This is a genomic window from Stenotrophomonas sp. FSL W7-1447, from assembly GCF_037966425.1.
GTDB lineage: Bacteria > Pseudomonadota > Gammaproteobacteria > Xanthomonadales > Xanthomonadaceae > Stenotrophomonas > Stenotrophomonas pavanii.
The window spans coordinates 229,485-286,040 of sequence record NZ_CP150199.1; the positions used below are offsets into that span (position 1 = coordinate 229,485).

Below are 56,556 nucleotides of genomic sequence, written 5' to 3' on the forward strand. Positions count from 1 at the left end.
CGTCGAACGCGGCGTCGGCGCAGAGCATGCCGGTCTTGATCGCGGCGTGGCTGCCCTTGATGCGGCTGGCGTTGAGATAACCGGCCTCGCAACCGACCAGCGCGCCACCGGGGAACACCGTCTTCGGCAGCGACAGCAGGCCGCCGGCGGTGATCGCACGCGCGCCGTAGCCGATGCGGGTACCGCCTTCCAGGTGCTTGCGGATGTCCGGATGGGTCTTGAAGCGCTGGAATTCCTCGAACGGGCTCAGCCAGGGGTTTTTGTAGTCCAGGCCGACCACGTAGCCGATGGCGACCTTGCCACCTTCGGCGTGGTAGAGGAACGCGCCGCCGTAGGTGTCGCTGTCCAGCGGCCAGCCGGCGGCGTGCACCACCAGGCCCGGCTCATGCCGGGCCGGGTCGATCTGCCACAGTTCCTTGATGCCGATGCCGTAGGCCTGCGGGTCCTTGCCTTCGTCCAGCTTGTAGCGGGCGATCAGCTGGCGGCCGAGGTGGCCGCGCGCGCCTTCGGCGAAGACCGTGTACTTGGCGTGCAGCGCCATGCCGCGCTCGAAGGCCGGGCCGATGCTGCCGTCCTTCTCGATGCCCATGTCGCCGGTGGCCACGCCGATCACTTCGCCGTTGTCGCCGTACAGCACCTCGGCGGCGGCGAAGCCGGGGAAGATCGCCACTTCCAGCGCCTCGGCCTGCTGCGCCAGCCAGCGGGTCACTTCGCCCAGGCTGATGATGTAGTTGCCTTCGTTGTGGAAGCACTCCGGCAGCAGCGCATTGGGCGTGCTGCGCGACCCGGTCTCGCTGAGGAACAGGAACTCGTCGCGGGTAACCTTCTGCTTCAGCGGTGCGCCGCGTTCGGCCCAGTCCGGGAACAGTTCGGCCAGTGCGCGCGGATCCATCACCGCGCCGGACAGCACGTGCGCGCCCGGTTCGGAGCCCTTTTCCAGCACGCACACCGACAGTTCGCGGCCGGCTTCGATCGCGCGCTGGCGCAGGCGGATCGCGGTGGCCAGGCCGGCGGGGCCGGCGCCGACGATCACCACGTCGAACTCCATTACTTCACGCGGGGGCAGGGCGTTGGCTTCAGCGCTCATCGATTGCATGACTCGTGGGTAGGGCCGGCATCGGGGCCACCGGCGGTGCCTGGGAATCGCGCGTGCAGCCACGGGCGAAACGGTTGTTTGAATGTGTCAGGGTACCGGGCCGCGCGTGATCGAGCTAGATCGGCGATGTTCACGCCCGGATTGCTGCAATGCAGCGTAGGGCCGCAGCCCTGCCGGTGCCGACCCTGGCCGGCACGCGCTGTGCGGATGACCGACAATGGCCCGGTCCTGACTGCGCGTGAGTGCCATGGCTTTGCATCCGTACGATCTGTTCGATGTCCGTTCCCTGCTCAACGAGGAAGAGCGCGCGGTGCAGGAGAGCGTCGCCCGCTTCACCAACGAGCGCGTACTGCCGATCATCGGCGATGCCTTCGACCAGGCCCGTTTCCCCGCCGAGCTGGTGCCGGAGATCGCGTCTCTGGGCCTGCTCGGCGCGACACTGCCGGCCGAATACGGTGGCGGTGGCCTCGGCGCGGTCAGCTATGGCCTGATCTGCCAGGAGCTGGAGCGCGGCGATTCGGGCCTGCGCAGCTTCGTTTCGGTGCAGAGCTCGCTGTGCATGTATCCCATCTACGCGTACGGCAGCGAGGAACAGCGCCAGCAGTGGCTGCCAGCGATGGCACGCGGCGAGCTGATCGGCTGCTTCGGCCTGACCGAGGCGCACGGCGGGTCCGACCCGGCCAGCATGAAGACCCGCGCGGTGCGCGACGGCAGCGACTGGCGCATCAGCGGCAGCAAGATGTGGATCACCAGCGGCCCGGTGGCCGACCTGGCCATCGTCTGGGCACAGACCGAGGACGGTATCCAGGGCTTCGTGCTGGAGAAGGGCATGGCCGGCTTCACCACGCAGGAAATCAAGCACAAGATGAGCCTGCGCGCATCGCTGACCGGTGCGCTGTTCTTCGATGACGTGCGCGTGCCCGACAGCCACCGCCTGCCGAACGTGAAGGGCCTGAAGGGGCCGCTGGGCTGCCTGACCCAGGCCCGCTATGGCATCAGCTGGGGCCCGATCGGCGCGGCCATCGCCTGCCTGGATGAAGCGCTGGGCTACGCCAAGGAGCGCGTGCTGTTCGGCCGCCCGCTGGCTGCCACCCAGAGCGCGCAGATCAAGCTGGCGGAAATGGCCCGCCGCATCACCACCGCCCAGCTGCTGGCCCTGCAGCTGGGCCGGCTGAAGGAAGCCGGCCAGCTGCAGCCGCAGCAGGTCAGCCTGGCCAAGTGGAACAACTGCCGCATGGCGATCGACATCGCCCGCGAGTGTCGCGATCTGCTCGGTGGGGCTGGCATCACCACCGAACACGTGGCGATCCGGCACGCGCTGAACCTCGAATCGGTGATCACCTATGAAGGCACCGAGACCGTGCACCAGCTGGTGATCGGCCGCGAACTGACCGGCATCAACGCGTTCTGAGTGCACCGGTAGTGCCGGCCGCTGGCGGGCATTGCCGAGCAGCGTATCCGCAGGCGAGCGACCGGTGTACCGACCCGCGCACCGGACGGAACTGCCGCGAGTGTTCAAGGACAGCCTGTAGCGCGCGGTTGTCGGGTCCGCCTTGAAGCGAGCCGAGGAGCGCAAGGGTACCGGTGCGCAGCACCGGCTCGCCGATGGCGGCGCGTTTCTTTGGTTACTTTCTTTGCGCGAGCAAAGAAAGTGATACACGTGAGCTACGCCCCGCCAGCAAATCCGTGCTGCCGCCACGCCTCGTACATCACCACGGCAACGGTGTTGGAAAGATTGAGGCTGCGGTTGCCCGGCCGCATCGGCAGGCGCAGCCGGCGGCCATCCGGCAGTGCATCGAGCACGTCCTGCGGCAGGCCACGGCTTTCCGGGCCGAACAGGAACGCATCGCCCTCTTCAAAGGCCACGCTGTCGTAGCGCACGCTGGCGCGGGTACTGAGTGCGAACAACCGATTCGGTGCGATCCGCGCCAGCGCGGTGTCCAGGTCGGGGTGCACCTGCAGGCGCGAGTACTCGTGGTAGTCCAGGCCGGCGCGCTTGAGCTGCTTGTCTTCCAGTGCGAAGCCGAGCGGCTCGACCAGGTGCAGCTGCGCGCCGGTGTTGGCACAGAGCCGGATCACATTGCCCGTGTTGGGCGGGATTTCCGGTTGGAACAGGATCACGTGGAACGGGGGCGCGGCATTCATCGGCGCAGTGTACCTGCGACGGCGGCCGGCTTTACGGCGCGCGCCCTGCGCTGGGCAGGGCGGCACCGCTTACGGGCGCAGCAGGACCTGGGCGGTTTCGGTGGCCAGCGCCTGCAGGTCGGCAGCGCTCGGACGCACCTGCAGGGCCGGCAGGTTGACGATGACCGAGTTGGCGACGTTGGTGGCGGCGGCGGCCAGGGTGGCGGCGTAGCGCTGGGCTTCCAGTTCGGCGGCCAGGGCGACGCGCTGTTCCAGGCTCGGGCGCACTTCCACCGAGGCCAGGGTGGTGATCGGCATCGCGGCGGCGACCGGGGCGGCGACGTAGCCGTTGCGCTCGGCCAGCTGGTCAGCGCTGGGGCGCACTTCCACGGTGGCCAGGGTCGGGATGCCGCTGGCCTGTTCCCAGGCCTGCTGGGCCAGTTGGTCGGCGGCCGGGCGAACCTGCACGGTGGCCAGGGTCTTGATGGATTCGGAGGCCTGCACCGACGAAACAACCGCGGTGCCGGCGATCAGGGCGATGGCGATGGCAATGGTCTTGGTGTTCATGACGGGGCCTGTTTAGTGTTGTTGAGCTGTGGTGTTGTAGTAAGGTAGTACACCAATTCTGGGCATGCAAGAGAAATTTTCGATTTCCTGCATTTGTTCAGTCTTCAGTCAGCTTTTGTCTGAAGCCCTTCCTGGCGCAGGAAGTACCAAGCAATCCGCGTGCCAACTTTTAGTTATTGATTTGAAAGGATTTTTCGGCATCCGAAAAGTGTCCGCTGGGCGGACACCTGTCCATTCCTCGCGCCACGGACACTGTCCGGACGCCTTCAGCCGGCGCATGTGACGGGCCAGGCACGCCGATCGGGCCGGGAGCGGAGGGCCTTGGGGGCGAACACCCCCAGTGACTGGTGACCGATTCCGGCCGCCGCGCGCGCAGGCTAGGATCGGGGTTCACCTTCGTGACCAAGGATCCGGATATGTCTCTCGCCCTTCGCCCGCGCGCTGCACTGCTGGCCGTCGCCCTCAGCACCGCCCTGGGCACGCTCGCGCCCACCCATGCGCTCGCCGCCAAGCCGGCGGCACCGGCCAAGGTCGATATCCCGTACGAGCAGTTCACCCTGCCCAATGGCCTGCGCGTGATCGTGCATACCGATCGCAAGGCGCCGATCGTTGCGGTCAACGTCTGGTACCACGTGGGCAGCAAGGACGAACCGGCCGGCCGTACCGGCTTCGCGCACCTGTTTGAACACCTGATGTTCCAGGGCAGCGAAAACCACGACGGCGAATTCTTCGAACCGTTCAAGCAGGTGGGTGCCACCAACCAGAACGGCACCACCAACACCGATCGCACCAACTATTTCGAGAACGTGCCGACCACGGCGCTGGACATGGCGCTGTGGATGGAATCGGACCGCATGGGCCATCTGGTCGGTGCGATCGACCAGGCCGCGCTGGACGAGCAGCGCGGCGTGGTGCAGAACGAGAAGCGCCAGGGCGAGAACCAGCCCTACGGCCAGGCTTGGGACCAGCTCAACAAGGCGCTGTACCCGGTGGGCCACCCGTACCACCACGGCGTGATCGGGTCGATGAACGATCTCAACGCGGCGTCGCTGGATGACGTGAAGACCTGGTTCCGCACCTGGTACGGCCCGAACAACGCGGTACTGGTGCTGGCCGGCGACATCGATCTGGCCACCGCCAAGGAAAAGGTCGCCAAGTACTTCGGCAGCATCCCGGCCGGCCCGACCATGGCGCAGCCGGCCGTGAACGTGGCCAAGCGCAGCGCCGACACGCGCGAGACGATGACCGACAAGGTGCCGCAGGCGCGCATCTACCGCGCCTGGAACGTGCCGCAGGTCGGCACCACCGAGGTCGATCAGCTGCAGCTGTTCGCGCAGGTGCTGGGCGGTGCCAAGTCGTCCCGCCTGAGCCAGCGCCTGCAGCACCAGGACAAGCTGGTGGACAGCATCGCGTCGGGCCTGTCGACGTCGCAGCTGGGCTCCAACTTCGTGATCATGGCGACGGTCAAGCAGGGCCAGGACCCGGCCAAGGTCGAGAAGATCATCGACGAGGAACTGGACCGGCTGATCAAGCAGGGCCCCACCGCGGCCGAGCTGGAGCGGGCCAAGACCGGTGCCCGCGCAGGCTTCATCCGCGGCATCGAGCGCATCGGTGGCTTCGGCGGCAAGGCCGACGCACTGGCCGAGTGCGCAGTGTTCACCGGCGACCCGGGCTGCTTCCGCACCTCGCTGGCCAACATCGAGAAGGCCAGCGCTGCCGACCTGAGCCGCCTGGGCGCGCAGTGGCTGGACAAGGGCAGCCACACCCTGGTGATCGCACCGGGTGAACGCGTGGCGCTGAAGGAAGATCCCAGCCAGGCGCCGAAGCCGTTCAACGTACCGGCGGTGGACCCCAAGTACAGCACCCTGCCGGAGCAGGTCGACCGCAAGGCCGGCGTGCCGCAGACCCGCGAGTTCCCGCAGCTGAAGTTCCCGGCGCTGCAGCGCGCCACGCTGAAGAACGGCACCCAGGTGATCCTGGCCGAGCGCCATGAGATCCCGGTGGTGCAGTTCAGTTACCAGTTCCCGGGCGGCTTCAGTGCCGACCAGGGCCGCAAGCCGGGCACCGCCAACTTCACCATGAGCCTGATGACCGAAGGCGCCGGCAAGCTGGGCTCGCTGGCCTTCGCCGACGCCGCTGACGCACTGGGCGCCAGCTTGGATGCCTCGGCCGGTCTGGACTCGATGAGCGTGGACCTGTCGGCGCTGAAGGAAAACCTGGCACCGTCGCTGGCGCTGTACCGCGACCTGCTGCGCGAGCCGCGTTTCGAGCAGGGCGAGATCGACCGGGTCAAGGCGACCTGGATCGCCGGCATCCAGCAGGAGAAGGTCAACCCCGGTGCGGTGGCGATGCGCGTGCTGCCGCCGCTGCTGTACGGCAAGGGCCATCCGTACGCGATTCCGTTCACCGGTAGTGGCGACGAGGCGGCGATCAACGGCCTGACCCGCGAGGACCTGGTCGACTTCCACCACGACTGGTTGCGGCCGCAGAACGGCACCCTGATCGTGGTCGGCGACACCACGCTGGCCGAGATCGTGCCGCTGCTGGACAAGCAGCTGGGCGACTGGAAGGCGGCAGGCGATGCGCCGCAGGTGAAGGCGGCCACTGATGTCGTACTGCCGAAGGGCCCGCGCGTGTTCCTGATCGACCAGCCGGGTGCGGTGCAGGCCAACCTGTTCGCCGGCCAGGTGGTGCCGCCGTCCAGCGCGTCCAGTTCCACCCGCTTCGACATTGCCAACGGGGTGATCGGTGGCGACTTCACCTCGCGCCTGAACATGAACCTGCGCGAGGACAAGCACTGGTCCTACGGTGCGCGCAGCAGCGCGGTCAACTCGGTGGGCCAGCGCCCGTGGATGGCCAGCGCGCCGGTGCAGATCGACAAGACCGGCCCGGCGATGGCCGAGATGCGCAAGGAAATCGCCGCGTTCGCCGATGGCAGCAAGCCGGCGACCGCGGCCGAGGTCAACCGCATCCGCAACATCCAGACCCTGAGCCTGCCCGGTGCCTACGAGACCGCCAGCGCGGTGGCCGCCACCATCGGTTCGATCGTTCAGTTCAAGCGCCCGGATGACTATGTGCTGCGCCGCAAGGCCGAGATCGAAGCGATGACCCCGGCGCAGGTGCAGCAGGCCGCTGCCGAGATCAAGCCGCAGGCCCTGACCTGGGTGGTGGTGGGCGATCTCAAGCAGACCGAAGCGGCGGTGCGTGCGCTGAACCTGGGCGAGGTGACGGTGATCGACGCCGAAGGCAACCCGGTCAAGAAATAAGGGATGTGCCTGCCCGCCCCGGCGGGCAGGCCTCCCCAGGCAGTGCCGGCCGCTGGCCGGCAACCCCGTCATGCATCCGGGGTCAGAGCCCCCTGCGGGGGGGCTGACCCCTCTGCCGACCTGGGGTCGGATCCCCCGCAGGGGGCTCTGCCCCCGGCCCCGGCTACCCCCGATTCAGGCTGTTCAGGCAGAATCCCCCCATACCCTTCCAGGATCTGCCCATGCGCGTTCTGCTGCTTTCCTCCCTGCTGCTCACCGTCACCGCCTGTACCTGGGTGCCGATCGAACCGGCCGGCAAGGCGACCCGCGTGCTGCCGGCGGGCCCGGTTCCAGCCGGTTGCATCGCCAAGGGCGAGGTGGTAGTCACCGTGAAGAGCAAGGTCGGCTTCTACAACCGCAACCCGCTGCGGGTGCAGGAAGAGCTGGAAACGCTGGCCCGCAACGAGGCCCCCAGCGCCGGCGCCAATGCCGTGCAGGCCGCTGCGGCCCCCGCCGATGGCAGCCAGCGCTTTGCGGCGTTCCAGTGCCCGCCGCGCTGAACGCTTCACCATACGGGCAAGGCTGAATTCGTAAAGATGCGGTGAAAGCCCGGGGGTTATAGAATAGCGCCCCCTTTTGCCTGAGCCTTGGCGCTAACCTCGATGCTCTTCAAGAATGTCTCGATCGCCGGCCTGGCACACGTCGACGCGCCGCATACGCTGACGACCAAGGAAATCAACGAGCGGCTGCAGCCGACGCTGGATCGCCTGGGTATCCGCACCGATGTGCTCGGCGACATCGCCGGCATCCACGCCCGCCGCCTGTGGGACAACGGCGTGCTGGCCTCGGACGCTGCCACCATGGCCGGGCGCAAGGCGCTGGAAGACGCGGGCATCACCGCGACCCAGGTCGGCTTGCTGGTCAACACCTCGGTCAGCCGCGACTACCTGGAGCCGTCCACCGCCTCCATCGTGTCGGGCAACCTCGGCGTCAGCGACGAATGCATGACCTTCGACGTCGCCAATGCCTGCCTGGCCTTCATCAATGGCATGGATATCGCCGCGCGCATGATCGAGCGCGGTGATATCGACTACGCGCTGGTGGTGGATGGCGAGACCGCCAACCTGGTGTACGAGAAGACCCTGGAGCGCATGACCGCCCCGGACGTCACCGCCGATGATTTCCGCAACGAGCTGGCCGCGCTGACCACCGGTTCGGGCGCCGCCGCGATGGTGATGGCGCGCTCGGAGCTGGTGCCGGACGCCCCGCGCTACAAGGGTGGCGTGACCCGCTCGGCCACCGAGTGGAACCAGCTGTGCCTGGGCAACCTGGACCGCATGGTGACCGACACCCGCCTGCTGCTGATCGAAGGCATCAAGCTGGCGCAGAAGACCTTCAGCGCCGCCAAGATCGCACTCGGCTGGGCCGTGGAAGAACTGGACCAGTTCGTGATCCACCAGGTCAGCCAGCCGCACACCGCCGCGTTCATCAAGAATTTCGGCATCGACCCGAAGAAGGTCATGACCATCTTCGGCGAGCACGGCAACATCGGCCCGGCCTCGGTGCCGATCGTGCTGAGCAAGCTCAAGCAGCTGGGCAAGCTGAAGAAGGGCGATCGCATCGCGCTTCTGGGCATTGGCTCGGGCCTGAACTGCTCGATGGCTGAAGTGGTCTGGTAAAAAAAGTCACCGCTGACCTGCTGCACGATGGGCAGCGATGATTTTTCCAAGTGTCCAGGGGCCGGTTCTACCGGCCCTTTCTACAGGTGCGATTCGATGTCCCAGCTTCCCGGTTACCCTGCCCACCCGCAGCGCTTCGAGGTCCGCCCGGGCCTGTCGATGAACTATCTCGACGAAGGCCCGCGCGATGGCGAAGTGGTGGTGATGGTGCACGGCAACCCGTCGTGGAGCTATTACTGGCGCACGCTGGTGGCCGGCCTGTCGGACAGGTACCGCTGCATCGTGCCGGACCACATCGGCATGGGCCTGTCGGACAAGCCCGATGACAGCCGCTACGACTACACGCTGCAGTCGCGCGTGGACGACCTCGATGCGCTGCTGAAGCACCTGGGCATCACCGGCCCGGTGACCCTGGCCGTGCATGACTGGGGCGGCATGATCGGCTTCGGCTGGGCGCTGTCGCACCACGCCCAGGTCAAGCGCCTGGTGGTGCTCAACACCGCCGCGTTCCCGATGCCGGCGGCGAAGAAGATGCCCTGGCAGATCGCGCTCGGCCGCCACTGGAAGATCGGTGAGTGGATCATCCGCAGCTTCAACGCGTTCTCGTCCGGTGCCTCGTGGCTGGGCGTGGAGCGCAGGATGCCGGCCGACGTCCGCCGCGCCTACGTGTCGCCGTACAACAGCTGGGCCAACCGCATCAGTACCATCCGCTTCATGCAGGACATCCCGCTGTCGCCGGCCGACAAGGCCTGGTCGCTGCTGGAACGGGCCGGCAAGGCGCTGCCGTCGTTCGCGGATCGACCGGCCTTCCTCGGCTGGGGCCTGCGCGACTTCGTGTTCGACCACCACTTCCTGAAGGGTTTCCAGGCCGCGCTGCCGCAGGCCCAGGTGCATGCCTTCGAGGACGCCGGCCACTACGTGCTGGAAGACAAGCATGAAGTGCTGGTGCCGGAGATCCGCGCCTTCCTGGACGCCAACCCGCTCTGATCGGCTCCCGGGCCGGATCCCGGGAGTGCCGGCCGCTGGCCGGCAACTTCATGAACCCGGCGCGCATAGCGCGCTTGCCGGCCAGCGGCCGGCACTACCATTACGCCGCGACCGGTGCCTGCGGCGGTGAGGACGGGCTGTTGCCGTTGTCGTCCGGGTGATCGTCGTCATTGTCGGCGTCATCGCGCCAGCGCCAGTCGGCCAGCGTCAGCGGATCCAGGCCATAGGCGATGCGTGCCTTGTCGCACTGCGGGCTGGCCTTGCCGTACTCCCAGGATGCATCCACCTCACGGCACACGCTGGGCCGGTTGGGGTGGATGGTGCAGCGCGAGTACACGCCGATCTGCGCATCCAGCGCCACGCAGCGCACCGGCTTGGAGTGGGTGCCGCGCATGCACAGGCGGTGCGGATCCAGCACCTCGGTGAGCTGGTGCGGCACGCCGCCGGGGGTGACCTCGTCCGATTCCATCCAGTGGAAGGCCACGCGGTATTGGGTGCAGCAGGCGCCGCAGGTCATGCAGGGATGTTGCATGGGCAAGCCGCCTCGGGCGGCAGTCGGAATCAGGAACGAGGGAGCGGATTTTCCACGAAGTGGGCCGCCGCGCAAGAAATTCCGTAAGCGGCGACAATGAACGGATGAACCGACCCTGCAACATTGCCGCGCGCCTGCCTGAACTGGCGCGTGAACGCCCTGACCAGATTGCCATCCGTTGTCCCGGCCGCCGCGGCGCGGGCAATGGCATGGCGGCCTACGACGTGACCCTGGACTACCGCCAGCTGGACACCCGCAGCGATGCCATGGCCGCCGGCCTGGCCGGTTACGGGATCGGCCGCGGCGTGCGTACGGTCGTGATGGTGCGGCCCTCGCCGGAGTTCTTCCTGCTGATGTTCGCGCTGTTCAAGCTGGGCGCGGTGCCGGTGCTGGTCGACCCGGGCATCGACAGGCGTGCGCTGAAGCAGTGCCTGGACGAAGCGCAGCCGCAGGCCTTCATCGGCATTCCGCTGGCGCACGTGGCGCGGCTGGTGCTGCGCTGGGCGCCGTCGGCCACCCGCCTGGTCACGGTCGGCCGGCGCCTCGGCTGGGGCGGCACCACGCTGGCCGCGCTGGAGCGCGCTGGCGCCAGCGCTGGGCCGATGCTGGCCGACACCGATGGCGAGGACATGGCCGCGATCCTGTTCACCAGTGGCTCCACCGGCGTGCCCAAGGGCGTGGTCTACCGCCACCGCCACTTCGTTGGACAGATCCAGCTGCTGGGCAGCGCCTTCGGCATGGAAGCGGGCGGTGTGGACCTGCCGACGTTCCCGCCGTTCGCGCTGTTCGACCCGGCGCTGGGGCTGACCTCGGTGATTCCGGACATGGACCCGACCCGGCCGGCGCAGGCTGACCCGGCCCGCCTGCACGACGCCATCCAGCGTTTCGGCGTGACCCAGCTGTTCGGCTCGCCGGCCCTGATGCGGGTGCTGGCGCGCCATGGCCGGCCGCTGCCGACGGTGACCCGGGTGACCTCGGCCGGTGCCCCGGTGCCGCCGGATGTGGTCGCCACCATCCGCGGCCTGCTGCCGGCCGATGCGCAGTTCTGGACCCCGTACGGCGCCACCGAGTGCCTGCCGGTGGCGGTGGTCGAAGGCCGCGAACTGGAACGTACCCGTGCCGCGACCGAGGCCGGTGCTGGCACCTGCGTGGGCAGCGTGGTGGCACCCAACGACGTGCGCATCATCGCCATTGACGACGCGCCGTTGCCGGAGTGGTCGCAGGCGCGCGTGCTGGCCACCGGCGAAGTGGGCGAGATCACCGTGGCCGGACCGACCGCCACCGACAGCTACTTCAACCGCCCGCAGGCCACAGCGGCAGCGAAGATCCGCGAGACGCTGGACGACGGCAGCACGCGCATCGTCCACCGCATGGGCGATGTGGGCTACTTCGACGCGCAGGGCCGCCTGTGGTTCTGCGGGCGCAAGACCCAGCGCGTGGAAACCGCGCGCGGGCCGCTGTACACCGAGCAGGTCGAGCCGGTGTTCAACACCATGGCCGGCGTGGCGCGCACGGCACTGGTCGGCGTCGGCGCCGCAGGCGCGCAGGTGCCGGTGCTGTGCGTGGAACTGCAGCGCGGCCAGTCCGACAGCCCGGCGCTGCAGGAAGCGCTGCGTGCACATGCCGCCGCCCGCCTGCCGGAGGCCGGCCTGCAGCACTTCCTGGTGCATCCGGCGTTCCCCGTCGATATCCGTCACAACGCCAAGATCGGCCGCGAAAAGCTCGCCGTCTGGGCCAGCGCCGAACTGGAGAAGCGCGCATGAAGATCCTGGTCACCGGCGGTGGTGGTTTCCTTGGCCAGGCGCTGTGCCGTGGACTGGTCGAACGTGGCCACCAGGTGCTGGCGTTCAACCGCAGTCATTACCCGGCGCTGCAGGCGATCGGCGTGGGCCAGATCCGCGGCGACCTCGCCGATGCACAGGCGGTGCTGCACGCGGTGGCCGGCGTCGATGCGGTGTTCCACAACGGTGCCAAGGCCGGGGCGTGGGGCAGCTATGACAGCTACCACCAGGCCAACGTGGTCGGCACCGACAACGTCATCGCGGCGTGCCGCGCGCATGGCATCACCCGGCTGGTCTACACCTCCACGCCCAGCGTGACCCATCGTGCCACGCATCCGGTGGAAGGCCTGGGCGCGGACGAGGTGCCGTACGGGGAAGATTTCCAGGCGCCGTATGCGGCCACCAAGGCGATCGCAGAACAGCGCGTGCTGGCGGCCAATGACGCCGCGCTGGCGACGGTGGCGCTGCGCCCGCGGCTGATCTGGGGCCCCGGTGACCAGCAGCTGGTGCCCAGGCTCGCCGAGCGGGCGCGGCAGGGGCGCCTGCGCCTGGTCGGCGATGGCAGCAACAAGGTCGATACCACCTACATCGACAACGCCGCGCTGGCGCACTTCCTCGCCTTTGACGCCCTGGCACCGGGCGCTGCGTGTGCGGGCAAGGCCTACTTCATCTCCAACGGCGAGCCGCTGCCGATGCGCGAGCTGGTCAACAGGCTGCTGCAGGCGGTGGGTGCGCCAACGGTGGACAAGGCGATCAGCTTCAAGACCGCCTACCGCATCGGCGCCGTCTGCGAGCGGCTGTGGCCGCTGCTGCGCCTGCGCGGCGAGCCGCCGCTGACCCGCTTCCTGGCCGAGCAGCTGTGCACGCCGCACTGGTACAGCATGGAACCGGCACGCCGTGACTTCGGCTACGTGCCGCAGGTCAGCATCGAAGAAGGGCTGCGCAGGCTGAAGGCTTCATCTGCCGCATAGATCGCCATCACTGGTTGCACACCGCTGGATCGGGAGGATGGACCCACGCCATCCAAGGCTCGACCACCCGCGAGGAGCGCCATGCTGCACTACGCCATTATTTTCTTTGTCATCGCCATCATCGCCGCCGTTCTGGGTTTCTCCGGAATTGCCGGCGCCGCAACGAACATCGCCTGGATCCTGTTCGTGGTGTTCCTGATCCTTGCCGTGATCTCGATGTTCCGCAAGCGAGGCTAGCCGGTAGTGCCGGCCGCTGGCCGGCATCGCTTTCCGCAGAGTCGAGCCATGCTCGACTCTGCGGGCGATCACCACGTTACACAGCGCTCTGCAGCCCGCGATCGGCCTCATGGCGCTCCAGCGCCAGTTCGATCAGGCGGGTGATCAGCGTGGTGTAGTCGATGCCGCTGGCGCCCCACAGCTTCGGATACATGCTGATGCGGGTGAAGCCCGGCAGCGTATTGACCTCGTTGATGATGATCTCGCCGCCCGCGGTGAGGAACACGTCCACGCGCGCCATGCCCGCGCACTCCAGCGCCTGGTAGGCCTGCAGGGCGATCTGCTGGATGCGTGCCTGCGTGAGGGCATCGATATCGGCCGGCACCACAACGTCGGCGCCATCTTCGTTGATGTACTTGGTGTCGTAGGCATAGAACTCGTCGTGCACCACTACCTCGCCGCACAGGCTGGCCTGAGGGTGCGCGTTGCCCAGCACCGCACATTCGATCTCTCGGCCGACCACCGCCGATTCCACCAGCACCTTGTGGTCGTAGCGCAGTGCCAGTGCCAGCGCCTCGGCAAAGCCCGCCGCATCCTTGACCTTGCTCACGCCCACCGACGAACCCTGGTTGGCCGGCTTCACGAACAGTGGCAGGCCGAGCTGCGCGATCACCGCATCGACATCGACTGCCGCCGCCTGGTGGCGACGGATACACAGCCACGGCGCCACCCTCAGGCCAGCGTCGCGCAGCAGGCGCTTGGTCACGTCCTTGTCCATCGCCACGGCCGATCCCAGCACCGGTGAACCGACGAAGGGCAGGTTGGCCATACGCAGCAGGCCCTGCAGCGCGCCGTCCTCGCCCAGCGGCCCGTGCACGATCGGCAGCACCACATCGATCTGCGCCAGGGCGCTGGCCGCGTCGGAGGGCTGCAGCTGCGCCTGCTCGGCGCCCGGAAGGACCGCCAGCGACAGGCCGGAACGATGCAGCGCGATGCGGGCCGGATCGTCGGCATGCAGCAGGAAGGTCGCCGGTTCGCTCAGATGCCACTGGCCCTGCTTGTCGATGCCGACCAGCACCGGCTCGAAGCGCTCGCGATCAAGGGCGTCCAGGATGTTCTTCGCCGACTGCAGTGAAACTTCGTGTTCGGAAGACTTGCCACCGAAGATGATGCCGACCCGGGTCCGTGCCATGGGAAATGCGATGTCCTGTGCGTTGCGTGGCCTCATAGCATGAACCTTCATCGGCCCTCCGCGTGAGGCACAGATGAACCAGAAATCCATCCACGCATGGCGTGGATCTACCGTCCTCATGGCCCATCAACAGGGGTCGAAGCCCGTTGCGGAGCAACGGGATCCGACCCCACGGACGACAGGAAACTGTCGAAGGCGGGGTGGGGCCGGTTGCGGGGGTGTCCGCGGCATGGATGCCGCGGCCAAGCCCCCACGGACGGGTTTACGGCGTCCCCCGCAACCGGCCCCATCCCGCCAACCACGGAATGCCCGCTGTTGCTGTTGCTTCGGCTATTGCTGTTGCCGTTGCGTCTGCGGGTGCCGGGCGGCAGCCCGGCCCAAGCTCCCCACCCACGCAGGTAGAATGCACGCATGGCTCCTTCCCTGCTCAAGTCCCTCAAGCCGGTCGCTGGCCGCGCCCTGCAGATCGCCCTGAACCGCGCGCTGGCGCTGGATCCGGATACCCGCCATGCCCTGGCCAGCCTCGATGGCCGGCACATCGACCTGACCCTGGAAGCGCCGTCGCTGGCAATGCGCATCAGCGTTGATGGCGACCAGCTGCGGGTCGGACCGGTGGATGCGCAGGAAGCCGACCTGGCCGTGCGCAGCAGCCTGGCCGGCGTGCTGGCGCAGCTGCCGCTGCTGGCCAACGCAAGGCGCGGCGAATCCAACAGCAAGGGCCGCGTGCGCGTGGCCGGTGACGCCGAACTGGCGCGCCGCCTGCAGCAGCTGGCCAAGGGCTTCGATCCGGACTGGCAGCAGCCGTTCGTCAGTGTGTTCGGCGAGGTACTGGGGGTGCAGGTTGCCAACACCCTGCGCAGTGCCCTGCAGCATGCGCGCCAAGGGGCAATCGACCTGGCCCACAGCGCCGCCGAATTCATCACCGAGGAGTCGCGCGATGTAGTGCCGCGCGCCGAGCTGGATGCCTTCCACGATGACGTGGACGTGCTGCGCGATGACGTCGAGCGCCTCGGCGCACGCGTGCAGCGCCTGCGGGGTGCCGCATGAAGGCCGTGCTGCGGGCCAGCCGCATCGGCCGGGTGATCCTGCGTTACCGCCTCGACGACCTGCTGCAGGGCACGCCGGCCGAGCGCTGGCTGCGGCTGGCCAAGCCGTTCGTACCGCGTGCCTCGGCCGACATCGCCGTGCAGTCGCGCGGTGCGCGCCTGCGCCTGGCGCTGCAGGATCTCGGCCCGATCTTCGTCAAGTTCGGCCAGATCCTGTCCACCCGCCGCGACCTGGTGCCGCCGGACGTGGCCAACGAACTGACCCTGCTGCAGGACCGGGTCAAGCCGTTCGATGGCGAAACCGCACGCCGCATCGTCGAGGATGCCCTCGACCGGCCGGTCAGCGAGGCGTTCGCCAGCTTCGATACCGAACCGCTGGCCTCGGCCTCGATCGCGCAGGTGCATGCGGCCACGCTGGCCGATGGCCGCCAGGTGGTGGTCAAGGTGCTGCGCCCGGGCATCGAGAAGCAGATCGACGCCGACATCGCCCTGCTCAATTCGCTGGCCGCGCTGGTCGAGCGTACCCATCCGCGTGCCGACAAGATCCGTCCGCGTGAAGTGGTGGCCGAGGTCGAGAACACCCTGGCCGCCGAACTGGACCTGCAGCGCGAAGGCGCCAACGCCAGCGTGCTGCGCCGCTTCTGGGAAAACAGCGACGATCTGTACGTCCCGGAAGTGATCTGGAGCCACACCGCCGAGCGAGCACTCACCCTGGAGCGGGTGTGGGGCATTCCGTCCGATGACATCGTCGCGCTGGACAAGGCCGGCATCGACCGCAAGGCGCTGGCTGCCAAGGGCGTGCGGGTGTTCTACACCCAGGTGTTCCGCGACAATTTCTTCCATGCCGATGCGCATGCCGGCAACATCTGGGTCGACACCGATCCGGCGCGCCGCGCCAATCCGCGTTTCATCGCGCTGGACTTCGGCATCATGGGGCAGCTGTCGCAGGAAGATCAGTACTACCTGGCCGAGAATTTCATGGCCATCTTCAACCGCGACTACCGCCGCATCGCCGAGCTGCATGTGCAGGCGCGCTGGATGCCGGACAACGTGCGCATCGATGATCTGGAAGCGGCCGTGCGCTCGGTGTGCGAGCCGTACTTCACCCGTCCGCTGTCGCAGATCTCGCTGGCCGAAGTGCTGATGAAGCTGTTCCGCGTGGCCCAGCGCTACCAGTTGACCCTGCAGCCGCAGCTGATCCTGCTGCAGAAGACCCTGCTGAACATCGAAGGCGTCGGCCGCCAGCTGGACCCGCAGATCGACATCTGGGCGGTGGCCAAGCCGGTGCTGGCGAAGATCCTGCGCGAGCGCTACAGCCCGCGCCGGGTGGTGCGCGAGATCGGCAAGCGCCTGCCGGAGATCATGACCCACGCGCCGGACATGCCGCGCCTGGTGCATGCCTGGCTGACCCAGCAGGTGGAGGGCCGCCATGAGCTGGCGATGCGCTCGCGCGATCTGGTCGCGCTCGACGCCAGCGTGCAGCGCCTGCAGAAGCGCGCGGTCGGCGCAATCACCGGCGTTGGCCTGCTGGCCATCGCCGCGCTGATGTACGTGCTGCAGCCGCCAGGCTGGTACTGGGGTGAGGTGCCGATGTGGAGCTGGGTGTCCGGTGCCGTCGGTGCGCTGGCGCTGGCGCGCGCGTGGTGGAAGTAGACCCGGTGCTGCAGGCGCTGAAGGATGAGCTGGTGCGCTTCGGCGCCGAGAACGACGCGCGTGAAAGCCAGCGCGGCCGTCGCATGCTCAATATCACGCCGGACACCGGCGAATTCCTGTCGGTGCTGGTGCGTTTCGGCAATGCGCGGCGGGTGCTGGAAATCGGTACCTCCAACGGCTACTCCACGCTGTGGCTGGCCGAGGCCGCCGCCGCCATCGAAGGCCACGTGACCACGCTGGAATTTGCCGAGGACAAGGTGGCGATGGCGCGCTCCACGTTCGCGCGCAGCGGGTTGGCCGCGCACATCACGCTGGTGCATGGCGATGCCGGGCAGTGGTTGGCCGAGGCCGCCGAAGGCAGCATCGACCTGCTGTTCCTCGATTCGGACCGCGCGCAGTACGCCGGCTGGTGGCCGCAGCTGCGCCGCGTGCTGCGGCGGGGTGGCCTGCTGGTGGTGGACAACGCCACGTCGCACGCGGTGGAGATGGAGCCGTTGCGGGCGCTGCTGGACACTGATCCGGTGTTCAGCACCAGCCTGGTGCCGGTGGGCAACGGCGAGCTGCTGGCCGTGCGCAACGGCTGACCGCCGCGCCACACACCCGTGATCCGGTAGTGCCGGCCGCTGGCCGGCAACCGCAGCAATCCAACTGCCCGGAGGCAGCCGGCCAGCGGCCGGCTCTACCCCATTCAGTGCCCAGCCCCGATAATCCTGCGGTGAGTACCGAACCTGACACCCTCGCCGCGGTCGAGACTGAAACCGTGCCCCTGCAGCTGCTGCACCTGGACGAGCGCCTGGCTGTGGTCAACAAGCCCGCCGGGCTGATGGTCCACGACAGCAAGCTGGCCCGAGGCGAGGACGACTTCCTGGCCGACCGCCTGCGCGAGCAGCTGGGCCGCCCGATCTTCCTCGTGCACCGCCTGGACCGGGCCACCAGCGGCTGCCTGCTGCTGGCCTTCGACCGCGAGACCGCCAGTGCGCTGGGCAAGGCGCTGATGGGTGGCGAAGTGGCCAAGGACTACCTGACGGTCTGCCGGGGCTGGCCGGCCGAGCTGTCGTGGCGGGTGGACCATGACCTGGATGGTGGGCCGGGCAAGCCGGTGAAGAAGCCGGCGATCACCGATTTCCAGCGCCTGGCCACCGGCGAGCTGTCGGTGCCGGTGGGTGAATTCACCCGCTCGCGCTACGCGCTGCTGCGCTGCCAGCCGCAGACCGGGCGCTTCCGGCAGATCCGCCGGCATCTCAAGCACCTGTCGCACCACATGATCGGCGATACCAGCCACGGCGATGGTCGCCACAACCGCATCTTCCGCATGCAGGGCGTGCATCGCATGCTGCTGCACGCCGAGCGCCTGCGCTTCCCGCATCCCGACGGCGGCGCCGTGGATGTCAGTGCGCCGCTGGACCGTGAATTCCAGAAGGCGCTGGACCTGTTCGGCTGGCAGGTGGACACCGTTTGACGGTAGTGCCGGCCGCTGGCCGGCAGCTGCGTGATTCCAGATGTATTGGGGAGCCGGCCAGCGGCCGGCACTACCTCATTTCTTTTCCGGTTCGTTGACGATCGCTTCCAGGTCCTTCTGCAGCTCTGCAAACAGGATCTTCCGCATGCAGGGCGTGCATCGCATGCTGCTGCACGCCGAGCGCCTGCGCTTCTCGCATCCCGACGGCGGCGCCGTGGATGTCAGTGCGCCGCTGGACCGTGAATTCCAGAAGGCGCTTGACCTGTTCGGCTGGCAGGTGGACACCGTTTGACGGTAGTGCCGGCTGCTGGCCGGCAGCTGCGTGATGCCAGATGTACTGGGGAGCCGGCCAGCGGCCGGCACTACCTCACTTCTTTTCCGGTTCGTTGACGATCGCTTCCAGGTCCTTCTGCAGCTCTGCAAACAGGGGCTGCATGCGGGCCTGGATGGCCACCATCACGTTCTGCATCAGCGCCGGGGTCTTGTCCAGCAGGCTCTGGCCGGCCGCGCTCTCGTAGAACTCGGCCATTGCCAGCACGTCTTCCTTGCTGAAGGTCTTCTTGTACAGGTCCACGTACATCGGCCGCAGCTGTTGCCACGACATCGCCTGGCGCAGGGTCTGGCTGGTCCGGGCCTGGATCCGCTTCAGCTGTTCCTGCTGCTGGGCGGTGAGCTGGCGTTGCGCGGCCACCTGCTGGAACTGCTGCTGCTGCATGGCTTCGATCTGCGGCACCATGGTGTCGATCATGCTCTGCGCGCGCGAGGCCGACAGCAGGCGGTTGATGTCGCCGTCGGTCGGCGGGGCGGCCAGGGCCGGAACGCTGGCCACGGCCAGCGCCAGCAGCAGGGCGGCGCGGCGCAGCAGGGACGGCAGGGCGGGTGTGAAGCGGGTCATGCGGGGCTTCCTGCGGTACATGGGACCGCCAGCATACCCGCAGCCCAGGCGAAGGCGGCGTGTTCGGTGCCTGATCGGCGGCATACGGGGCGCGATGGCGCACTCCACCACGTGCCTGCCGCTACAATGCGCGGATGGGCAGTGGACCGGTCACCATCAGCGCGCAGCTTGAAATCCCCGACGGCGAGATCGTCGAGCGGTTCGTGCGCGCCAGTGGCGCCGGCGGCCAGAACGTCAACAAGGTGTCCACCGCGGTGGAACTGCGTTTCGACGTGGCCAACTCGCCCTCGTTGCCCGAACCGTTGCGCGCGCGGCTGCTGGCGCGGCGTGACCGGCGCATGACCGGCGAAGGCGTGCTGGTCATCGACGCGCAACGTTTCCGCACCCAGGATCGCAATCGCGAGGATGCGCGCGAGCGGCTGGCGGCCTTCATCCAGGCCGGGCTGAGCGTGCCCAAACCGCGCAAGGCCACCAAGCCGACCCTCGGGTCGAAACTGCGTCGTCTGGACGCCAAACGCGGGCGCGCGCAGATCAAGCGCGGGCGCTCATCACGTGACTGGGAGTGATTGCTTGAACAACCCGACTTCGTTGCTGCCGGCGGTGCCGCCGCAGATGCCGCAGGTCAAACCCAACGCCTTCCTGCGCTGGCTGGCGCGCTGCACCCTGCGCCTCGGTGGCTGGAAGGTGACCGGCACCCTGCCTGACATCCCCAGGCTGGTCTTCATCATTGCCCCGCACTCGTCCAACTGGGACGGGCTGTGGGGCATGGCAGCGAAGATCGCGCTGGGCATGAAGGTGAAGGTGCTGGGCAAGGCGTCGCTGTTCTGGTGGCCGCTGGGCCCGCTGCTGCACCGGCTGGGCGTGATCCCGCTCGATCGCAGCTCGCCGCAGGGCACGGTGGGCCAGGCCGTGGACCTGCTGCGCAACAACGAGAAGATGTGGTTCGCCATCACCCCCGAGGGCACCCGCAAGGCAGTAAAGGACTGGAAGGCCGGCTTCCTGAAGATTGCCCGGATGGCTGACGTACCGATCCTGACCGCGTATTTCCACTATCCGGAAAAGACCATCGGCATCGGTCCGCTGTTCACCCCGAGCGGCGACGATGTGGCCGACATGGCTGCCATCCGGGAGTTCTACCGGCCCTGGATCGGCAAGACCCGCGGCACGGTCTGAGCCGGTTGCAGGCCGCCGCACACACGCCACGTCCGGCACATGCCGGGCGAGCGCGACAGGAGTAGGGTGGAGGGCTGGTATCCATACCGTCTGCCCAAGGAGCGTTTTACATGTCGCGTACCGTAGTCCTGGCCGCCGCCATCAGCCTGGCGCTGGCGGCCTGTTCCGGCAAGGAGTCCACCCCCGTGTCCGATGCCCAGAAGACCCCGGCCCAGCAGCCGGCCGAAGCCTCCACCAATCCGCTGCTGAGTGCCAGCACGCTGCCGTTCCAGGCCCCGCCGTTCGACAAGATCAAGGACAGCGACTACCTGCCGGCCTTCGAAGAGGGCATGCGCCAGCACCTGGCCGACGTGCGCAAGATCGCCGACAGCAGCGAGCCGGCCACCTTCGACAACACCATCGTGGCGATGGAGCGCAGCGGCGAGACCCTGACCCGCGTGTCGCGCATCTTCTTCGGCCTGGTCCAGGCCGACACCAACGATGCGCGCCAGAAGATCCAGGAAGAAGTGGCGCCGAAGCTGGCCGCGCACCAGGACGAGATCAACCTCGACCCGAAGCTGTTCGCGCGCGTGAAGTCGCTGTACGACCAGCGTGACACGCTGGAGCTGGACCCGGTGCAGAAGCGCCTGGTCGAGCACTACTACGATGGCCTGGTACGCGCCGGTGCGCAGCTGTCCGACGCTGACAAGGCGACCCTGCGCAAGCTCAACGTGGAAGAGACCACCCTCTCCACCCAGTTCCATACCCGCCTGGTGGCCGCCACCGCCGCTGCGGCCGTCGTCGTCGACGACAAGGCCAAGCTGGCCGGCCTGGACGAGGATGCGATCAACAACGCCGCGGCCGCCGCCAAGGAACGCAAGCTGGACGGCAAGTTCCTGCTGCCGCTGCAGAACACCACCCAGCAGCCGGTGCTCGGCTCGCTGAGCGATCGCGACCAGCGCGCCGCCGTGCTGAAGGCCTCGGAGACCCGCGCCGAGCGCGGTGATGCCAACGACACCCGGCAGACCGTGCAGCGCCTGGCCCAGCTGCGTGCGCAGAAGGCCAAGCTGCTCGGCTTCGACACCTTCGCCGACTACCAGCTGGGCGACCAGATGGCCAAGACCCCGGCTGCCGCGCTCAAGCTGCTGACCGACACCGTGCCGGCCGCCACCGCCAAGGCGCGCGCCGAAGCCGGTGAGATCCAGAAGGTCATCGACGCGCAGAAGGGCGGATTCCAGGTCGCCGCATCGGACTGGGACTTCTACGCCGAGCAGGTGCGCAAGGCCAAGTACGATCTGGACGAGTCGCAGATCAAGCCGTACTTCGAACTGGACAACGTGCTGCAGAACGGCGTCTTCTACGCCGCCACCCAGCTGTACGGCATCACCTTCAAGCCGCGCACCGACATTCCGACCTACAACCCGGACATGAAGGTGTACGAAGTGTTCGACAAGGACGGCACCTCGCTGGCCCTGTTCTACACCGACTACTTCAAGCGTGACAGCAAGTCCGGCGGCGCCTGGATGGACGTGTTCGTCGAACAGGACGGCCTGACCGGTGCCAAGCCGGTGGTCTACAACGTCTGCAACTTCACCAAGCCGGCCGCCGGCCAGCCTGCGCTGATCAGCTTCGACGACGTCACCACCATGTTCCATGAGTTCGGCCATGCGCTGCACGGCATGTTCTCGAACGTGAAGTACCCGTCGATCGCCGGCACCGCCACCTCGCGCGACTTCGTCGAGTTCCCGTCGCAGTTCAACGAGCACTGGGCGCTGGACCCGAAGGTGTTCGCCAACTACGCCAAGCACTACAAGACCGGCGAGGCGATGCCGCAGGAACTGGTCGACAAGATCCTCAAGGCGCGCAGCTTCAACCAGGGCTATGCGACCACCGAGTACCTGTCGGCCGCGCTGCTGGACCTGGCCTGGCACACCCAGAAGGCCGATGCGCCGCTGCAGGATGTCGGCGCCTTTGAAGCCAGCGCGCTGAAGAAGTTCAAGGTCGACCTGCCGCAGGTGCCGCCGCGTTACCGCACCACCTACTTCGACCACATCTGGGGTGGTGGTTACTCGGCCGGTTACTACGCTTACTTCTGGGCCGAAGTGCTCGACCATGACGCCTACCAGTGGTTCACCGAGCACGGTGGGCTGACGGCGGCCAACGGCCAGGAGTTCCGCGACAAGATCCTCTCGCGCGGCAACAGCGTGGAGCTGTCGACCCTATACCGCGATTTCCGCGGCAAGGATCCGTCGGTGGAACCGCTGCTGAAGTTCCGCGGGCTGAAGTAAGCGTGACCTGAAGTACGAAAGAAATAACGGCGGGGAAACCCCGCCGTTTTTCGTTGCGTGGATGCCATCGACAGATTCCGCTTTGTGCCGCTCATCCACGCAGGGCGTGCATCCACTGCAGATCGCGTCATCCCACGGAATGCCAGCCGTTGCCGTCGAGGTTGCCGGCCAGCGGCCGACACTACCGGGTACCGGGTACCGGGTACCGGGTACCGGGCACCGCCCGGCCATCACGTTCCCACGTGCACCCGGTTGGCCTGTTCGGCCAACCCCAGGTGATCCAGCGCGATATCCAGCGCCAGCACGTAGCTCTGCGCGCCATAGCCGGCGGCGATGCCCAGGCGCTGGCCGACACCGGCCGGCAGGCAGGGCTCGGCCACCGCGCCGTCGTCGTGGACCTCCACGTAGGCATTGTGCAGGTAGGGCAGCAGGCGTTGCAGGCGCAGGCTGTTGGCGCATGCGCCCGGGTCGAGCAGCGTCACTTCGCCGCGGCTGTGATCGGCCACGCGCAGCGCATCGAGCAGTTCCTGTTCCGACCCGCAGGCGCGGATCGCCACGCTGGTTCCGGCGTCGATCGCGCGATGCACCAGCGACTTCAGTACTGGCGCCGGCAGTGGCATCGCGGTACGGATCAGTGCGCCGGCCGCTTCCGGGCCGCGGATGATGAAGATCGACATGGCTCAGCCCTCCTGTGCCAGGCGACGGCCGACGATGGCCAGCGACAACGGGTACCCGGCCTGCTGGCTGCGCTGGTCGACCACCACGGCGGCCGGACCGTGCTGCAGGCGCAGGCGCGCGTCCAGGCCGGGCTCGCTGGGCGACTGCAGTTCGATGTACTGCGCCGGCAGCCGCTCCAGCGCCGCCTGCAACGCGCCGCCCTCGGCCTGCCATTGCGCGTCATCGGCCACGCCGACATCCAGCAGCACCCAGTCGGCCGAACGCGCCTGCGGCTGGCACAGGCACTGGCGCACTTCGGACAGGCTGGCGCAGTCGCTGCACAGCACGCGATGGCCGGCCAGCTGTGCCGGCAGTTGGGGACGCGGTGCCGACGAAGAGGCGTGGCGGATCACCAGGAGGGTCATACAACACCTTGCGGAATGCGCCCTGTGGCGCGGTGGGCACACGATGCGCGTGGTGCCCGTAAAGGTGCGATGCCCGCAGCCGGGCCGGGGCGTAAAACCTGCGTAACCCCTTTCGTAGCGCCGGGCCCAGGCTCGCAGGGCGGCACGGGAACCTCTCCGGCCCGGATGGGGTCTGATGCAGCTTCCCCTACCCGGAGCCTGTCATGGATGCTGTTGCCCGTCCTCCCCTTCCCGAACGCGCGCTGCTCTGGCTGAAGAAGGAAGCATTGCCGCTGCTGGTGATGCTCGGCCTGCTCGCCGCGGCCCGCGATACCCTGGCCAACCACTACGTGGTGCCCAGTGGCTCGATGCAGCCCACCCTGCAGCCCGGCGACCGGGTGGTGGTGGACATGCGTGCCTATGGCCTGCGCCTGCCGTTCACCGGCAAGGAACTGATGTCCACCGGCGTTCCGCAGCGTGGTGAAGTGGCGGTGTTCGATTCACCGGCCGACGGCACCCGGCTGATCAAGCGCGTGGCGGCGGTGGCCGGTGACCATGTGCAGATGCGCGAGGGCCATCTGAGCATCAACGGCCAGCCGCTGCAGATTGCCGACCTGCAGGACGTGGAAGCCTTCGGCGAGCGCCGTGCCCGCCTCGATCTGGACATGGGGGGCGGTCCGGACATCGCCGACCTGGTGGTGCCGGCGGGCAAGGTGCTGGTGCTGGGTGACCACCGTGGCAACAGCTTCGACGGCCGCTTCTTCGGTTTCGTCGATGCCGACAAGATCTACGGCCGCGCGGTGGCGGTGTACTACCGCCGCGGTGACGGTTTCGAGTGGCAACGCCTGTAAGCTGAATTGATACTTCCTATATATCAATCCTGATCTATCAGGTTATGGATCGACTGGATCGACGGGCCTAGTCTGAGGCCCGTTCCCTCCCATGCCCCGCCGTCCCCCACCGGCCCATCGATCCCATGACTGGCGAAACCGCGGCGGCCGTCGAACGCCGCCCCCCCACTGTCGACTTCAGCGCCGAGACCCGCATCCAGCAGGGTACGCCGGCCTTCCGCCGCACCGCGCTGGCACTGTTCCTGGCCGGCTTTTCCACCTTCGGCCTGCTGTATACCGTGCAGCCGCTGCTGCCCGAGTTCAGCCGCCACTTCGGCGTGTCGGCCGCCGGCAGCGCGATGTCGCTGTCGCTGACCACCGGCACGCTGGCCGTGGCAATGCTGTTGGCCGGCCTGCTGTCCGACGCGGTCGGCCGCCGCCCGTTGATGATCGTCGCGCTGCTGGCCTCGGCCATGCTGTCGCTGAGCACGGCGCTGGTGGATGACTGGACCACGCTGCTGGTGCTGCGCACCCTGCTCGGCCTGGCACTGAGTGGCGTCCCGGCGGTGGCGATGACCTACCTGGTCGAGGAAATGGACAGCCGCGCGCTGGGCCTGGCGATGGGCCTGTACATCGGCGGCAACGCCATCGGTGGGATGAGCGGGCGCCTGCTGGCCGGCATCATCGCCGATCACTGGGGCTGGCGCTGGGGCATCGGCGTGGTCTCGATCATCGCCGTGGCCAGCACCGTGCTGCTGTGGCTGCAGCTGCCGCCGTCGCGCCATTTCCATCCCCGCCGCGATGGCCTGCGCCAGTTGCCGTCGCGCTGGCGCCTGCTGTTCGCCGACCCGGGCCTGCCGTGGCTGTTCGCCACCTCGTTCGTGCTGATGGGCGTGTTCGTCACCCTCTACAACTACCTGGGCTACCACCTGCTGGCGCCGCCGTACCACCTCAGCCAGACCGTGGTCGGCCTGATCTTCAGCGTGTACCTGGTGGGCACCTTCAGTTCGGCGTGGATGGGCCAGCAGGCCACGCGGTACGGGCGCGGCCGCATCCTGTCGATCTCGTTCGCGCTGATCGGCGCCGGCATCGCGCTGCTGGCGATGCCGTGGCTGAGCACGATGGCGCTGGGCATCGCGCTGGTGACCTTCGGCTTCTTCGGCGGCCACTCGGTGGCCAGCAGCTGGGTTGGCAGCCGCGCCGGTACGATGCGCGCCGAGGCCTCGGCGCTGTACCTGTTCGCCTACTACTTGGGCTCCAGCGTGCTGGGCGGGGTGGGTGGCCTGGCCTACGCGGCCTGGGACTGGCTGGGCGTGTGCGCGTTCGCTGCCGTGCTGACCCTGATCGGGGGCGGCATCGTCTGGGCGCTGCAGCAGCGCGCCCCGCAGCCGGTCACCGCGTGACCCACCGCGTACGGTAGTGCCGGCCGCTGGCCGGCAACCACGGTGTGGCGGGGTTGCCGAGGTAGAGTCGACTGTTAGTCGACTGCTCTTCCATCAGACCGCGAAAACCCCCGCGCTGCGCCCGATAGTCGACTAACAGTCGACTCTACCGGCGAACGCCCCGCGCAGCAGCCCGGCGAAGTTGCGGATCAGCGGCGTGACGCGCTCGCGATGCCACGCCAGCTGCACCTCCGAATGCGCGCCGGCGTCGGCCAGCGGGACGAAGCGTGCGCCTTCCACCCGGATGTGGTCGCAGGACGATGGCAGGATCGCCGCGCCCAGCCCGGCGGCGGCCAGACTGATCAATGTCGACGCCTCGCCAGCTTCCTGCACGATGCGCGGCGTGAACCCGGCGGCCGCGCACAACGCGATCATGTGGTCATGGATGCCCGCGCCCGCACTGCGGCGAAATGCCACGAACGGCTCCTGTGCGAAGTCGCGCAACGACACCGTGCCCTGCTTCGACAGCCTGCGCAGGGCAGGGTGGTCGGCATGCACGATCAGCGCCAGCGGATCGACGAACAGGCTGTGCGCCACCAGCTCCGGCGGCAATGCGCGCTTGCGGATGATGCCCACGTCCAGGCGGCCCTCCAGCAGCGCATCGATCTGCTGCAGGGTGTTCATCTCGCTCAGCTGCAGCCGCACCTGCGGGTACTGCTGGCGGTAGCGCAGGATCGAACGCGGAATCTGCGGCGACAGCGGCGTAGCGCGGGTCAGGCCGATATGCAGTTCACCCTGCTCGCCGCGCTGCGCACGCTGCACCTCGTCCACTGCGGTTTCCACCTGCTGCACGATCGCGCGCGCGCGTTCCTGCAGCAGCTCCCCAGCAGGCGTCAGCTGCACGCGGCGATGGCTGCGCACGAACAGGCGCGCCCCGATCAGTTCCTCCAGCTGGCGGATCTGCTGGCTGAGCGGTGGCTGCGACATGCCCAGCCGCTCCGCCGCCTGGCCGAAGTGCAGCGTATCGGCGACAGCGAGGAAGTAGCGCAGGTGACGGAGTTCGATGGACATGGGTCCAGTTTATTCATCGTCAGCCGGAAATGAATCAGAGGCGGGGTCAGAGCCCGTTGCGCCGCAACGGGATCCGACCCCGCCCACAGTTCGCAGAAAACTGTCGAAGGCGGGGTGGGTCCGGTTGCGGGGGCGTGAGCGCCATGGATGGCGCGACCGAGCCTCCATGGACGGATTTACGGCGTCCCCCGCAACCGGACCCACCCGGCCATCCCACGGAAAGCCCGCTGTCGCCGTTGCTGTTGCTTCGGCCTCTGCGGGTGCAGGGCGCAGCCCTGCCGAACACCCCTCACCGCTCCGAATGCCCGCTCTGGTCGTAATCGCGCGGACTGAACAACTCCGGCTGGATCAGCTCGATGAACGCCCGCGCCTGCGCCGACAGTGCCTTGCCACGGCGCACGATCACCCCGTAGCTGCGCTCGGGGAACCAGCGCTTCATTGATCGCGCCGCCAGCCGCTCGCGGTCGGCCTCGTGCAGGCACAGCGCGGGCACGATCGAAATCCCCATGCCCATCGCCACGTACTGCTTGATCACCTCCCAGCCCCCCACCTCCAGCGCCACCGTGTAGGCGATGCGGTGGCGCTGGAACACCTGGTCGACCAGGCGGTAGGTGATCTGCCGCTTCGGCGGCAGCACCAGCGGATAGCGCGCGATGTCAGCCAGCTCCAGCTCGCCACCGGCAGCCAGAGGATGGTCGTGCGGTGCGATCAGGACCTGCTCGAAGCGGTAGGCCGGGGCGTAGGTCAGGTCGGCCGGTACATCGGTCATCGAACCGATTGCCAGGTCGGCGGCATCCTCGCGCAGCAGGTCGGTGCCGTCGGCGCTGATCGCGTTGTGCAGGGTCAGGCGCACGTCCGGGTGGTGCAGGCGGAAGCGCTCGACGATCTTCGGCAGCAGGTACAGGATCGTCGAACTGTTGGCGGCGATGTTCAGCTCGCCCGCATCCAGGCCGCGCACCTTGTCGCGGAAGCGGGCCTCCAGCCCGTCCAGGTTCTCCACCAGCGGCTGCGCCATCTCGTACAGCAGCTGGCCCTCGCGGCTGGGCACCAGGCGACGCCCGCTGCGCTCGAACAACGGCACGCCCAGCTCCCGTTCCAGGGCCTGCAACTGCAGGCTGATGGCTGGCTGGCTGACGAACAGAGCCTCAGCTGCCCGTGAGACCGAACCCAGACGCACGGTCTGGCAGAACGCGCGCAACGGCTTCAGCCGATCCGATTTGTAGGAAAAACGCGGACTTGGCGGGGTGCGTGTGCTCATCGTGTCACGAGTATTAGCACAACTTATGTAGAACATTGCAAAAACTGTTTTGCCAAATACTCAGGCCCGGCGGCACCGTGGAGTCGTTCCCCCACCGCTGGAGTCGCCCCATGTCCGCCGTCGCTTCCGCTGTTCCCACCCCCGCCGCGAAGGCCACCCCCGGTATCGCTCTGGCGACCCGCGTGGCCGGCCAGGACACCCTGCTGCCGGCGCCGCTGCTGGCCCTGCTGGTGTCGCTGCACCGTGCGGTGGAACCGGGCCGGCAGGCGAGGCTGCAGGCCCGCCGTGAACGCCAGGCGTTCTTCGACCAGGGCGGCCTGCCGGACTTCCGCGAGGACACTGCCGCGATCCGCAGCGGCGACTGGCGCGTGGCCCCGCTGCCGGCCGCGTTGCAGGACCGCCGCGTCGAGATCACCGGGCCGACCGACCCGAAGATGGTCATCAACGCGCTGAACTCCGGCGCCAAGGTGTTCATGGCCGACTTCGAGGATTCGACTTCGCCGACCTGGCGCAACCTGCTGGCCGGCCAGCAGTCGCTGGCTGCGGCGGTGCGCGGTGATCTGCAGTACACCGCCCCCAATGGCAAGCACTACACGCTGCGCCCGTACGACGAACAGGCGGTGCTGATTGTGCGCCCGCGTGGCTGGCACCTGGACGAAAAGCACGTGCGCATCGACGGCCAGTTCCTCGCCGGTGGCCTGTTCGACGCGGCGGTGTTCGCCTTCCACAACGCCCGCACCCTGCAGGCGAAGGACCGTGGCCCGTACTTCTACCTGCCCAAGCTGCAGAGCATGGAAGAGGCGGCGCTGTGGGAGACCGCGCTGTCGCACATCGAGGGCATGCTGGGCCTGCCGCATGGCCAGATCAAGGTGACCGTGCTGATCGAAACGCTGCCGGCGGTGTTCGAGATGGACGAGATCCTGCACGCGCTGCGTGACCGCATCGTCGGCCTGAACTGCGGGCGCTGGGACTACATCTTCTCGTACCTGAAGACCTTCCGCCGCCACGCCGACCGCGTGCTGCCCGAACGCGGCCAGGTGACCATGACCCAGCCGTTCCTGAAGGCGTATTCGGAACTGCTGATCCAGACCTGCCACCGCCGCGGTGCGCATGCGATGGGCGGCATGGCCGCGCAGATTCCGATCAACAACGATGCCGCCGCCAACGAACAGGCGATGGCCCGCGTGCGCGCCGACAAGCTGCGCGAAGTCAGCGCCGGCCATGACGGTACCTGGGTCGCGCACCCGGCGCTGATCCCGGTGGCGATGGCGATCTTCGACGAGCACATGCCCGGCCCGAACCAGCACGGCGTGCTGCGCCAGGATGTGCGCGTCGGCCGCGACGACCTGATCGCGCGGCCGCCGGGCACCATCACCCGCGCCGGCTTCGATGGCAACGTGGAAGTCTGCGTGCGCTACCTGGCCGCCTGGCTGGATGGCAACGGCTGCGTGCCGATCCACCACCTGATGGAGGACGCGGCCACCGCCGAGATCAGCCGCAGCCAGCTGTGGCAATGGCTGCACACCCCGGGCCAGCAGCTGGATGACGGCACTGCGATCGACCTGGCCCTGCTGGATGCCACCCTGGCGCAGCTGCCGGCGCGGCTGGGCGACACCACCGCGCTGCCCGGCGGCGCGCGCATCGGCGAGGCCATCGCCCTGCTCGGCGAACTGAGCCGCAGTGACGAACTGACCGATTTCCTGACCCTGCCGGCCTACGCGCGCATCGATTGACCGACTGCCCGCCCTCCCGCCGTTTCCCTCCCCGCTGTACGCACGAACCGAACTGGAGAAAGACATGAGCACGCTGCCCACTGCCGAACAGATCCAGCACGACTGGGACACCAACCCGCGCTGGGAAGGCATCCAGCGCAACTACAGCGCCGCCGACGTGGTGCGCCTGCGCGGCACCGTCCACATCGAGCACTCGCTGGCCCGCCTGGGTGCGGAGAAGCTGTGGGCGTCGCTGCACGAGCGCGAGTTCGTCAACGCGCTGGGTGCGTTGACCGGCAACCAGGCCATGCAGCAGGTCAAGGCCGGGCTGAAGGCGATCTACCTGTCCGGCTGGCAGGTGGCGGCCGACGCCAACCTGGCTGGCCAGATGTATCCGGACCAGTCGCTGTACCCGGCCGATTCGGTGCCGGCGGTGGTCAAGCGCATCAACAACACGCTGCTGCGCGCCGACCAGCTGCACCACGCCGAAGGCAAGGACGAGATCGATTTCCTGCAGCCGATCGTGGCCGATGCCGAGGCTGGCTTCGGCGGCGTGCTCAACGCCTTCGAACTGATGAAGGCGATGATCGAGGCCGGTGCTGCCGGCGTGCACTTCGAGGACCAGCTGGCCTCGGTGAAGAAGTGCGGCCACATGGGCGGCAAGGTGCTGGTGCCGACCCGCGAGGCGATCGAGAAGCTCAATGCCGCCCGGCTGGCCGCCGATGTGCTGGGTGTGCCGACCCTGCTGGTGGCGCGCACCGATGCCGAAGCGGCGGATCTGCTGACCAGCGACATCGACGGCAACGACAGGCCGTTCACCACCGGTGAGCGCACCGTTGAAGGCTTCTACAAGACCCGCAACGGCCTGGACCAGGCGATCAGCCGCGGCCTGGCCTATGCGCCCTACGCCGACCTGGTGTGGTGCGAGACCGGCAAGCCGGACCTGGAGTTCGCACGCAGGTTCGCCGAGGCGATCCACGCGAAGTTCCCGGGCAAGCTGCTGGCCTACAACTGCTCGCCCAGCTTCAACTGGAAGAAGAACCTGGACGACGCCACCATTGCGAAGTTCCAGCGCGAACTGGGCAGCTACGGCTACAAGTTCCAGTTCATCACCCTGGCCGGGTTCCATGCGTTGAACTACGGCATGTTCAATCTGGCCCACGGCTACGCACGCCGCCAGATGAGCGCGTTCGTCGAGTTGCAGGAAGCCGAGTTCGAAGCGGCCGAGCGTGGCTTCACTGCGGTCAAGCACCAGCGCGAGGTCGGTACCGGCTACTTCGACGCGGTGACCCAGGCAATCCAGCAGGGCCAATCGTCGACCACCGCGCTCACCGGCTCCACCGAGGAAGAGCAGTTCCACGGCGGGCGCAGCGAACGCGCCGCGTGATCCGGTAGTGCCGGCCGCTGGCCGGCAACCCATCGATGTTTCCGAAGCCCATGCAGCTGCCGGCCAGCGGCCGGCACTACCGGGCACCGGGTGATCAGGGTGGCCAGGGAAGGGCCAGACAACGCCGGCCGGTCGGGGGACCTGCCGGCGTTGTTGTATCGATGCAAGCAGGCGGCCAGCGGGCAGCGTCAATCAGGCGCACCCCGGCCCCGGCAACTTGGCCGAAACCCTGTGAAACCCGGCATCGGATTGATCCGGCAAGGGTTTTGCCCGGACACCGGTGACCAGAACGGGCCACCGCCGATCTTCACATCCGGGAAGCGGGGCGGAAGGCTCAAAATGAGATAGGACGCACACTTTAAAGCGGTGCTATGCTCCGCGGCTCACCAGGGGACGCTGGCGGCGGGTGCAGGGAATGACCGGCAGGGGTGCGGCCGAGAACAGTGATATGACGACAGGTATCGCCCGCGTGGCGATGGCCGAGATCGTGCACGCGCTGTTGTCCGATGCCGAGGTGGCATTGTTTGCCAGATTCGCCCGCCCATGCAAGCTTCATGCCGGACAGTGGCTGTTCCAGCGTGGCCACCGCGGCGAGCGCATGTATGTGATCCTCGACGGCCAGATCGAACTGGACTTCGGCGAGGACCTGGTGATCAAGACGCTCGGGGGGCACGAGTTCTTCGGAGAACTGGGCCTGCTGGTCGGCGATCATCTGCGCAGCGCCAGCGCGCGTGCGCTGGTCGACTGCGATGTGCTGGAGCTGGGGCCGGCCGACTTCCACCGCTTGGTCGAATCCGATCCCGGGCTGGTGGCGTACTTCCTGCGTCGCACGATCATGCGCGTGCTGACCAACGAACAGGCCCTGATCAGCCAGCTGCGCCGCCGCAACCACGACCTGGAAACCGCGCTGGACAACCTGTACATCACCACCCACCAGCTGACCCACACCCGTGAGCTGGTGCGAACCGATGAGCTGACCGGCCTGCACAACCGCCGTGGCCTCACCCTGTACCTGCAGGAATGCCGCGTGCATGCCGACGGGCCACCGCAGGCACTGCTGCTGATCGACTGTGACCGCTTCAAGCAGATCAACGACCGCCATGGCCACCAGGCCGGCGACCGCGTGCTGCAGAGCATGGGCAACATCCTGCGCTCCATGGCCGGCGAGCAGGACCTGGCATGCCGGCTCGGCGGCGATGAGTTCTGCCTGATCCTGCGCCGCGGCAACCGCGAGATCGTGCAGCACGCGGCCGAGTTCATCATCAGTGCGGTGCATGGCCTGCTCGAGCGCAGCCATGGCACGCCGCATGTGAGCCTGGTCAGCATCGGTGCCTGCCTGCTGGCGCCGGAGGCAGGCTGGAGCGAGTGGTATGCCTGCGCGGATCGTGCGCTGTACCAGGCCAAGCGCGATGGCGGCAACTGCCTGCGCTGGGCGGATGATCCGGACGGCCAATAGGGAGAGGCAGGCGATGAATGGCGACAACGGAACGTCAGCCCCGCATAGCCCCCAGCTACGCGCCCTGCTGTTCACCGATCTGTGTGATTCGCTGCAGCTGGTCGAGCGGATCGGCGATGTGGCGGCGGCAAGCCTGTTCCAGGAACACGACCGCCTGGTACTGGTGCTGCAGCAGCGCTGGAACGGCCAGCTGATCGATCGCTCCGATGGTTTGTTCATGCTGTTCGAGCGCGCCGTCGACGCCCTGGGCTTCGCCCTGGACTACCAGCGCGAACTGCACGCGCTGGGCCAGCAGCGCGCGATTGAACTGCGCGCGCGCGCCGGCCTGCACGTGGGCGACGTGCTGACCTGGGAGAACAGCGCCGAAGCGGTTCGCGCCGGTGCCAAGTCGATGGAAGTGGAAGGCCTGGCCAAGCCGATGGCCGCGCGCCTGATGACGCTGGCCCGCCCCGGCCAGATCCTGCTGTCGGCGGTCGCCGAATCGCTCACCCGCCGCGCCACCGATGCACTGGGTGAGCGTGGCGCGCGCCTGCTGTGGAAGTCGCACGGGCGCTGGCGCTTCAAGGGCGTGCCGGTGGTGCAGGAAGTGATCGAAGTGGGCGAGATCGGCTCGGCGCCGCTGCGCATGCCGCGCGCCAACGCCAAGGCGCGCCGCGACCTGCCGCTGTGGCGGCAACCGCTGGTGATGGCCGCCGAAGGCCTGATCCTGGCCGCGGCCGTGCTCGGCGGCTGGCTGCTGCTGCGGTCGGAGCCGGCCATTGCCTTCGCCGAACGTGACTGGGTGGTGCTTGGCGATGTCGACAACCTTACCGGCGATCCGATCTTCGATGACTCGATGCGGCACGCGATCCGGATCGCGCTGGAGCAGTCGCGCTACGTGAACGTGCTGTCGGAAGGCAAGATCCGCGAAAGCCTGGAAATGGCGCGGCTCTCGGGCGATACCCGGCTCAACCGCGATACCGCGGTCGATGTGGCGGTGCGTGAGGGCGCGCGCGCGGTGCTGCTGCCGACCGTGCGGCAGAAGATCGGTGGCTACGAGCTGGCCATCGATGTTGCCGCGCCGGGCAGTGGCCAGGTGATCCAGACCTTCACCGCCACCGCCGATCGATCCGACCAGATGGTGTTCGCGGTGGACGACGTGGTCGGTCGCCTGCGCCGCGGACTGGGCGAGTCGGTGGCCAGCCTCGAGCAATCGCTGCCGCTGCCGCGCGCTTCGACCCAGGACCTGCGCGCGCTGCGTGCGTTCGCGCTGGCCGAAAGCGCGCTGGGCCAGCGTCGCTTCGAGGAGGCACGCAACCTCTACCAGGCCGCGATCGACATCGATCCCGGTTTCGCCCTGGCCTACATGGGCGTGGCCAAGCTGCATGCGCGCGTCGAGGAAGGGCGGCGCGCGCGCGAAGCCATGCAGCACGCGCTGGACCTGCAGGATCGCCTGCCGCCACGCGAGCGGCTGTACCTGAAGGCCTGGATGGCCGAACTGGAGCCCGGTGGCTGGCCACTGGAGCACTGGCGCACGCTGGCCAAGGTCTATCCGGATTCGTTTGCCGGGCTGTCCAACACGTCCTGGTACCTGTTGCAGGCCAACCAGTTCAGCGAGGCCGAACCCTATGCGCGTGCGGCCGCGGTGCCGCAGGATCCGCTGCGCCTGTATCCGCTGGTCCACCTGGTGCGGATACAGATCGCCGCCAACCAGCCGCAGCTGGCGGCCGAGACGCTGGCCCAGGCACAGGTCCTGCGCGGTCGTGATGATGCCGATGAGACCGGCGTGGACGTGCTGGTCGCGCAGGGCCAGTACGCCAAGGCCGCGCAACTGCTGCCGCAGATCCGTGCCGCCGATGCCCTGCAGCAGCGCATGAAGCTGCGCGCGCAACTGCTGCTGGCGGCCGCGCAGCGCGATTGCGCGGCCATGCAGCAAGCGGTACGCGAAGACGCACCGGCGCCGGCGCTGGTCGACTTCCAGGTGCAGCAGCGACTGCAGCACGCCAGCGTATCGGCGCTGTGCGGCACGGCGGACCGGACCGGACTACAGGCGACTGCCGCACTGCTGCAGCCGATGCTGCAGGAGCGCGATGATCCCATGCTGCATGCGCGTGGCCTGCAATGGCTGGCGCTGGTGCACCTGGCCCAGCGCCAGGGCCAGTTCGATCTGGCCAGGCGCTGGCTGGACGAGCAGCGGCCGCTGCTGCGCAGCCTGCGCAGTCCGGTCGCGGAACGTTGGCTGCGCATCGTCAGCGCGGAGGATCAGCTGCAGATGCAGCGACCGGATGCCGCCCGCACCCTGATCGAGCCGATGCTCGACGGCAACGAGCCGGTGCAGGCCCACGTGGTGCTGCTGCTCGCGTTGCGTGCGCAGGGTGACGACGCGGCCGTGCGCCGGCAGCAGGCCTGGCTGGCCCAGCACCGTGGCCGGGCGATTGCCGAGGTCACCGCGCTGCAGGTATGGCAACCGCTGAACGTGCATGACGTCTCGACCTGGGCGACGCCGGCCGCGACGGGCGCACCCTGATGGCGGCTCAACCGTCGATGCGTTCGCCGACCCTGCCCGCTTCGAAGCAGAACACCACCGTCATGGCTGCCACCGAACCGGACAGATGGGCCTGCAGTGCATCGCGCACCCGGCGCAGCTCCTCGACCGGGGCCAGGGTGTCGATCTTCATGCAGTCGCTTTCACCGACGGCCGCATCCAGGCCGATCGAGGCCAGCGCCTCGCCCGGCGCAGCAGTGAAGTGGCGGCGGAAGTCGTCATTGCCGATCAGATGGTCCAGCAGGGTGCTGGCGTCCGCGGCGGAGAGGCGGGGATGGGTGCTCATGGGGAACGTCCGTAGGTGGAGCTACTCGTATCGGCCGCGACAGCCTGCCATTGAGGGCCGGGCGGTGCACATCGCTAAAGTTGGCCGCGCTGCGGTCGTTGCTGCTATGCCGGCTGTGCGGCACAAGGAAGGAAACCGATGCGCCTGCGCCGCTGCGCCAGCCTGATGTTCGAGCCGCGCGAGGCGGTCACCCTGGACCTGCGCGCGATGCTGGCCGGCCATGCCGAGATGGACAGTCAGATCAGTTGGGTGGCGCTGGCCGCCCATCTGGACCAGCCGCTGCCGGTCGATGCCGAGGAGCGCCAGCTGCTGGGCGAGCTCAGCGCGCACCGCTGGAGCGAACCGCCGGCCGATGCGTCCCCGGCCATGCTGGCCCGCCTGGTCGAACAGGGCCTGCTGCTGACCGACCCACCGAGCGAGGTGGGGCACCAGATGCGCGACGAGGCGCTGCGGCGCAGCCAGTGGTGGCCGTTGGCCGCGCTGGCCCATCGCCACGCGCGCTGGCAGGCCGTGGACAGCGTGGACGACATGCGCCGGCAGGGCCTGGACACCGCCGCCGGCCTGCGCCAGCGCCTCGGGCCGCCGCCGCCGGTGGTGCAGCCGATGCAGGGCGACTACCAGCCTCTGCCGCGCAGCGAAGAGGCGGCGTTCGACGCCCTGCTGGCGCGCCGCACGACCTGCCGCAACTTCGACCCGCAGCGCGCGCTGCCACTGCCGCTGCTGGCCCAGGTGCTGCAGCGCACGCTGATGGCCCACGCGGTGCAGAAGGTCGAGCGTGATACCGAGTTCCTGAAGAAGAACGTGCCTTCCGGTGGCGGCCTGCATCCCACCGAGGGCTTCCTGCTGGTGCAGAACGTGGAAGGACTGGCACCGGGCCTGTACCACTATCATCCGGTGCAGCACGCCGTGCTGCCGCTGCCGTCGCCGCCGCCGCAGGCGTTGCCTGCGATGGCACGGCGGATGCTGTCCGGGCAGGCGTGGTTCGCCGATGCGCCGGCGCTGCTGGTGCTGGCGCCGCGCTATGACCGCTGCTTCTGGAAGTACCGCAACCATGCCAAGGCGCACCGTGCGGTGACGCTGGACGTGGGCCACATTTCGCAGTTGCTGTACCTGTGCGCCACCGAGCGCGGGCTGGCAGCGTTCGTGACCGCGGCGATCAACGATGCCGATGTCGATCGTGCCTTCGGCTTCGATGGCATCGGCCAGAGCGCGATGGCCATCTGTGGCCTGGGCTGGCGCAGCGCCACGCTGGATACGGCCGAATTCGATCCGGCCGGGCGGGTGGTGGCGGGCGACGGCCCCTGAGCGGCCGCCGCCCCGGCGATCAGGCCGCCTCGAAGTCCACCAGCACCGCGCCGTCGCCGACCTGGTCGCCGGCCTTGGCACGGTACCCCTTCACCGTGCCATCGGCCGGTGCCTGCAGGGTGTGCTCCATCTTCATTGCCTCCAGCACCACCAGCGGCGTACCGCGCTTGACCTCGGTACCGGCAGCGACCAGCGTGGCCACGATCTTGCCCGGCATCGGGGCCAGCAGGCTGCCGGCGTCGGCCACGGCATGGTCCGATTCACTGACCGGATCGTGCAGGGTGAAGCGATGCTGGCCATCGGCACCGAACAGGTACAGCTGGTCGCCGTCACGCAGCAGCTGCAGTGTCCAGCGGCGCCCGCCCAGCTGCACCGCCAGCCCGCGTACATCGGCCGTGCCGATCACCCGCACCGGTGCTGCGTCATCGCACTGCACGCGCCAGCCATCGGCCTGCGCCCACACCTTCAGCGTGTGCCGGCGCTCGCCCTGCTGCAGCGGCAGCACGCGCGGCGCGCACGCGCCCAGGCGCCAGCCACCCTGTGACTGCCACGGCGAATGCGGATCACGCGCGTCGGTGCTGGCGGGTGCCGTGCTTGCCACTGCGGCCACGGCGGCCAGCAGCCACAGGTCCGCACCCGCATCGCCGACGGCACTCAATGCCGCCTGTTCGCGTTCGATCAGCGCGGTATCCAGCCTGGCCTGCGCGAACGAACCGGTATTCACCAGGCGGCGCAGGAAACCAGCGTTGGTGGTCACGCCCACCACCTGGCAGTCGGCCAGTGCCTGGCTCATGCGGCGCAGCGCGGCGTCGCGGTCCACGTCCCAGACGATCAGCTTGGCGATCATCGGATCGTAGTACGGGGTGATGCTGTCGCCTTCCTCCACGCCGGTATCGACGCGCACGTGGGCCGACGCTGCCGGCAGGCGCAGGCGGCGCAGGGTGCCGGTGGACGGCAGGAAGCCACGATCGGCATCTTCGGCGTACAGCCGCGCTTCGATCGCGTGGCCATGGATGGCCAGCTGGTCCTGGCGCAGCGGCAGCGGCTGGCCCGAAGCCACGCGCAGCTGCCACTCCACCAGGTCGGTGCCGGTGATGTATTCGGTGACCGGGTGCTCGACCTGCAGGCGGGTGTTCATTTCCATGAAGTAGAAATCGCCGTCCGGACCGGCGATGAACTCCACCGTGCCGGCACCGACGTAGCCCACCGCGCGCGCCGCATCGACCGCGGCCTGGCCCATCGCGGCGCGGCGCTCGGCACTCATGCCTGGGGCGGGAGCCTCTTCCAGGACTTTCTGGTGGCGGCGCTGCACCGAGCAATCGCGCTCGAACAGGTAGACCGCTTCACCGTGGCTGTCGCCGAACACCTGGATCTCGATATGGCGCGGCCGTTCGACGTACTTCTCGACCAGCACGTGGTCGTTGCCGAACGCCGAGGCTGCCTCGCGCTGGCAGCTGGCCAGCGCATCGACGAAGTCCTCGCTGCGCTCGACCTTGCGCATGCCCTTGCCACCGCCACCGGCGCTGGCCTTGATCAGCACCGGGTAACCGATGCCATCGGCCTGTGCGCGCAGGAAGTCCGGCGCCTGCTGGTCACCGTGGTAACCCGGCGTCAGCGGCACACCGGCCTTGGCCATCAGCGCCTTGGCCGCGCTCTTGTCACCCATCGCACGGATCGCGCTGGGCGGTGGCCCGATGAAGGTGATGCCGGCGGCGGCGCAGGCATCGGCGAAGTCGGCGTTCTCCGACAGGAAGCCGTAACCGGGGTGGATGGCCTCTGCGCCGGTAGCGCGCGCGGCGTCAAGCAGGGCATCGCCACGCAGGTAGCTCTCGCGTGCGGCGGCCGGGCCGATGTGGACGGCTTCGTCGGCCAGGCGCACATGGCGTGCGTTGCGGTCGGCATCGGAGTACACCGCCACGGTGGCGATGCCGAGGCGGCGGCAGGTGGCGATGACGCGGCAGGCGATTTCGCCGCGGTTGGCGATCAGGACTTTGCTGAACATGGCAACGTGCTTCATAGGAGCGTGCTCGGTCATGGCACGGGTCACATGCGGAACACGCCGAAGCGCGTCTGCTGCGGGGCGGCGTTGAGGCTGGCCGACAGCGCCAGCGCCAGCACCTGGCGGGTGTCGGCCGGATCGATCACGCCGTCGTCCCACAGGCGCGCGCTGGCGTAGTACGGGTGGCCCTGCTGTTCGAACTGGTCGCGGATCGGTGCCTTGAAGGCATCCTCTTCCGCCGCCGGCCACTGGCCGCCCTTGGCTTCGATGCCATCGCGCTTGACCGTGGCCAGCACACTGGCGGCCTGCTCGCCGCCCATCACGCCGATGCGCGCGTTCGGCCACATCCACAGGAAGTTGGGCGAGTACGCACGGCCGCACATGCCGTAGTTGCCGGCACCGAACGAGCCGCCGATGACCACGGTGAACTTGGGCACCTTGGCACAGGCCACCGCCATCACCAGCTTGGCGCCGTCCTTGGCGATGCCGCCCTGTTCGTACTTGCGGCCGACCATGAAGCCGGTGATGTTCTGCAGGAACACCAGCGGGATGTTGCGCTGGGTGCACAGCTCGATGAAGTGCGCGCCCTTCAGGGCCGACTCGGAGAACAGGATGCCGTTGTTGGCGATGATGCCGATCGGGTAGCCGTTCAGATGGGCGAAACCGGTCACCAGCGTTGCGCCGTAGCGCGGCTTGAACTCGTCGAAGCGCGAGCCATCCACCAGCCGTGCGATCACCTCGCGCACGTCGTAGGGCTTGCGCGTATCGGCCGGGATCACGCCATACAGTTCATGGGCCGGCAGCAACGGCGCTTCAGGGGCCTGCACCGCCATCGCCGGTTCCGGCTTGCGCCAGTTGAGCTGGGCGATGATGGCGCGCACCCGTGCCAGCGCCTGCAGATCGTTGTCGGCCATGTGGTCGGCCACGCCGGAGATGCGGGTATGCACGTCGGCGCCCCCCAGTTCCTCGGCCGTCACCACTTCACCGGTGGCCGCCTTCACCAGCGGCGGGCCGCCGAGGAAGATCGTGCCCTGTTCGCGCACGATCACGGTCTCGTCGCTCATCGCCGGCACATAGGCGCCACCGGCGGTGCAGCTGCCCATCACGCAGGCGATCTGCGGAATGCCCTGCGCCGACAGGTTGGCCTGGTTGTAGAAGATGCGGCCGAAATGATCGCGGTCAGGGAAGACTTCGTCCTGCAGCGGCAGGAACGCGCCGCCGGAATCGACCAGGTAGATGCAGGGCAGGTGGTTCTGCTCGGCGATCTCCTGCGCGCGCAGGTGCTTCTTCACCGTCATCGGGTAGTAGGTGCCGCCCTTGACCGTGGCGTCGTTGGCCACGATCACGCATTCCACGCCGCTCACCCGGCCGATGCCGGCCACCACGCCCGCGGCGGGCACGGCGTCTTCATACATGCCGTGCGCGGCCAGCGGCGCGATTTCCAGGAAGGCGCTGCCGGGGTCGAGCAGGGCGTCGATGCGCTCACGCACCAGCAGCTTGCCGCGTGCGGTGTGCTTGGCGCGCGCCGCCTCACTGCCACCCAGCGCGGTGCGGGCGAGGGTGGCATGCAGGTCGTCGACCACGGCCTGCATGGCCGCGCGGTTGCTTTCAAACGTTTCGCTGCCCGGTTGCAGCTGGCTGGTCAGGACGGTCATCGCGGTGGCCTTACAGGGTGCGCTGGAACAGTTCGCGGCCGATCAGCATGCGGCGGATCTCCGAGGTGCCGGCGCCGATTTCATACAGCTTGGCGTCGCGCCACAAGCGGCCGGTCGGGTATTCATTGATGTAGCCGTTGCCACCGAGGATCTGGATCGCCTGGCCGGTCAGCCAGGTGGCCTTCTCGGCGGCGTACAGGATGGCACCGGCGGCGTCCTGGCGGGTCGTGCGGCCCTGGTCGCAGGCGCGCGCCACGGCATAGACGTAGGCGCGGCAGGCGCCCAGGCCCACGTACATGTCGGCGATCTTGGCCTGGATCAGCTGGAAGCTGCCGATCGGTTCGCCGAACTGGTGGCGTTCGTGCACGTAGGGCATCACCACGTCCATGGCCGCGGCCATCAGCCCCAGCGGGCCACCGGACAGCACCACGCGCTCGTAGTCCAGGCCGGACATCAGCACGCGCACGCCACCGCCGACCTGGCCCAGCACGTTCTCTTCGGGAATCTCGCAGTCCTGGAACACCAGCTCGCAGGTAGGCGAAGAACGCATGCCCAGCTTGTCCAGCTTCTGCGCGGTGGAGAAGCCCTTCATGCCCTTCTCGACCAGGAACGCGGTGATGCCCTTGGCGCCGGCGTCCATGTCGGTCTTGGCGTAGACCACCAGCACGTCGGCATCCGGGCCGTTGGTGATCCACATCTTGTTGCCGTTGAGCACGTAGCGGTCGCCGCGCTTGTCGGCGCGAAGCTTCATCGACACCACGTCCGAGCCGGCCCCCGGCTCGCTCATTGCCAGCGCACCGACCAGGCTGCCATCGCACAGGCCGGGCAGGAAGCGCTGCTTCTGTTCCTCATTGCCGTTCTTGCGCAGCTGGTTCACGCACAGGTTGGAGTGCGCGCCATAGGACAGGCCGATGCCACCGGAGGCGCGCGAGATTTCTTCCATCGCCACCACGTGGGCCAGGTAGCCCATGCCGGTACCGCCGTATGCTTCTTCCACGGTGAGGCCGAGCAGGCCCTGCTCGCCCAGCTTCGGCCACAGGGCCAGCGGGAACTGGTTGCTGGCATCGGCCTCGGCGGCCAGCGGTGCGACCTCGGCGGCGGCAAAATGGGCCACGCTCTGGCGCAGCAGGTCGATGTCTTCGCCAAGATCGAAGTTCAGGGATGGCACGTGCATTGTGGTGGCTCCACGGCGGGATGGCAGGAAATGGACGCACCCGGCGGGGGAGCGGGCGGCGGTCGGCAGGACCGCCACCCGCACGGGCGATGGCCCCAGCGTAGCGGGGTTCGGATAAGAAGTGAATACGAATTCAAAAATTGAAACTAGAATCAGAACATGGCCTATAAACGCTCTGCATTGATGGAAGAACGCCTGGCGGGCGCCCGTGAACGGATCCTGCTGGCCACCCGCGAGCTGGTCGCGACCGGCGGCTGGCGCAACGCCCCGGTGACCGCCGTGGCGACCCAGGCGGGGGTGTCCACCGGCCTGATCTACCGCCACTTCCCGTCCAAGGCCGAGCTGTTCGTGGAGGTCCTCAACGCCGCCGTGGCCCACGAGGTCGCGATCATGGAGCGCATCGCCAGTGGCCCGGAGGCGGCCAGCGAGCGCCTGCGGCTGGCGATCACCGCCTTCGTCCGCCGCGCCCTGGCCGGGCCGGGGCTGGCGCACGCTTTCATCGTCGAACCGGTCGATCCGGACGTGGAAGCCGAACGCATGCGCGGCCGCCGTGCGTTTGGCGACGTGTTCCTGCGGCTGGTCGAAGAAGGCGTGGCGGCCGGCGAACTGCCGGCGCAGGACGCGCATGTGGCCGCCGCCTGCCTGGTCGGAGCCTTCACCGAGGCGATGGTCGGCCCCACCGCACCCAGCCGCGAAGCGCACCGCGACGAGGATGCGCTGGTGGATGCGATCTGCAGCTTCTGCCTGCGCGCGATCGGCGCCCCGGTAATCCGGTAGCGCCGGCCGCTGGCCGGCTTCTGTTGCTGGGGTCAGATCCCTTTTGCGGCGCAAAAGAGATCTGACCCCAGCCCCCGGCATGCTGCGCCGCACCAGCATTGACGCCTGTTGTCGCACGCAAGGCGCGTTCTATACTCGGTCCATCACGCAGTCGCTCAGCCGTGGTCCAACGACTATCAGCCAGGGGTAACGAAGAGTGCGGAATTACGATCTGGAGTTCCTGAAACGCTTCTCCATGGTGATCGCGCTGCTGGCGACCATCACCCTCGGCCTCATCCTCCTTGCCGCCTACCTGCACACCCGGATTCCGCCCGAGGTGTCGCCCACTGCGGCCAAGCGCACCGAACAGCGCATTTCGCCCACCGGCGCGGTCTATGCCGGCAGCACCGGCGCCGCCGCGCAGGCCGCGGCCAAGGCCGCCGCGCTGGCCAAGGCGGCGTCGCAGGTGGCCTACGGCGGCACCAAGGATGGCAAGGTGATCTTCGACAACCTGTGCACCGCCTGCCACACCAACGGTGTGGGCATGGCACCGACGCTGGACCATTCGCATTGGGACAAGCGCATCGCGCAGGGCAAGGACACCCTCTACAAGCACGCCATCGAGGGCTATACCGGCCCCGACGGCGGCATCATGCCGCCCAAGGGCGGCAACCCGGCGCTGACCGAAGAACAGATCCACGCCACCGTGGACTGGATGCTGGCCAACCTGAAGTAACCGCCGGAACGGCCAAACCGCGAAACGGCGGAAACGTCGAAACAGGGAACGGCCGAACCGGATGGCGGAACCGCGGAACGGGGGTAGAGTCGACTGCTAGTCGACTGCTCTTCCCAACGCCACCGAAAAAGCCCGCGCTGCGCGCGATAGTCGACTGACAGTCGACTCTACCCGCCGGTCGCCCCATCGCCCCGGTCGTTCTCCGTCCGCCGCCTGCGGCTTTGCCCACCAAGCTCAAAACCCCGCCTGCAGGCGGGGCTTCGCATTTCAGGGTTAGTCTGTGCGCCCTCTTCCCAGGAATCGCCCGTCGATGCGCCGCCGCTCCCTCGCCCTTGCCCTGTCCCTGCTGCTGCCGGCCGGCGCGTTCGCCCAGGCCCAGCCGCAGGCCACGCCGATCGCGACGCCCCCTGCCGCGCGCAGCAGCGCCCCGGTGGTGCTGACCGCCGCGCCGGCCGACTGGCGCGCGCTGGATGGGCAGCGCGTGCGCATCGCTGCGCCGCTCACCCTGGCCGGTACCGACGGCCTGGAGCGCTTCGGCCAGCTCACCGTGGCCTTCGATGGCCGCCTCTGGCAGCCGACCGAAGTGGCCGCGCCGGGCTCTGCCGGCTATGAGCAGGTGATGGCCGACAACCAGCGCCGCCGCCTGGTGCTGGAAGATGGCCGTGATGCCCGCGACCCCGCCAGCGTGCCTTACCTGCCGGGCAATCCGGTGCTGCGCACCGGCATGCAGCTGCGCAACGTGGAGGGCATCGTGCGCGTGGACGCGCAGGGCCATCCGCGCCTGCGGGTCGAAGGCGCGCTGAAGCTGCCGGAACTGAAGCGCCCGGCAGTGCCCACGGTGCCGGGCAGCCTGCACGTGGCCGCCTTCAACCTGGAGAACTTCTTCAATGGTGACGGCCAGGGCGGTGGTTTCCCGACGTTGCGCGGCGCGCGCACGCTGGACGAGCACAAGGCGCAGCTCGCCAAGCTGGTCACCACGGTCAACGCGCTGGGCGCCGATGTCGCTGCGCTGATGGAACTGGAGAACGACGGCTACGGCCCGCAGTCGGCTATCGCCGAACTGGTCGATGCGCTCAACCGCGACCGCGGCGCGCAGGGCGACTGGCACTTCGTCGACGCCGGCAACGGCCCCGGCGACAACCCGATCCGGGTCGGCATCATCTATCGCAGCAACCGCCTGCAACCGCTGGGCAAGCCGGCCACACTGACCGGCGGCCCGTTCGTCGAGCACAGCCGCGTGCCGCTGGCGCAGGCCTTCCAGGGCAAGCACGGTGCGCCGTTCGTGGTGGTCGCCAACCACTTCAAGTCGAAGGGCTGCCGCGATGCGAGCGGTGCCGACGCCGACCACAACGACAACCAGGGCTGCTGGAACGCCACCCGCGTGACCTCGGCGCAGCAGCTGCACGCCTGGCTGCAGACCGACCCGACCGGTACCGGTGCCAGGGACGCGGTGCTGCTTGGCGATTTCAACGCCTACGCGATGGAAGATCCGATCCGCACCCTGCGTGACCTGGGCTGGCAGGACGCGTTCAAGGTGGCCAAGGTCGAGCATCCCTACAGCTACGTCTACAACGGTTACACCGGCCGTCTCGACCACGCGCTGCTGAACCCGGGCATGGCCAAGCGCCTGCGTGGTGCCGCCGAATGGCACAGCAACGCCGACGAGCAGGACGCCAGCGGTTACCAGGGCCGCAACGTGCAGGGCCCGTGGCGCAGCTCCGACCACGACCCGCTGCTGCTGGGCTTCGACAGATAGGGTTCGCCGGGGATCTGCTCTGGGAGGGACCTTGATCGGCACGGATGCTGCCGTTGCTTTTGATCTACCAGTCCGCCTTCAAGCGAGCCGAGCATCGCAGGTGAATCAGGGGCGAAGAGGCGCCGATGTCTGAGCGCAGCGAGTTCGGCGCCGTCCCCTGGTTCACCGAGAAGCGCAGGGTACCGGTGCACAGCACCGGCTCGCGGCTGGCGGCGCGTTTCTTTTGGTTACTTTTCTTTTCGCGCGAAAAGAAAAGTGACATCCCACCGCGGGCGCGGAAATGGCCCGCCGCAACCAACGCTCACCCCCAGGCGATGAACCCGATCGCCAGCACCGCCAGCGCCAGCCCCGCGCGGTTCCACTTCGTGGTGGCCTCGCCGAAGGCGAACACACCTACCAGCGCGCCCAAGACCACCACCCCGATGTTCATGCCGGCGAACACGGTGGCCGGGCTGTCCGGCATCGCCTGGTGCGCGTGTACATAGAAGAGGATGTTGCCGCCATTGAGCAGGCCCAGCAGCGCACCCGCGCCCAGGTTGCGCCAGGCCAGCCGGCTGCGACCGCTGAAGTGCCGCCACAGCTGCAACGCCAGCATCAGCACGAAGGCCACGCTGAAGCTGGCCAGCACCGCCGCCATCGACGGCGTGCCGGACAGCGCCACCTGCTTGAGCAGCACGTCCACCACCGCAAACCCGGCCCATACCCCCAGCAGCCAGCCCCAGCCGCCGGGCGCGGACGCGACCACCGGCCTGCGTGGGCGCAGGCTGATCGCCACCATCGCCAGCAGGCCCAGGCCGAGCCCGGCCAGCTTCCACGGCGTGGCGGTCTGGCCGAAGAACAGGAACGCGGCGGCCAGTGACAGCAGCAGCGACAAGCGCTGCGCCACGTCACTGCGGACGATGCCGGCCACCGCCACGGCGCGGCCCAGCACCAGGAAGATCGAGGGCAGCACCACCGCCAGCGCCAGCAAGGACAGCCACGGGGCATGTGGCGCGCGCAGCGCATCCAGCGGCGGCTGCAGCACCACGGCGGTGAGCGTTGCCGCCACCAGATAGTTCCAGGTGACCATCTGCGCAACATCCAGTTGGCGGCGTCCGGCCATCTTCAACAACACCGAAACCAGCACGCTGCAGATCACGGCTAAAGACAGGAAGAGCATGGGACGGGCACAGGGCAGGGGCGGGGGACGGTATCATGGTGCCATGCACAAGCCTTCGTTCCCCGTCGCCCCCGGCGAAACCGCCTGCCTCGAACTGTACGGCCCGGCCGGCCCGCTGGAAGTGGTCGTCGACCTGCCCAAGGCCGACGTGCCGGCACAGCCGATCGTGGCCATCGTCTGCCATCCGCTGTCCACCGAGGGCGGCACCCTGCACAACAAGGTGGTCACCATGACCGCCACGACCCTACGCGAGCTGGGCATCGCCACGGTGCGCTTCAACTTCCGCAGCGTCGGCGCTTCGGCCGGTACCTTCGATGGCGGCGTGGGCGAGCAGGACGACCTGAAGGCGGTCGCCGCCTGGGTGCGCAGCCAGCGCCCGCACGACCGCCTGTGGCTGGCCGGTTTCAGCTTCGGTTCGTTCGTGTCGCTGAAGGCCGCCGCCGCGCTGCAGCCGGAAGCGCTGATCTCGATCGCGCCGCCGGCCGGGCGCTGGGATTTCGATGGCATCGTGCCGCCGGCGCGCTGGCTGGTGATCCAGGGCGAGCAGGACGAGATCGTCGATCCGCAGGCCGTCTACCAGTGGCTGGACACGCTGGAGTTCCCGCATGAGCTGGTGCGCATGCCCGAGACCAGCCACTTCTTCCACCGCAAGCTGATCGACCTGCGTGGCGCGCTGACCCACGGCGTGAAGCACTGGCTGGGCGCGGCGGCATGAGTACAACCGAGCTGACCCCGTCGCAGCGGTACGCGGAAGGGGTCGCCCGCGGTGACTGGCAGGACGATCCGGCCCAGCATGCGGCGCTGGCCGAGCTGGACCGCATCCACCTGGCCCTGCTGGACAGTGCCGAGGACGGCTGGCTGGACCGCCTGTCCTCGTTCTGGAAAAAGCCCGAGCCGGTCAAGGGCCTGTACTTCTGGGGCGGCGTCGGCCGCGGCAAGACCTTCCTGGTCGACCTGTTCTACGACGGCCTGCCGATCAGGCAGAAGTACCGCACCCACTTCCACCGATTCATGCGCAGCGTCCACGAGCGCCTGCGCGAGCACCAGGGCCAGAGCGACCCGCTGGCGAAGATCGCCCAGGAATGGCGCAGCAACCTGCGCGTGCTGGTGCTGGACGAGTTCTTCGTCACCGACATCGGTGACGCGATGCTGCTGGCGCGGCTGCTGGAGCGCCTGTTCGCCGAGGGCGTGACCCTGGTCACCACCTCCAACACCGCGGTGGAGAACCTCTACCTCAACGGCCTGCAGCGCGAGAGCTTCCTGCCGGCCATCGGCCTGCTGCAGCGCTTCTGCGTGGAGCTGTACGCCGAAGGCACCGAGGACTACCGGATGCGCGCGCTGACCCGCTCGCCGGTGTACCGCGCACCGCTGGCGGCCGACAGCGACGACTGGTTGGCCACGCGCTGGAGCGAACTGAGCGGCGGCCAGCCGGCCAAGCCCGGCAACATCGAGATCGAGGGCCGCAAGATCCCGGTCCGGGGCCGCGGCAAGAGCATCGCCTGGTTCGATTTCGCCGCGCTGTGCGAGGGCCCGCGTGGGCCGTCGGATTACATCGAGATCGCGCACGAGTTCAACACGGTGCTGCTGGGCGGCATTCCCGCCTTCGACCGCTTGAATGAGGATGCCGCGCGCCGCTTCGTCAACCTGATCGACGAGCTGTACGACCGCCACGTCAACCTGGTCTGCACCGCCAGCACCTCGCCGATCGAGCTGTACACCGGCCAGCGCCTGCAGGGCGCCTTCGAGCGCACCGCCTCGCGCCTGATCGAGATGCAGAGCGCCGAGTACCTGGGCACCCCGCACCGGGCGTGAGCGACTCTGCGGGCGTGCATTGCCGGCCAGCGGCCAGCACGCCCACTTTGGGATTCCGGTAGTGCCGGCCGCTGGCCGGCAATGATCGGGGGATAGGGCGCAACGGCGTTTCCCTGCGGCCGCTCTTCCGGTCCGGCCGACATACTCAGCCTCGCGTCGCTGCCCGGAGGGTGATCCCGGCATCCACCGGATTCCCACCGGCTGCCCACGATCTATCCACAGGGTTGTCCCTAGCCAGTTTCATCACTGTCATGTGAAGCTGTCATTGTTCCGTTTTCGCGGTGCGTTGTGCCACCGCAATGACGCCTTTCGGGCTTGACTGCGCAGCCCGTTCCGGCAGGTCTGAAGCGTCCGATCCAGGCGCCGATGGCACGATCCTTGCGGCGCAAGGGATTGCCGAATTTCACTACATTTGGCGTTGACGGACCCCATTACCCCCACTATCTTGTGGCCGTCGGTCGCAGCAACCCCAATTCCAGGGGGTGGCCCCAGTACCCCTCCGCGATCGTCAACGGCAGTGGCCGGCGCAGGTCTCATTCCCTGCGACGCCGTCCTGTCACCCTGGGCTGTCATGTCCCGGGCCGCGTCACCCGATGCATCGAGCACCCCCAATCACGCCAAGAGGACACACGCCGTGAGCACCGAATCCAGCGCCACCATCGAGAAGGAAAGCGAATTCCTGTTGACGTCGCCGCCGACGGCCAACGCGATGAGTGTGACCAAGCGCAATGGGACCACCGAACTGGTGGACCTGAACAAGATCGTGCGTGCGGTGCAGCGTTCCTCTGAAGGCCTGCACGCCGTCGATCCGATGCGCGTGGCCACCCGCACCATTTCCGGCCTGTACAACGGCGCCACCACCCGCGAGCTGGACGAGCTGTCCATCCGCACCGCCGCCCTGCTGATCGGTGAAGAGCCCGAGTACGGCCGCCTTGCCGCGCGGCTGCTGGCCAACTACATCGCCAAGGAAGTCTCGGGCCAGGAAATCTACGCCTTCTCGCAGTCGGTCAGCCGTGGCCATGAAGTCGGCCTGATCAACGACCGCCTGCTGAACTTCGTGCAGACCAATGCACGCAAGCTCAACGACGCCATCGACGGCGCGCTGGACCTGAACTTCGATTACTTCGGCCTGCGTACCCTGTACGACCGTTACCTGCTGCGCCACCCGCACACCCGCAAGGTGATCGAGACCCCGCAGCAGTTCTTCCTGCGCATCGCCAGTGCGCTGAGCGAGGACGTGTCCGAGACCCTGGCGCTGTACAAGCGCATGGGCAACCTGGACTACCTGCCGTCCAGCCCGACCCTGTTCAACTCCGGCACCACCCACGAGCAGCTGTCCTCGTGCTTCCTGCTGGACTCGCCGCAGGACTCGCTGGAGTCGATCTATGCCAAGTACGGCGACATCGCCCAGCTGTCGAAGTTCTCCGGCGGCATCGGCGTCAGCTACACCCGCGTGCGTTCGCGTGGCTCGCTGATCAAGTCGACCAACGGCCACTCCAACGGCATCGTGCCGTGGCTGAAGACCATGGATTCGTCGGTGGCCGCGGTGAACCAGGGCGGCAAGCGCAAGGGCGCGGCCTGCGTGTACCTGGAAACCTGGCACGCCGACATCGAGGACTTCCTCGAACTGCGTGACAACACCGGTGACGAAGCCCGCCGTGCGCACAACCTGAACCTGGCCAACTGGGTGCCGGACCTGTTCATGAAGCGCGTCGAGGCCGACCAGGAATGGTCGCTGTTCGATCCGCGCGTCGTGCCGGAGTTCACCGACCTGTTCGGCGAAGCCTTCGAGCAGGCCTACCTGCAGGCCGAAGCGCAGGGCAAGGCCAACCGCACCATCTCCGCGCGCAAGCTGTATGCCCGCATGATGCGTACCCTGGCCGAGACCGGCAACGGCTGGATGACCTTCAAGGACAAGTGCAACCGCGCCAGCAACCAGACCCTGCGTCCGGGCAACGTGATCCATCTGTCCAACCTGTGCACGGAAATCCTGGAGGTCACCTCCAACGATGAAACCGCAGTGTGCAACCTGGGTTCGATCAACCTGGGCAACCACTTCGACGAGCACAACGAGTTCGACTTCGAGAAGCTGGCCGAGACCGTGCGCCTGGCCGTGCGCCAGCTCGACCGTGTCATCGACCTGAACTTCTACCCGATCGAGACCGCCCGCCGCGCCAACCTGCGCTGGCGACCGGTCGGCCTGGGCTGCATGGGCCTGCAGGACGTGTTCTTCCGCAAGCGCCTGCCGTTCGACAGCGCCGAGGCCCGCGCCCTGTCGAAGAAGATTGCCGAAGCGATCTACTTCCACGCGCTGGAAACCTCCTGCGAGCTGGCCCAGGAACGCGGCAAGCACCCGTCGTTCAACGACACCCGCGCCGCCAGTGGCGAACTGCAGTTCGACGCCTGGAACGTGGTGCCGGAAGACACCGCGCGCTGGGACGCCCTGCGCGCCCGGATCAAGGAACACGGCCTGCGCAATTCGCTGATGATCGCGATCGCGCCGACCGCGACCATCGCCTCGATCGCCGGCTGCTACGAGTGCGTCGAGCCGCAGGTGTCCAACCTGTTCAAGCGCGAGACCCTGTCCGGTGACTTCCTGCAGGTCAACCGTTACCTGGTCAACGAGCTGAAGAAGCTGGGCCTGTGGACGCCGGAAATGCGCGATGCCATCAAGCTGGCCGAGGGTTCCATCGCCGGTCTGCCGCAGATCCCGGAAGCGCTGCGCGAGGTCTATCGCACCGCGTGGGAACTGCCGATGCGTTCGCTGATCGACATGGCCGCCGAGCGTGGCGCCTTCATCGACCAGTCGGCCTCGCTCAACCTGTTCATGGAAAGCCCGAACATCGGCGCGATGTCCTCCATGTACATGTACGCCTGGAAGCAGGGCATCAAGACCACCTACTACCTGCGTTCGCGTCCGGCCACCAAGATCGCCAAGACCACGGTGAGCGCGGCGGCCCCGGCCAAGGTGTTCAGCCCGGACGAAGCCATTGCCTGCTCGCTGGAAAACCCGGAAGCCTGCGAGGCCTGCCAGTAACAGCGGCACCGCCGCGCGGTAGTGCCGGCCGCTGGCCGGCAACCCCGGCCAACGATCATCACCCACGGTAGCGCCGGGCCACGCCCGGCGGCTCACCCAGGAATTCAAGGAAACACCCATGGCCGACAAGCCCAAGCAGATGCTGCTCGATCCCGGTTTTGAACTGACCCTGCGCCCGATGCGCTACCCGCAGTTCTATGACATGTACCGGAACGCGATCAAGAACACCTGGACGGTGGAAGAGATCAACTTCCAGATCGACATCACCGACCTGCACAGCAAGATGTCGCCGGGTGAGCGCCACCTGATCCACCGCCTGGTCGCGTTCTTCGCCACCGGCGATTCGATCGTGTCCAACAACCTGGTGCTGAACCTGTACCAGCACTTGAATGCGCCCGAAGCGCGCATGTACCTGTCGCGCCAGCTGTATGAAGAAGCACTGCACGTGCAGTTCTACCTGACCCTGCTCGACAACTACCTGCCGGATCCGGAAGAGCGCGCCAAGGCGTTCTCGGCGGTGGAGAACATCGACTCGATCAAGAAGAAGGCCGATTTCTGCTTCAAGTGGATCGACTCGATCCAGGACCTGACCCGCATCGAGACCCGCGCGCAGCGTCGCCAGTTCCTGCTCAACCAGATCTGCTTCGCCGCCTGCATCGAAGGCCTGTTCTTCTTCGCTGCCTTCGCCTACGTGTACTACTTCCGTTCGCGCGGCCTGCTGCCGGGCCTGGCTTCGGGCACCAACTGGGTGTTCCGCGACGAGAGCGCGCACATGGAGTTCGCGTTCGAGTCGGTGCGCGTGGTGCGTGAGGAAGAGCCGGACCTGTTCGATGACGAGATGAAGCAGCAGGTCTACGACATGCTGGCCGAAGCCATCGAGTGCGAAGTGCAGTTCGCCGAGGACGTGCTGTCCGGCGGCGTGGCCGGCATCTCGACCCGCGACATGCGCCAGTACCTGCAGCACTGCGCCGACCAGCACTTCGCCAAGCTGGGTATGGAAAAGAAGTACAACGTGCGCAACCCGCTGCCGTTCATGGAACTGCAGGACGTGCAGGAACTGACCAACTTCTTCGAACGCCGCGTCTCGGCCTACCAGGTCGGCGTGCAGGGCGAAGTCGCCTTCGACATGAACTTCTGATCGGACCGGTCAGGCCTGTCGCAACGAGAAACCCCGGCCAATGCCGGGGTTTTTCGTTTCTGTGGCGTCGAGCCATGCTCGACTGGTCTTCGCAAACAGCAGTCGAGCATGGCTCGACGCTACAAGGCGCGGCTAGCGCCGCCCTTCCACCGCCATGCGTACCGCCAGCCCGGCCAGCACCGTGCCCATCAGCCAGCGCTGCACTGTCTGCCAGGTGGGGCGCGCGGCCAGGAAGCCGGCGATGCTGCCGGCGGTCAGCGCGATGATGCCGTTCACGGTCACACTCACCGCGATCTGGGTGGAGCCCAGCACGATCGACTGCAGCAGCACGCTGCCTTCGCTGTCCGGATGCAGGAACTGCGGCAGCAGCGACAGGTACATCACCGCCACTTTCGGGTTCAGCAGATTGGTCAGGAAGCCCATCGTGAACAGTCTGCGCGGGCTGTCCTGCGGCAGCTCGCGCACCGCGAACGGCGAACGGCCGCCGGGCCTGAGCGCCTGCCACGCCAGGTACAGCAGGTACAGCGCGCCACCGATGCGCAGCGCGTCGTAGGCAAACGGCACGGTCATCAGCAGGGCAGTGATGCCCAGTGCCGCGCACAGCATGTAGAACACGAAGCCCAGCGCCACCCCGCCCAGCGAGATCAGGCCAGCCATCGGCCCCTGGCAGATCGAGCGCGAGATGACGTAGATCATGTTCGGCCCGGGCGTGAGCACCATGGCCAGGGAAACCAGCGCGAAGGCCAGCAGGTCGGAAGTGGCGGGCATGGGCGGTCCTGGCGGTGGGCGTGGCGCAGTGTAGCGCTGCCTGCACGGGGCCTGGCTTAAAATTGCCGCACCCCACACCGAAGCACCCCCATGACCCCGATCCCCGAGACCGTGCCGCCCATCGAAGTGCGCATGGCCGAAATCGTCTTCCCCAACCACACCAACCATCTCGGCACCCTGTTCGGTGGCCAGGCGCTGGCCTGGATGGACAAGGCGGCCTTTCTGGCTGCCGCCCGCTACTCGCGCCGTACCGTGGTGACCGCGCGTAGCGACCAGGTCGACTTCAAGCTGCCGATCCGCATCGGCCAGATGGTGGAAACCATCGGCCGCATCGTCGAGGTCGGCCGCAGCTCGATGAAGGTGGAGGTGGAACTGGTCGCCGAAGACCTGCACAGCGGCGAGCGCAAGCTGTGCACCCGCGGCCACTTCGTGATGATCGCACTGGACGAGGAAGGCCACCCGATCGCGGTACCGCCGCTGCCGGCCGCCTGAGCACGCCGGCTGAACCGGCGCTTGCAGGGGCGCTGCGGCGCCCCCATCTGGCAGCCATGACCCTGCCGCTGACCGACTTCATCGACCGCGCCCAGCGCCTGTTCGTGCTGACCGGCGCCGGTTGCAGCACCGCCTCGGGCATCCCCGATTACCGCGACACCGACGGCCAGTGGAAGCGCACCCCGCCGGTGACCTACCAGGCCTTCATGGGCGAGGCGGCCACCCGCCAGCGCTACTGGGCGCGCAGCCTGCTGGGCTGGCCGCGCTTCGGCCTGGCCCGGCCCAACGGCACCCACCACGCCCTGGCCGCGCTGGAGCGCCGCGGCAAACTGCAGCTGCTGCTCACCCAGAACGTGGATGGCCTGCACCAGCGTGCCGGCAGCCACACGGTGATCGACCTGCATGGGCGCCTGGATCAGGTGCGCTGCATGGGCTGCGAGCGGCGCAGCGATCGCGGGGAGTTCCAGCAGCGCCTGCTGGACGCCAACCCCGGCTGGGACACGCTGGAGGCCGGCATCGCGCCGGACGGCGATGCCGACCTGGAGGCTGATTTCTCCGGCTTCGTTGTACCCGATTGCGCGTACTGCGGCGGCCTGCTGAAGCCGGATGTGGTGTTCTTCGGCGAGAACGTGCCACGCGACCGCGTGGGGGCAGTGCACGATCACCTGCAGCAGGCCGACGCCGTGCTGGTGGTGGGCTCGTCGCTGATGGTCTACTCCGGGTTCCGCTTCGTGCAGGCGGCCGCCAGGGCCGGATTGCCGGTGGCCGCCGTGAATCGTGGCCGCACCCGTGCCGACGACCTGCTGCAGTTCAAGGACGAGCGGGACTGCGCCGAGGCGCTGGCGTCGGTTATCGAGCCACTGGCTGGGTAGAGTCGACTATCGCGCGCAGCGCGGGCCTTTCGAGAGCCGTTGGAAAAGCAGTCGACGGTCAGTCGACTCTACCGGCAACCCGTCCCCGCGAAACAGCGATCCATCCAGATGGTTGATCCACGAGCCGCGCAGCGGTGCAATACGCATCCCCTACGTCGTGCATTCCTGTCTTGAGCCAGCTGTTCTCGCCGATCTCGTTCGGCCCCCTGACCCTGTCCAACCGCATCGTCATCGCGCCGATGTGCCAGTACTCCGCCGAAGACGGCCGCGCCAGTGACTGGCACGCCATGCACCTGGGCAACCTGGCGCAGTCCGGCGCCGGCCTGCTGATCCTGGAAGCCACCGCGGTCGAACCGCGCGGCCGCATCAGCTGGGCCGACCTGGGGCTGTGGGACGACGGCACCGAGGCCGCGTTGGCACAGGTACTGGCCAGCGTCCGCCGCTGGTCGCCGATGCCGCTGGGCATCCAGCTGGGCCATGCCGGCCGCAAGGCATCCACCGCCCGCCCCTGGGACGGCGGTGGCCAGCTGGCGGCCGATGATGCGCGTGGCTGGGTCACCGTGGCGCCGTCGCCGCTGCCGTTCCACGCCGCCGATGCGGCGCCGCAGGCACTGGACGAGGCGGGCATTACCGAAGTGATCGCCGCGTTCGCCGCCAGTGCGGTGCGTGCCGAGCGCCTGGGCTTCGAGCTGATCGAGCTGCATGCCGCGCACGGTTACCTGCTGCACCAGTTCCTGTCGCCGTTGAGCAACCACCGTACCGACGGTTATGGCGGCTCGCTGCCGAACCGCCTGCGCCTGCTGGTGGAAGTGTTCGACGCGGTACGCGCGGCGGTGTCGGACAAGGTCGCGGTGGGCGTGCGCATTTCCGCCAGCGACTGGGTCGAGGGTGGCTGGGACCTGGTGCAGAGCGAAGCACTGGCCCAGGTGCTGGACGCGCGCGGCTGCAACGTCCTGCATGTCTCCAGCGGTGGCCTGGACGAGCGCCAGAAGATCACCGTCGGCCCCGGTTACCAGGTGCCGTTCGCGGCGGCGATCAAGGCCAAGGTGCGCATGCCGGTCATCGCGGTGGGCATGATCACCGAGCCCGAGCAGGCTGAATCGATCCTGCGCCATCGCCACGCCGATGCCGTGGCGCTGGCGCGCGGCATCCTCTACGACCCGCGCTGGCCGTGGCATGCCGCCGCTGCCCTGCGTGACAGCGTGGACGCGGCGCCGCAGTACCTGCGCTGCGAGCCGCGCGAGGCGCGCGGCGTGTTCAAGGCGCGCTGAGGCTCACACCCGCCAGGCCGGCGCCATGCCGGCCCGCAGGTGTTCGAACAGCGCGCGGATCTTGGCGGTGAAGTCGCGGCGGTCGCTGACGCAGAAATAGACGTCCATCGGTTCCGGCCGCCACGCGCTGTCGGCGCCGAACACCGCCTGCAGGCGGCCATCGCGCAGGTACGGCTCGGCCACGAACGCGGCCAGCCGGGTGATGCCGGCACCCGCCACCGCCAGCGACGCCAGCGCATCGATGTCATCGCAGACCATGCTGGGCGGCAGCGCAGCGTCTACACGCTGGCCGTCCTTGAGCAGGCCCCAGCGCAATGGCCGGCCATCGGTGGGAAAGCGGTGCAGCAGCCCGCGATGGCGACCCAGTTCAGCGGGTTCCTGCGGCGTGCCATGGGCCTTCAGGTAGGCCGGCGAGGCGCAGAATACGAACGGAACACGCGCCAGCTGCCGCGCGACCACCCCGTCCTCCAGCTGCGCCCCGATGCGGATGCTGGCATCCACCGCTTCCGGGCCATGCTGCACGGCGCGGTCGGTCAGGCGCAGCTCCAGCTGCAGTTGCGGGTAGCGCTGCTGCAGCGAAGGCAGCAACGGCGCCAGCACATGGCGGCCGAACGCACTGCTGCTGGCGATGCGCAGCGGCCCGGCCGGTTCGATGTCGCCGGAGGTGACCATCGCCTGCGCACGCGCCAGGTCGGCCTCGATGTGGCGCACCTGCGCCAGGTACAGCGCCCCGGCCTCGCTGAGCGCCAGCTGGCGCGTGCTGCGGTTCAGCAGCC

Annotated in this window: 49 protein-coding genes and 1 pseudogene (2 of these 50 running past the window's edge); 33 read left to right on the top strand and 17 right to left on the bottom strand. The window is 68.1% G+C overall.

Annotation, left to right across the window (positions count from 1 at the left end):
* Positions 1-1,087, bottom strand: partial view of an electron transfer flavoprotein-ubiquinone oxidoreductase gene (locus tag NSQ78_RS00930; RefSeq protein ID WP_064237411.1) — the 5' portion only. It extends 590 nt beyond the left edge of the window; only the first 1,087 of its 1,677 coding nucleotides appear in the window; its start codon is at positions 1,085-1,087; its stop codon lies off the left edge, out of view.
* Positions 1,088-1,343: 256 nt separating this feature from the next.
* Here NSQ78_RS00930 and NSQ78_RS00935 point away from each other — a divergent pair, with 256 nt between their 5' ends.
* Positions 1,344-2,507 (top strand): acyl-CoA dehydrogenase family protein, encoded by a 1,164-nt coding sequence (locus NSQ78_RS00935; protein WP_033835514.1) that lies wholly within the window; start codon positions 1,344-1,346, stop codon positions 2,505-2,507.
* A gap of 254 nt (positions 2,508-2,761) precedes the next feature.
* Here the strand turns inward: NSQ78_RS00935 and NSQ78_RS00940 are convergent, their stop codons facing one another.
* Both NSQ78_RS00940 and NSQ78_RS00945 read right to left on the bottom strand, forming a co-directional pair.
* Positions 2,762-3,241 carry a tRNA (cytidine(34)-2'-O)-methyltransferase gene (locus tag NSQ78_RS00940; RefSeq protein WP_049455011.1) on the bottom strand — a complete coding sequence of 160 codons (480 nt, stop codon included), beginning with the start codon at positions 3,239-3,241 and terminating at the stop codon, positions 2,762-2,764.
* 69 nt (positions 3,242-3,310) lie between these two features.
* The gene (locus NSQ78_RS00945; protein WP_049470054.1) at positions 3,311-3,787 is read right to left on the bottom strand and encodes a hypothetical protein; all 477 of its coding nucleotides are present in this window, start codon (positions 3,785-3,787) and stop codon (positions 3,311-3,313) included.
* Positions 3,788-4,203: 416 nt separating this feature from the next.
* On the opposite strand from NSQ78_RS00945, the gene NSQ78_RS00950 reads away from it, so the two are divergent.
* The 4 genes from NSQ78_RS00950 to NSQ78_RS00965 all read left to right on the top strand — a co-directional run bounded on the left by NSQ78_RS00950 (position 4,204) and on the right by NSQ78_RS00965 (position 9,698).
* Positions 4,204-7,053, top strand: a complete 2,850-nt coding sequence (locus NSQ78_RS00950) for a pitrilysin family protein (RefSeq protein WP_057493994.1) — start codon at positions 4,204-4,206, stop codon at positions 7,051-7,053.
* A gap of 221 nt (positions 7,054-7,274) precedes the next feature.
* Entirely contained in the window at positions 7,275-7,592 is a 318-nt protein-coding gene (locus NSQ78_RS00955) for a DUF4156 domain-containing protein (RefSeq protein WP_005407628.1), read from the top strand.
* 102 nt (positions 7,593-7,694) lie between these two features.
* Positions 7,695-8,711, top strand: a complete 1,017-nt coding sequence (locus NSQ78_RS00960) for a 3-oxoacyl-ACP synthase III (protein WP_010487115.1) — start codon at positions 7,695-7,697, stop codon at positions 8,709-8,711.
* 96 nt (positions 8,712-8,807) lie between these two features.
* The gene (locus NSQ78_RS00965) at positions 8,808-9,698 is read left to right on the top strand and encodes an alpha/beta fold hydrolase (protein WP_064237412.1); all 891 of its coding nucleotides are present in this window, start codon (positions 8,808-8,810) and stop codon (positions 9,696-9,698) included.
* A gap of 100 nt (positions 9,699-9,798) precedes the next feature.
* On the opposite strand, the gene NSQ78_RS00970 is transcribed toward NSQ78_RS00965, so the two are convergent.
* Positions 9,799-10,230: a YkgJ family cysteine cluster protein gene (locus NSQ78_RS00970; RefSeq protein ID WP_029380125.1), complete on the bottom strand. Its 432-nt coding sequence runs from the start codon at positions 10,228-10,230 to the stop codon at positions 9,799-9,801.
* A 104-nt stretch (positions 10,231-10,334) separates the two neighbouring features.
* On the opposite strand from NSQ78_RS00970, the gene oleC reads away from it, so the two are divergent.
* The 3 genes from oleC (at position 10,335) to NSQ78_RS00985 (ending at position 13,219) form a co-directional block, all read left to right on the top strand.
* Positions 10,335-11,993: an olefin beta-lactone synthetase gene (gene oleC, locus NSQ78_RS00975; RefSeq protein ID WP_064237413.1), complete on the top strand. Its 1,659-nt coding sequence runs from the start codon at positions 10,335-10,337 to the stop codon at positions 11,991-11,993.
* On the top strand, positions 11,990-12,982 hold the full coding sequence (gene oleD, locus NSQ78_RS00980) for a 2-alkyl-3-oxoalkanoate reductase (RefSeq protein ID WP_064237414.1): 993 nt from the start codon (positions 11,990-11,992) through the stop codon (positions 12,980-12,982). The genes oleC and oleD overlap by 4 nt, the downstream gene beginning before the upstream one ends.
* A gap of 81 nt (positions 12,983-13,063) precedes the next feature.
* Entirely contained in the window at positions 13,064-13,219 is a 156-nt protein-coding gene (locus NSQ78_RS00985) for a DUF1328 domain-containing protein (RefSeq protein ID WP_005407633.1), read from the top strand.
* Between the two features lie 76 nt (positions 13,220-13,295).
* Here NSQ78_RS00985 and ddlA read toward each other — a convergent pair whose 3' ends face one another.
* Positions 13,296-14,390 (bottom strand): D-alanine--D-alanine ligase, encoded by a 1,095-nt coding sequence (gene ddlA / locus NSQ78_RS00990; RefSeq protein WP_064239588.1) that lies wholly within the window; start codon positions 14,388-14,390, stop codon positions 13,296-13,298.
* A 411-nt stretch (positions 14,391-14,801) separates the two neighbouring features.
* Here ddlA and NSQ78_RS00995 point away from each other — a divergent pair, with 411 nt between their 5' ends.
* The 5 genes and pseudogenes from NSQ78_RS00995 to NSQ78_RS01015 all read left to right on the top strand — a co-directional run.
* On the top strand, positions 14,802-15,437 hold the full coding sequence (locus NSQ78_RS00995) for an SCP2 sterol-binding domain-containing protein (protein ID WP_053461849.1): 636 nt from the start codon (positions 14,802-14,804) through the stop codon (positions 15,435-15,437).
* Positions 15,434-17,089, top strand: a complete 1,656-nt coding sequence (gene ubiB, locus NSQ78_RS01000; protein ID WP_064237415.1) for a ubiquinone biosynthesis regulatory protein kinase UbiB — start codon at positions 15,434-15,436, stop codon at positions 17,087-17,089. Before NSQ78_RS00995 ends, ubiB begins: the two co-directional genes overlap by 4 nt.
* 5 nt (positions 17,090-17,094) lie before the next feature.
* Complete coding sequence (locus NSQ78_RS01005; RefSeq protein WP_064239589.1) at positions 17,095-17,673, top strand: O-methyltransferase; 579 nt, start codon at positions 17,095-17,097, stop codon at positions 17,671-17,673.
* A 131-nt stretch (positions 17,674-17,804) separates the two neighbouring features.
* Positions 17,805-18,548 carry a pseudouridine synthase gene (locus tag NSQ78_RS01010; protein ID WP_064237416.1) on the top strand — a complete coding sequence of 248 codons (744 nt, stop codon included), beginning with the start codon at positions 17,805-17,807 and terminating at the stop codon, positions 18,546-18,548.
* Positions 18,549-18,678: 130 nt separating this feature from the next.
* A pseudogene (locus tag NSQ78_RS01015) lies at positions 18,679-18,840 on the top strand (pseudouridylate synthase); the annotation flags it as partial.
* Positions 18,841-18,915: 75 nt separating this feature from the next.
* Here the strand turns inward: NSQ78_RS01015 and NSQ78_RS01020 are convergent.
* Positions 18,916-19,443, bottom strand: coding sequence for a DUF2059 domain-containing protein (locus tag NSQ78_RS01020; RefSeq protein ID WP_057493987.1), 528 nt, complete (start codon positions 19,441-19,443; stop codon positions 18,916-18,918).
* A gap of 134 nt (positions 19,444-19,577) precedes the next feature.
* Between NSQ78_RS01020 and arfB the strand changes: the two genes are divergently transcribed.
* From arfB to dcp, 3 genes are all read left to right on the top strand, one after another.
* Positions 19,578-20,009: an alternative ribosome rescue aminoacyl-tRNA hydrolase ArfB gene (gene arfB / locus NSQ78_RS01025; protein WP_005420755.1), complete on the top strand. Its 432-nt coding sequence runs from the start codon at positions 19,578-19,580 to the stop codon at positions 20,007-20,009.
* A 4-nt stretch (positions 20,010-20,013) separates the two neighbouring features.
* Positions 20,014-20,616 (top strand): lysophospholipid acyltransferase family protein, encoded by a 603-nt coding sequence (locus tag NSQ78_RS01030; protein ID WP_049466721.1) that lies wholly within the window; start codon positions 20,014-20,016, stop codon positions 20,614-20,616.
* Between the two features lie 110 nt (positions 20,617-20,726).
* Positions 20,727-22,883 carry a peptidyl-dipeptidase Dcp gene (gene dcp, locus NSQ78_RS01035; protein WP_057493986.1) on the top strand — a complete coding sequence of 719 codons (2,157 nt, stop codon included), beginning with the start codon at positions 20,727-20,729 and terminating at the stop codon, positions 22,881-22,883.
* Positions 22,884-23,113: 230 nt separating this feature from the next.
* On the opposite strand, the gene NSQ78_RS01040 is transcribed toward dcp, so the two are convergent.
* Together NSQ78_RS01040 and NSQ78_RS01045 are read right to left on the bottom strand one after the other, a co-directional pair.
* A complete protein-coding gene (locus NSQ78_RS01040; RefSeq protein WP_004153636.1) occupies positions 23,114-23,560 on the bottom strand; it encodes a 3-dehydroquinate dehydratase in 447 nt (148 codons plus the stop codon).
* Positions 23,561-23,563: 3 nt separating this feature from the next.
* A complete protein-coding gene (locus tag NSQ78_RS01045; protein ID WP_053461854.1) occupies positions 23,564-23,965 on the bottom strand; it encodes a hypothetical protein in 402 nt (133 codons plus the stop codon).
* Positions 23,966-24,168: 203 nt separating this feature from the next.
* Here NSQ78_RS01045 and lepB point away from each other — a divergent pair, with 203 nt between their 5' ends.
* On the top strand, positions 24,169-24,795 hold the full coding sequence (lepB, locus tag NSQ78_RS01050; protein WP_057493984.1) for a signal peptidase I: 627 nt from the start codon (positions 24,169-24,171) through the stop codon (positions 24,793-24,795).
* A 125-nt stretch (positions 24,796-24,920) separates the two neighbouring features.
* Positions 24,921-26,177: an MFS transporter gene (locus NSQ78_RS01055; RefSeq protein ID WP_064237417.1), complete on the top strand. Its 1,257-nt coding sequence runs from the start codon at positions 24,921-24,923 to the stop codon at positions 26,175-26,177.
* A 132-nt stretch (positions 26,178-26,309) separates the two neighbouring features.
* Here NSQ78_RS01055 and NSQ78_RS01060 read toward each other — a convergent pair whose 3' ends face one another.
* Complete coding sequence (locus NSQ78_RS01060; RefSeq protein WP_064237418.1) at positions 26,310-27,227, bottom strand: LysR family transcriptional regulator; 918 nt, start codon at positions 27,225-27,227, stop codon at positions 26,310-26,312.
* A 289-nt stretch (positions 27,228-27,516) separates the two neighbouring features.
* Entirely contained in the window at positions 27,517-28,485 is a 969-nt protein-coding gene (locus NSQ78_RS01065) for a LysR family transcriptional regulator (RefSeq protein ID WP_053461858.1), read from the bottom strand.
* 110 nt (positions 28,486-28,595) lie between these two features.
* Here NSQ78_RS01065 and aceB point away from each other — a divergent pair, with 110 nt between their 5' ends.
* The 4 genes from aceB to NSQ78_RS01085 all read left to right on the top strand — a co-directional run bounded on the left by aceB (position 28,596) and on the right by NSQ78_RS01085 (position 35,546).
* Entirely contained in the window at positions 28,596-30,218 is a 1,623-nt protein-coding gene (gene aceB, locus NSQ78_RS01070) for a malate synthase A (RefSeq protein ID WP_064237419.1), read from the top strand.
* Positions 30,219-30,282: 64 nt separating this feature from the next.
* On the top strand, positions 30,283-31,584 hold the full coding sequence (aceA, locus tag NSQ78_RS01075) for an isocitrate lyase (RefSeq protein ID WP_049467982.1): 1,302 nt from the start codon (positions 30,283-30,285) through the stop codon (positions 31,582-31,584).
* A 415-nt stretch (positions 31,585-31,999) separates the two neighbouring features.
* Complete coding sequence (locus NSQ78_RS01080; protein WP_064237420.1) at positions 32,000-33,040, top strand: GGDEF domain-containing protein; 1,041 nt, start codon at positions 32,000-32,002, stop codon at positions 33,038-33,040.
* 13 nt (positions 33,041-33,053) lie between these two features.
* On the top strand, positions 33,054-35,546 hold the full coding sequence (locus NSQ78_RS01085) for a putative peptide modification system cyclase (protein ID WP_064237421.1): 2,493 nt from the start codon (positions 33,054-33,056) through the stop codon (positions 35,544-35,546).
* Positions 35,547-35,553: 7 nt separating this feature from the next.
* Here NSQ78_RS01085 and NSQ78_RS01090 read toward each other — a convergent pair whose 3' ends face one another.
* A complete protein-coding gene (locus tag NSQ78_RS01090) occupies positions 35,554-35,850 on the bottom strand; it encodes an NHLP-related RiPP peptide (RefSeq protein ID WP_049467976.1) in 297 nt (98 codons plus the stop codon).
* A 138-nt stretch (positions 35,851-35,988) separates the two neighbouring features.
* Between NSQ78_RS01090 and NSQ78_RS01095 the strand changes: the two genes are divergently transcribed.
* Complete coding sequence (locus NSQ78_RS01095) at positions 35,989-37,155, top strand: putative peptide maturation dehydrogenase (protein WP_053461862.1); 1,167 nt, start codon at positions 35,989-35,991, stop codon at positions 37,153-37,155.
* 19 nt (positions 37,156-37,174) lie between these two features.
* Here NSQ78_RS01095 and NSQ78_RS01100 read toward each other — a convergent pair whose 3' ends face one another.
* The 3 genes from NSQ78_RS01100 to NSQ78_RS01110 are packed head-to-tail and all read right to left on the bottom strand — an operon-like array spanning position 37,175 to position 41,983.
* Complete coding sequence (locus NSQ78_RS01100) at positions 37,175-39,157, bottom strand: acetyl/propionyl/methylcrotonyl-CoA carboxylase subunit alpha (protein ID WP_064239590.1); 1,983 nt, start codon at positions 39,155-39,157, stop codon at positions 37,175-37,177.
* 41 nt (positions 39,158-39,198) lie between these two features.
* Positions 39,199-40,809 (bottom strand): carboxyl transferase domain-containing protein, encoded by a 1,611-nt coding sequence (locus NSQ78_RS01105; protein WP_064237422.1) that lies wholly within the window; start codon positions 40,807-40,809, stop codon positions 39,199-39,201.
* Positions 40,810-40,819: 10 nt separating this feature from the next.
* Entirely contained in the window at positions 40,820-41,983 is a 1,164-nt protein-coding gene (locus NSQ78_RS01110) for an isovaleryl-CoA dehydrogenase (RefSeq protein WP_053461863.1), read from the bottom strand.
* A gap of 159 nt (positions 41,984-42,142) precedes the next feature.
* Here NSQ78_RS01110 and NSQ78_RS01115 point away from each other — a divergent pair, with 159 nt between their 5' ends.
* The 3 genes from NSQ78_RS01115 (at position 42,143) to NSQ78_RS01125 (ending at position 45,231) form a co-directional block, all read left to right on the top strand.
* The gene (locus NSQ78_RS01115) at positions 42,143-42,760 is read left to right on the top strand and encodes a TetR/AcrR family transcriptional regulator (protein WP_049467968.1); all 618 of its coding nucleotides are present in this window, start codon (positions 42,143-42,145) and stop codon (positions 42,758-42,760) included.
* 196 nt (positions 42,761-42,956) lie between these two features.
* Positions 42,957-43,475 (top strand): c-type cytochrome, encoded by a 519-nt coding sequence (locus NSQ78_RS01120; RefSeq protein WP_049467966.1) that lies wholly within the window; start codon positions 42,957-42,959, stop codon positions 43,473-43,475.
* Between the two features lie 310 nt (positions 43,476-43,785).
* Positions 43,786-45,231 carry an ExeM/NucH family extracellular endonuclease gene (locus NSQ78_RS01125; RefSeq protein WP_064237424.1) on the top strand — a complete coding sequence of 482 codons (1,446 nt, stop codon included), beginning with the start codon at positions 43,786-43,788 and terminating at the stop codon, positions 45,229-45,231.
* Between the two features lie 301 nt (positions 45,232-45,532).
* Here the strand turns inward: NSQ78_RS01125 and NSQ78_RS01130 are convergent, their stop codons facing one another.
* Positions 45,533-46,390, bottom strand: a complete 858-nt coding sequence (locus NSQ78_RS01130) for an EamA family transporter (protein ID WP_064237425.1) — start codon at positions 46,388-46,390, stop codon at positions 45,533-45,535.
* 43 nt (positions 46,391-46,433) lie between these two features.
* Here NSQ78_RS01130 and NSQ78_RS01135 point away from each other — a divergent pair, with 43 nt between their 5' ends.
* From NSQ78_RS01135 to NSQ78_RS01150, 4 genes are all read left to right on the top strand, one after another.
* The gene (locus NSQ78_RS01135) at positions 46,434-47,105 is read left to right on the top strand and encodes a CocE/NonD family hydrolase (RefSeq protein ID WP_064237426.1); all 672 of its coding nucleotides are present in this window, start codon (positions 46,434-46,436) and stop codon (positions 47,103-47,105) included.
* A complete protein-coding gene (gene zapE, locus NSQ78_RS01140; RefSeq protein WP_049465448.1) occupies positions 47,102-48,202 on the top strand; it encodes a cell division protein ZapE in 1,101 nt (366 codons plus the stop codon). Before NSQ78_RS01135 ends, zapE begins: the two co-directional genes overlap by 4 nt.
* Positions 48,203-48,836: 634 nt before the next feature.
* Positions 48,837-51,239 (top strand): ribonucleoside-diphosphate reductase subunit alpha, encoded by a 2,403-nt coding sequence (locus NSQ78_RS01145; RefSeq protein ID WP_053461869.1) that lies wholly within the window; start codon positions 48,837-48,839, stop codon positions 51,237-51,239.
* 118 nt (positions 51,240-51,357) lie between these two features.
* The gene (locus NSQ78_RS01150; protein ID WP_014035600.1) at positions 51,358-52,377 is read left to right on the top strand and encodes a ribonucleotide-diphosphate reductase subunit beta; all 1,020 of its coding nucleotides are present in this window, start codon (positions 51,358-51,360) and stop codon (positions 52,375-52,377) included.
* A gap of 132 nt (positions 52,378-52,509) precedes the next feature.
* Here the strand turns inward: NSQ78_RS01150 and NSQ78_RS01155 are convergent, their stop codons facing one another.
* A complete protein-coding gene (locus tag NSQ78_RS01155) occupies positions 52,510-53,145 on the bottom strand; it encodes a LysE family translocator (RefSeq protein WP_064237427.1) in 636 nt (211 codons plus the stop codon).
* 90 nt (positions 53,146-53,235) lie between these two features.
* Here NSQ78_RS01155 and NSQ78_RS01160 point away from each other — a divergent pair, with 90 nt between their 5' ends.
* From NSQ78_RS01160 to NSQ78_RS01170, 3 genes are all read left to right on the top strand, one after another.
* A complete protein-coding gene (locus tag NSQ78_RS01160) occupies positions 53,236-53,637 on the top strand; it encodes an acyl-CoA thioesterase (RefSeq protein WP_005407672.1) in 402 nt (133 codons plus the stop codon).
* A 56-nt stretch (positions 53,638-53,693) separates the two neighbouring features.
* Positions 53,694-54,509 (top strand): NAD-dependent protein deacetylase, encoded by an 816-nt coding sequence (locus NSQ78_RS01165; protein ID WP_064237428.1) that lies wholly within the window; start codon positions 53,694-53,696, stop codon positions 54,507-54,509.
* Positions 54,510-54,679: 170 nt separating this feature from the next.
* Positions 54,680-55,780 carry an NADH:flavin oxidoreductase/NADH oxidase gene (locus NSQ78_RS01170; RefSeq protein WP_080473084.1) on the top strand — a complete coding sequence of 367 codons (1,101 nt, stop codon included), beginning with the start codon at positions 54,680-54,682 and terminating at the stop codon, positions 55,778-55,780.
* 3 nt (positions 55,781-55,783) lie between these two features.
* Here NSQ78_RS01170 and NSQ78_RS01175 read toward each other — a convergent pair whose 3' ends face one another.
* Positions 55,784-56,556 carry the 3' portion of a LysR family transcriptional regulator gene (locus tag NSQ78_RS01175; protein ID WP_053462614.1) on the bottom strand. It continues 139 nt past the right edge of the window, so the window shows 773 of its 912 coding nt (coding positions 140-912); its start codon lies beyond the right edge, outside the window — the gene reads right to left on this strand; it ends in the stop codon at positions 55,784-55,786.

Excerpts from the sequence above, each read along its gene's own strand:
- lepB (WP_057493984.1), top strand. The coding sequence starts at position 24,169 with ATGGATGCTGTTGCCCGTCCTCCCCTTCCCGAACGCGCGCTGCTCTGG.
- NSQ78_RS01065 (WP_053461858.1), bottom strand. The coding sequence starts at position 28,485 with ATGAGCACACGCACCCCGCCAAGTCCGCGTTTTTCCTACAAATCGGAT.
- NSQ78_RS01150 (WP_014035600.1), top strand. The coding sequence starts at position 51,358 with ATGGCCGACAAGCCCAAGCAGATGCTGCTCGATCCCGGTTTTGAACTG.
- NSQ78_RS00940 (WP_049455011.1), bottom strand. The coding sequence starts at position 3,241 with ATGAATGCCGCGCCCCCGTTCCACGTGATCCTGTTCCAACCGGAAATC.
- NSQ78_RS01020 (WP_057493987.1), bottom strand. The coding sequence starts at position 19,443 with ATGACCCGCTTCACACCCGCCCTGCCGTCCCTGCTGCGCCGCGCCGCC.
- NSQ78_RS01055 (WP_064237417.1), top strand. The coding sequence starts at position 24,921 with ATGACTGGCGAAACCGCGGCGGCCGTCGAACGCCGCCCCCCCACTGTC.
- NSQ78_RS01125 (WP_064237424.1), top strand. The coding sequence starts at position 43,786 with ATGCGCCGCCGCTCCCTCGCCCTTGCCCTGTCCCTGCTGCTGCCGGCC.
- NSQ78_RS00965 (WP_064237412.1), top strand. The coding sequence starts at position 8,808 with ATGTCCCAGCTTCCCGGTTACCCTGCCCACCCGCAGCGCTTCGAGGTC.
- NSQ78_RS01040 (WP_004153636.1), bottom strand. The coding sequence starts at position 23,560 with ATGTCGATCTTCATCATCCGCGGCCCGGAAGCGGCCGGCGCACTGATC.
- NSQ78_RS00960 (WP_010487115.1), top strand. The coding sequence starts at position 7,695 with ATGCTCTTCAAGAATGTCTCGATCGCCGGCCTGGCACACGTCGACGCG.
- NSQ78_RS01155 (WP_064237427.1), bottom strand. The coding sequence starts at position 53,145 with ATGCCCGCCACTTCCGACCTGCTGGCCTTCGCGCTGGTTTCCCTGGCC.
- NSQ78_RS01085 (WP_064237421.1), top strand. The coding sequence starts at position 33,054 with ATGAATGGCGACAACGGAACGTCAGCCCCGCATAGCCCCCAGCTACGC.
- NSQ78_RS01110 (WP_053461863.1), bottom strand. The coding sequence starts at position 41,983 with ATGCACGTGCCATCCCTGAACTTCGATCTTGGCGAAGACATCGACCTG.
- NSQ78_RS01090 (WP_049467976.1), bottom strand. The coding sequence starts at position 35,850 with ATGAGCACCCATCCCCGCCTCTCCGCCGCGGACGCCAGCACCCTGCTG.
- NSQ78_RS00935 (WP_033835514.1), top strand. The coding sequence starts at position 1,344 with ATGGCTTTGCATCCGTACGATCTGTTCGATGTCCGTTCCCTGCTCAAC.
- NSQ78_RS01135 (WP_064237426.1), top strand. The coding sequence starts at position 46,434 with ATGCACAAGCCTTCGTTCCCCGTCGCCCCCGGCGAAACCGCCTGCCTC.
- arfB (WP_005420755.1), top strand. The coding sequence starts at position 19,578 with ATGGGCAGTGGACCGGTCACCATCAGCGCGCAGCTTGAAATCCCCGAC.
- NSQ78_RS01165 (WP_064237428.1), top strand. The coding sequence starts at position 53,694 with ATGACCCTGCCGCTGACCGACTTCATCGACCGCGCCCAGCGCCTGTTC.
- dcp (WP_057493986.1), top strand. The coding sequence starts at position 20,727 with ATGTCGCGTACCGTAGTCCTGGCCGCCGCCATCAGCCTGGCGCTGGCG.
- aceB (WP_064237419.1), top strand. The coding sequence starts at position 28,596 with ATGTCCGCCGTCGCTTCCGCTGTTCCCACCCCCGCCGCGAAGGCCACC.
- NSQ78_RS01045 (WP_053461854.1), bottom strand. The coding sequence starts at position 23,965 with ATGACCCTCCTGGTGATCCGCCACGCCTCTTCGTCGGCACCGCGTCCC.
- aceA (WP_049467982.1), top strand. The coding sequence starts at position 30,283 with ATGAGCACGCTGCCCACTGCCGAACAGATCCAGCACGACTGGGACACC.
- NSQ78_RS00995 (WP_053461849.1), top strand. The coding sequence starts at position 14,802 with ATGGCTCCTTCCCTGCTCAAGTCCCTCAAGCCGGTCGCTGGCCGCGCC.
- NSQ78_RS01100 (WP_064239590.1), bottom strand. The coding sequence starts at position 39,157 with ATGTTCAGCAAAGTCCTGATCGCCAACCGCGGCGAAATCGCCTGCCGC.
- NSQ78_RS00955 (WP_005407628.1), top strand. The coding sequence starts at position 7,275 with ATGCGCGTTCTGCTGCTTTCCTCCCTGCTGCTCACCGTCACCGCCTGT.
- NSQ78_RS01105 (WP_064237422.1), bottom strand. The coding sequence starts at position 40,809 with ATGACCGTCCTGACCAGCCAGCTGCAACCGGGCAGCGAAACGTTTGAA.
- NSQ78_RS00970 (WP_029380125.1), bottom strand. The coding sequence starts at position 10,230 with ATGCAACATCCCTGCATGACCTGCGGCGCCTGCTGCACCCAATACCGC.
- NSQ78_RS01160 (WP_005407672.1), top strand. The coding sequence starts at position 53,236 with ATGACCCCGATCCCCGAGACCGTGCCGCCCATCGAAGTGCGCATGGCC.
- ubiB (WP_064237415.1), top strand. The coding sequence starts at position 15,434 with ATGAAGGCCGTGCTGCGGGCCAGCCGCATCGGCCGGGTGATCCTGCGT.
- NSQ78_RS01115 (WP_049467968.1), top strand. The coding sequence starts at position 42,143 with ATGGCCTATAAACGCTCTGCATTGATGGAAGAACGCCTGGCGGGCGCC.
- NSQ78_RS00945 (WP_049470054.1), bottom strand. The coding sequence starts at position 3,787 with ATGAACACCAAGACCATTGCCATCGCCATCGCCCTGATCGCCGGCACC.
- NSQ78_RS01095 (WP_053461862.1), top strand. The coding sequence starts at position 35,989 with ATGCGCCTGCGCCGCTGCGCCAGCCTGATGTTCGAGCCGCGCGAGGCG.
- NSQ78_RS01060 (WP_064237418.1), bottom strand. The coding sequence starts at position 27,227 with ATGTCCATCGAACTCCGTCACCTGCGCTACTTCCTCGCTGTCGCCGAT.
- oleD (WP_064237414.1), top strand. The coding sequence starts at position 11,990 with ATGAAGATCCTGGTCACCGGCGGTGGTGGTTTCCTTGGCCAGGCGCTG.
- NSQ78_RS00985 (WP_005407633.1), top strand. The coding sequence starts at position 13,064 with ATGCTGCACTACGCCATTATTTTCTTTGTCATCGCCATCATCGCCGCC.
- ddlA (WP_064239588.1), bottom strand. The coding sequence starts at position 14,390 with ATGGCACGGACCCGGGTCGGCATCATCTTCGGTGGCAAGTCTTCCGAA.
- zapE (WP_049465448.1), top strand. The coding sequence starts at position 47,102 with ATGAGTACAACCGAGCTGACCCCGTCGCAGCGGTACGCGGAAGGGGTC.
- NSQ78_RS01130 (WP_064237425.1), bottom strand. The coding sequence starts at position 46,390 with ATGCTCTTCCTGTCTTTAGCCGTGATCTGCAGCGTGCTGGTTTCGGTG.
- NSQ78_RS00950 (WP_057493994.1), top strand. The coding sequence starts at position 4,204 with ATGTCTCTCGCCCTTCGCCCGCGCGCTGCACTGCTGGCCGTCGCCCTC.
- NSQ78_RS01080 (WP_064237420.1), top strand. The coding sequence starts at position 32,000 with ATGACCGGCAGGGGTGCGGCCGAGAACAGTGATATGACGACAGGTATC.
- oleC (WP_064237413.1), top strand. The coding sequence starts at position 10,335 with ATGAACCGACCCTGCAACATTGCCGCGCGCCTGCCTGAACTGGCGCGT.